Source organism: Pseudoalteromonas sp. XMcav2-N (genome assembly GCF_024124545.1).
Lineage (GTDB): Bacteria > Pseudomonadota > Gammaproteobacteria > Enterobacterales > Alteromonadaceae > Pseudoalteromonas.
The window spans coordinates 115,343-173,013 of record NZ_JAMXSF010000005.1; the positions used below are offsets into that span (position 1 = coordinate 115,343).

Consider the following 57,671-nt stretch of genomic DNA (forward strand, 5'->3'; position numbering starts at 1 on the left):
ACCTTCACAGTATCAACATGAAGCACGCATATTAGCCATTGCTTTTCTGCCCGCACTGGCGTTGCTGGTGATTCTGATGTTGGGGCAATTGGGTGTGCTTGCATTGTCTCATTACTTTTTAGTCAATCATTCCTTACTGACTGGCCATATATTGTTGTTGGCCTATTACGTTTACTGGCACGAACGGCAAAAGAAGCTGCTGTTACTTAAGTATGCAAACCATGACAAAGAAACCGGGCTGCCCAACCGTCACATGCTGCAAAAAGCGCTGGACGGGTTACAAAGTACTCATCAGCATCACACATTAGTGATGTTTCGGCCTAAAGTGTTGAGCGTAATCCGGTTAAATATGGGGTGGGATTATGCAGCGATACAGTTGAAGTCGTTGCTAAAAAAAGTCCAAATCCAACTCGACACTTATGGTCGAGTGACGGTTGCCGCAGAGCCTAACAGTCGCACAGAGATATATCGACTGGATGATACGCTGTTTGCCATTGTCTTACGTGGTAAGTTGGAGTTGAGTCAGGTTGAGCAGTATGCATGCTTGTTGGCGTCCATTTTTGAAGAAGGGGTTAGTTTTAAGGGGGAATTGTTGGTTGATCAGTTGGAAATTGGTGTTGCCAGCAACCCCGTCCATGCCCAAACTACAGAGGCTTTGATGCAACGCGCATTACAGGCGATATCGACACGCCCCCTCGGGACACAAAAGTGGCAATTATTCGATCATAACGACTCTTTGTATCTGGAGCGGCGAATCAAAGTCGCCTCTTCTTTAAAATATGCCGTAGCACAGAACCAGTTTTCTCTCTATTTTCAGCCTCAGGTTAAGCTGCAACAGGGTGAAGTGTTTGGGGCCGAAGTCTTGCTACGTTGGCATCACCCAGAGCTAGGTGTGATCCCACCAGATGAGTTTATTCCTATTGCTGAATCGTCGGGCATGATCCCCGAAATCACAGACTGGGTAGTTGAGCAGGCGTTGACTGCACAAGCAGAGCTGTGTTGTGTTTATCCGCAGCATGTCCTGTCACTGAATGTCTCCGGAAAAGACATTGGCAGAAAGGATCTTGCCGTGCAATTGATCACTTTGATCAGCCAGCTGAACCTGGCTCCCTCACAGCTGATGCTGGAAATTACAGAATCTGTCACTTTGGCAAATGAGGTTGACCTTAACGAAATCATAGATGGCTTCAAAAGGCTGGGTGTCAAAATGGCCATTGACGATTTTGGCACGGGTTATTCATCGCTGGCATACTTAAGCCAGTTGGGTGTTGACGAAATCAAAATTGACAAGAGTTTCGTCATGAACATAGCCAGCTCGGCGACCAACCAGACGATTTGTAAGGCTACCTGTGATATGGCACATAACCTGGGCTCTCAAGTTGTTGCTGAGGGTGTTGAGAGTGTGCAAAGCTATCAGATGTTGCAAGCTTTTGGCTGTGATATTGGTCAGGGGTTTTACATTTCCCGACCCCTCCCGTTTGCAGAGTACCGCAGCTGGTTGACGGAATTTATTGCATTTGACGATATAACGCAGCACCTAGCATCCGAAAGTAACTAGAGGTGGCAAGGCATGTTTCAGCCGCAATGGTTTCGCCCGGAAAGCCACCTTGACGTGCCAGTTCAGAGCCAAGCACATCGTCTACCAAAAAGGCATTTCGGATATGAGTATCAGTGGCTATGACCCATTCAAAAGCCCGAGCTGTTAACTCTTGTGGTCGTGCGTAGTATTGGGTGCCGCGTGCTTTGTCTAGTAACGCAGCATGCTTAAAGTAGTCGCTGGGCTCTAGGCCGTGGCTATCCAGCAGCAGGAGGCGAAATAGCGCATCAAGCTGCTGATTAAGCGGGTGTGACAGATTCGGCGTATGAGTAAGCCAAAGTGCCGATGCAAAGTCATGTGCGCTTACTTTGTCGAACATATGCTTAGCAATATAGTGATCAAACGCGTGCCACCATTCATGCGCCAGCGCGCCGCCACCGGCGTTTTTCGCCAGCGCCAGCGTCCGTTGACTGCTGTCATAATGCGCCTGAACGCCAGCTTGTCCACCGCTGCCAAATGCTAGATTCAATGTGCCTCGCAGACCAATTGCGACAGGGGGAATTGACAAAATCTGGGTCAGGTCGGCCAGAGCATCGTAAACTAGGTTAGCGGCAATATGTTGTTCTTGTTTGTCGACCCAGGCGCCTAGTGTTATGGTTTTAAAGCCAAAGGTTGTCCTTATTTCGTCAAAACTGGCTTGGTCGCCGAAGCGATAATCTGGTCCACGGCGGTAAAACCGGCGCTTCAAACGATTACGAGAGGTATTCATCGAGCGATTATTCGGCCGGTTATTCGTCATGCAAATACCGTTGCTTGACATGAGCTGGCATGAACCGGGTTTGTTGCTCTATCATCCCTGCCAAAGCGTGATACAAAGGTTCAGGTGAAATTGCTTCATACAAGTGCAAAAAGTGGGCTGTCGCCTCAAGTGTTGACAGGCTAAATGCCTGTTCGGCTTTGCGAATGTGATACTGATTTTTTGGCAAGTCGGCGAATGAGACATGAGGAAGGCTCATCAACCAGGGGTTGAGCATAAGCATTTTGTGGACTTTTTTCCAGGTTCCATCCAAAACCACTAAGGTTTCTATGGCTGGTAGAGTTTCTCTTTCCGCGGGCGCTGGCAGTGTTGTGGCACGTTCAGAAGGGTAGAGTAGCGCACATAGGCTTGAGCAAAGCTGCTCGCGCACTTGCGCAAAATCTGTTTCAGATTCACCAATGACAACCTCAAGGTTACTCAGCTGCAATGATAATAAGCGAACCGTATTCTTAGCTACTTTGACTTCACTGGGGTGTTGTAACACCAGTATCTTACAGTGATTTTTGAGAGGCTTGCCCAGGAACTTGCAGACGCAGGTCTGCTCAGGGAAGTGGCAGTGATTGCAAAGTGTTCGTTTCATCGCATTATTTTACTGTTTTTTATGCTGTAGATCATATCATAGTTTGCAGTTTAGGGCCCTCTTAGCTAGCATTAACCTTAAGAGAGGCTGTTGGTGGGTTTGTTAGCCAGATAGTGAAAGGACTAATATGAACGTAATAATAGATGAAGCTTGCCTGGATACGATGCAGTCCCTGTTAGGCGAGCAATTTTCAGATACCTTAGTGTTTTGCATCAGTGAATTCGAACGATTAGAGCGTGAAGTCAGAGAGTCATTACCTGTTGATCTTGAAGCTGCTACACGTAACGCACATAGCTTAAAATCCAACGCTGCGCAGTTTGGAGCAATGAGTCTGTCTGATAGTGCCCGTGAAGTAGAAATGCTGCTTTTGCAGGGGGATGTGAACTCGGCCAAAGAGGCGCTTGGCAGTTTGTCACAGCAAGTGATTGGCTCTACTACTAAGCTGCAACAGTGGTTGATGGCTAACGCATAAGCGTGGCAAGTATCTGCATCTCAAAAACTGACAGCTCAAGGGCGTAATTGAGCTGTTTTCTCTTTGTTATCTCCCCCTGAACAAGTGGCTGCGAGCACGGTTCGATCATCGTCCTATTCCCCTTTTAAAACTCTGTGCTGAATGTGCTTTTCTTCCTGTCAGCAGGGCGCTATTCTAGGAGCCTGAATGGGGAGAAACAATGATAAAAATTACTAAAAGCAGCAAACTCAATGGGGTATGCTACGACATTCGCGGGCCCGTATTGTCACAGGCAAAAAAAATGGAAGACGAGGGCACTAAAGTCCTCAAACTGAACATCGGCAATCCGGCTGCGTTTGGGTTTGATATGCCCGAAGATATGCACCGTGACATCATTCGCAATTTGTCAGATGCTCAGGGTTATTGTGATTCCAAAGGACTGTATTCCGCCCGGGTTGCAGTTTATCAGCACTACCAGCAGAAAAGCCTGCCAAACATCAGTGTCGACAACATATTCATCGGCAATGGGGTGAGTGAGCTTATCCAGATGGTAACTCAGGCACTGTTAAACGACGGCGATGAGGTACTGATACCTGCACCTGATTATCCTTTGTGGACTGCGTCTGTAAAGCTGTCGGGCGGTAAACCCGTGCACTATTTGTGTGATGAAGCCGCCGACTGGTTTCCTGATTTGGCTGATATCAGAGCCAAAATCACACCTAAAACACGCGCTCTGGTATTGATCAATCCAAACAATCCAACTGGTGCTGTCTACAGTAAAGCGCTTCTTGAGGGGCTTATTGATATTGCCAGAGAGCATAACCTGTTGCTGCTCAGCGATGAAATCTATGAAAAAATCCTCTACGACGGAGCCGTGCACTGGTCAATTGCATCTTTGTGTGATGATTTACCTGTGATCACCTTCAATGGGTTGGCGAAGACTTATCGGGCAGCCGGTTTACGGATGGGCTGGATGGTACTGAGTGGAAAAGTGTCAGTGATGAAGGACTTGATAGATGGTCTCAATATGCTGGCATCGATGCGTTTGTGTGCCAATGTGCCCGCACAATTTGCGATCCAACAGGCACTCGGAGGAGTACAGTCGATAGACGCATTGATCCAACCTGGCGGGCGTTTGTATGAGCAGCGTCAGATTGCGTGGCAAGGGTTGAATGATATTCAGGGAGTGTCCTGTGTTAAGCCTATGGGAGCACTATATGCTTTCGCTAAAATAGATACGCAACATTTTAATGTGAAGAATGATGAACGAATGATGCTGGATCTGTTGCGCGAAGAGAAAATATTGCTTGTGCATGGCAGGGCATTTAACTGGCCACAGCCGGATCATTTCCGGTTGGTATTCTTACCGCATATGGATGAGCTGGAGCCTGCCATGGCCAGGATGCAGCGATTTTTCGCACATTATCGCCAGCAATAGTGGCCCCCGACACTGAGCTATTCACAAATGTTGTCGATGTACTGGGTGTATAGCGTCGGCAACATCTCCAAAATGGTGGGTCTGGCTGCAACTTCATGACTGCGGATCACTGTTGCCAGTGTCTCCACACTTAAGGCCTCCATCATACCCGCAGCACTCAGCCTGTGACTGATATGCCACGGCTCGGCAGCAACGCCACCCTGATAACGCTGATAGGGCCGAAAGAAACCGAATTCAGCCAGGTGTTCGCTCATCCAGCCATTAAATTCAGCAAATGGTCCACCCTGTTCATACTCCCAGGGCTCCAGCTGCAACTTTTTATCTGCGGGCAGGCAATTGCTGGCGTACACATCCAGATCGGTACCGAAGTGGTGGCGGCTGGCACCGGGGAGAGCGGAGTAGAGCATAATGGCGTGTACACGGGCTTGTGGTGTCAATAAAGACAGGTCGACCGGCTCATTTTGACTGTTTAACACCGGGCGCAACCCCTGAGCCTTGTTATTCCAGATCAGGCACTGCCGATGAAAGTCGCGATGAGCCGAAGCAATAGAAAACGTAAATCCGGCTTGCTTTGCTGCTTTACTCAGTGCCAACAGATCACGTTGTATGGCACTGTGAATGAACACATTGGCATACGAGATCAGGTGGCTGGTGGACAGGCCACATGCCTGAGACGCAAGTGTGCTGAGGTGGTTCATGTGAGCAGCTTTTCCAGGATCAGCTCATAGATTTCAGCAAGCTGGTCGAGTGACTTCACACTCACACGCTCGTTAACCTGATGAATGGTTGCATTGACAGGGCCCAGTTCGATCACTTTACAGCCGGTTTGCGCAATAAATCGCCCATCGGAAGTACCACCCGTTGTTTCCGGGTTTGCATCAATGCCAGTCACCATTTTAACGGCATCCAGTGTGACATTTAACAGTGGACCCGGTTCGGTTAAAAAGGGCAGGCCATTCAGTGTCCAGTGAAGTTCATAGTCCAGATCATGCTTGTCGAGTATCTCACACACTCGGGCTTTGAGCTGCTCTGCTGTGACTTCTGTACTGAAGCGAAAATTAAACTGTACATCCAGGTTGCCGGGGATCACATTACCGGCGCCGGTGCCACCATGGATGTTTGAGATTTGGAAGCTGGTGGCCGGGAAAAACGCATTTCCTTGATCCCATTGTATGGTGCTGAGCTCAGTCAGCGCCGGTGTAGCCTGGTGGATTGGGTTTTTGGCAAGGTGAGGGTAGGCAACATGACCTTGCACGCCCTTGATGGTGAGGTGTCCGGTCAGTGAGCCTCGGCGTCCGTTTTTCACCACGTCACCCAATTGTTCTCTGGACGACGGCTCGCCAACCAGGCACATGTCTATTTTTTCATTTCTGGCTTCGAGCAAATCAACTACTTTAGTCGTGCCATTAATAAATGGACCCTCTTCATCTGAGGTGATCAGAAAACTGATCGACCCGTTATGATCAGGAAAACGCGCGACAAAACGCTCTGTGGCTACCACCATAGCCGCCAGTGAACCTTTCATATCGGCGGCGCCACGGCCATGCAACATACCGTCGTTTATCTCTCCTGAAAATGGTGGATAACGCCAGTCTCGCTCATTACCGACAGGTACAACATCGGTGTGCCCTGCAAAGCAAAAATGCGGCCCCTGTGTGCCTTTACGTGCCCAGGTATTGAGCGTATCAACAAAAAAGTGCTCTTCGACTTTAAATCCCAGTGCACTGAGACGCTCGTTGATCATGGCCTGACACCCAGCGTCCTCTGGGGTCACAGAAGGGCGCTGGATAAGGGCTTTCGCAAGCGCGACTACCTCACTTTGAGTTTCACTCATAGCGAGAAAATGTCCTGATATTGTGGTGCTTTAAAGCCAAGGTGATACTGGCCAGCGTGGAGCAGAATAGGGCGCTTGATCATCGCAGGCGCTGCCAGCATATGTTTTTGGGCACTATCTGCATCAAGGTTTTGCTTGTCCTCATCACTGAGAGCGCGATAAGTGGTGCCACGTTTATTGAGTACATTTTCCCAGCCCAGTGCGTCAACAAACTCCGCCAGCATCTGCGCGTCCAGACCGTCTTTGCGATAATCATGAAAGGTATAGCTGATGTCGTTTTGTTCAAGGAATTTTTTGGCTTTTTTAATGGTATCGCAGTTGCTGATACCGTACATAATGGTGGTCATAAATTACATGCCCTGGCTAATGTGATTAGCGGATCTTTGCCCGCAGTGACTTGATTTAAAGGATAATAACATGGTCCCAGCTTGTCTGCATTGAGCAGTATTAAAGTGCCCAGAATGTCGACGTCGCTCGGTACATCGAAATAACACAAAATATCACCCATCGTGACCCGTTTTTTGCCATAGCTGTGTTGAATAAGGTGCTCTGTTTTTCGATATTCTGTCGGCAGCAGCAGGTGCAGGAGTATCAGCAAACCAGTCTTTGTCCTGAGTATAAACTCGCAGCCCTGTTGACTGATTTTTTCAACTTTTGCCGGGCAGGGGGCTAACATCATCGCTGAGTTGAGTTTGACACATACGCCCGGGCCCAGCATACCGCTGGCAAATAAAGGCTCAGGGTGATGACTGAGTGGATGTACTTTACCGGTAAAGGGACTGGCAATGTGCATGATCGGATTGGCAATTTGCGCAATGGGCGCGTAATTAATCTGCTGTGATAAATGCATCAGACAAACAGGTATCCGTCTTTTTTGAGTGCTTTAATGGCGTCAGGAAGTTGTGCTTCTTTGACCAAAATATAATCTGTGTCATAGGTCGAAATCGAAAAAATAGAGACATTGGCGCTGGCCAAAACGCCTGAAATATTGGCCATGATACCGGTCAGAGAAAAACCCAGCGGACCAATGATTTCAAGTGCACGCCAATTTGGTTCAGTTGCAAAGCTGTCAAATTGGAGTGTGCTTGGACAAACAATGGAAAGCTCTTCGGAGGTTTTTGCTATGAAGAATATTTCCGCGGACATCACCTCTGCGGGCACAGCCTGCTCACTATCCAGACTATGGATGGTAAAATTGTGTGGCAATACCTGCAATGTTTGCTTCGACATATCCGAGTCCTGACACCTGTGACTCTTTCATAGTATAGCCAAGCATGGCCAAAAGAAACCTTTTTCCGTTGACTACACACCTTGTTAAGTTGTAATTCGGAAAGCCTGTGTGCTTCCCGAATTAGGTGACGAACCAGGTTGAGGTGTTACTGATCGTTTTGTCCCGCCTGAATAGCGGTCAGAGCAATCGTGTAAACAATATCATCAACCAGCGCGCCGCGGCTAAGGTCGTTAACGGGCTTGCGCATACCTTGCAGCATGGGCCCTATGCTGATCAGATCGGCACTTCGCTGTACGGCTTTGTAAGTGGTGTTTCCAGTATTGAGGTCCGGGAATACAAATACCGTCGCTTTACCAGCTACTTTGCTGTTTGGCGCTTTCTTACGTGCAACATTTTCCATAATGGCTGCGTCGTACTGCAGTGGCCCGTCGATATCCAAATCCGGTCGTTTTTCTTGCGCAATACGCGTAGCTTCACGCACTTTGTCAACATCGGCTCCCTGGCCAGATGTACCGGTACTATAGCTTATCATCGCCACTTTAGGCTCAATGCCAAATGCGGCAGCAGACTCAGCAGACTGGATTGCAATGTCAGCCAGTTGCTCAGCGGTGGGGTCCGGGTTAATGGCACAATCGCCATAAACAAGAACCTGATCGGGCAATAGCATAAAGAACACAGAACTGACCAGTGACGAGTCCGGGGCTGTTTTGATTAGCTGAAGTGGTGGACGAATGGTGTTCGCGGTCGTGTTGACTGCACCCGATACCAAACCGTCCACTTTGTCTTCGGCCAGCATCATGGTGCCCAGCACCACATTGTCTTGTAGTTGCTCTGCCGCCACAACTTCCGTCAGGCCCTTGTTTTTGCGCAGCTCAACCATAGGCGCTATGTACTTTTCAACCTCTTCATTGGGATCGAGAATGGTGACATTGTCATTCAGCTCGACCCCTTGCTGCGCGGCGATACGTTCGATTTCTTCTCTGTCACCCAACAGCACTGTTTTGGCAATGCCTCGCTCACCACAGATAGCTGCGGCTTTAATGGTACGAGGCTCGTTGCCCTCTGGCAGTACTATGGTCTTATTTGCTTTACGTGCTGAATCTGTCAGCAAGAAACGAAACGCCGGAGGCGATAACTTTCGGGTTCGGGCCACGCCCTGAGCCAGCGAGTCCAGCCAGTCGGCGTCAATATGATCGGCATTATGTTGCTTCACTTTGTCGATGCGCTGTTCATCATCAGCAGGGACTTCCATATTAAAGTTATGCAATAACAACGAGGTCCGCCAGGTATCTGCAGTGGTAGCCAGGATTGGCAGGCCCGTTGCCATGGCTTGTTCGCACAGCTCCATGATTTTGGCTTCTGGTTTGAATCCGCCAGTGAGCAAAATGGCACCCAGCTTTGTTCCGTTCATGGCACTCAAGCAGCCCGCAACCAGAATATCGGAGCGGTCACCTGGCGTGACCAACAGGGCGCCTGGTGTAAAGTGATTGAGGATATTTGAGACAGTTCTGGCACAAAAGGTGACTCGTCTTAAACGGCGATGCGCCATGTCACCGGCGTTGATCACCTCCGCGCCCAGATAGTTACTCAGGTCAACCACACGTGGCGCGACCAGATCAAAATCCCACGGAATAGCACCAAGCAACATAAACGGATGCTTGCGGAAGATGGGCAAAGAAGCCAGCCTGTTTAGCTCATTCTCCAATTGCTCCGGCTCATGTTGATCAACCAGATCGGCACGTGCCCGGCCATCTTCATCAAGTGGTGCGTTTACTTTGTTAAAGATACAGCCTAGTACCCGAGCGTGGTCGACGCCACCATAGTTGCCCGCGGCAATTTCCAGGCGGTCTTCGAGTTGGTTATTGCTGTCGTTGCCCGGGGTGAGTACAAACACAATATCTGCACCGAGTGTCTGGGCGATTTCCCGGTTGACACGGCCTGCGTAAGGCTGACGACGTGTTGGCACCATGCCTTCGATAATAGCCACTTCACCCGGGTTAATAGCACTTTCAAAGCGCTCGACTATTTCTTCGAGTAAATCGTCGCCTTTGCCATCGCCAATCATTTGTTCGGTATAGCTCAGCTCAAATGGTTTAGGCGGGGAAATAGAAGATCCCTGTTGTACAATCAAGGTTGATTTTTCCGGGCCTGTGTCTTCTTTCCGGGGTTGTGCTATTGGCTTAAAAAAATTAACCGCAACGGCTTTTTGTTCCAACGCGCGCACCAAACCAACCGACACGGACGTTAAGCCAACGCCGGTTGAAATAGGGATCAGCATAATACGACGGCTCATGGTTTAGTGCTCCTGTGCCAGTTGCGCGGCATCATGGGCAATGACCCATTCTTCATTCGTTGGGATCACCCATGCTTTGGTCGCAGCGCCAGCACGGGTAATTTCACCCTCTTTGCCAAAGCGGGCATCGAGGTTTGCCTGCGCATCAATCTCCATCCCTAAAAAGCCGAGTTGTTCAACCACTTTTGCGCGGATCACATCTGAGTTTTCGCCAATACCACCGGTAAATACCAGCGCATCCACGCCACCGAGGGGCACTGCAAAGCTGGCAATTTGCTTAGCCAGGCGATAACAAAACATGTCCAGCGCCAAAGTTGCCTGGGGGTGTCCATCTGCGGCGGCTTCTTCAATGGTACGGCAATCATTCGACAATTCACTGATCCCCAACAAGCCACTTTGCTTGTTCAGCAAGGTATCGACTTGCTCTACGCTATAAGCTAGCTGGTTAACCAGATAGGAAAACAGGCCCGGATCGATATCACCGCTGCGAGTACCCATGATCAGGCCCTCCAGTGGCGTCAGTCCCATGCTCGTATCGACCGATTTACCATCTTTTATTGCACAAACAGAGCAGCCGTTACCCAGGTGTGCGGTAATAATGCGAGAACTTTTTTGCTCAAGGTCTAATGCTTTGATGGCTTGAGTCGATACAAAATAGTGGCTGGTGCCATGGAAGCCATAGCGGCGGAGCCCATGGGATTTGTATAGCTCGTAGGGGAGCGCGTAGAGATACGCAGTAGGCGCCATGCTCTGGTGGAAAGCCGTGTCGAATACCGCAACCTGGGGCAAGTGACTGAATGCCTGAGTAGCAGCATCTATGCCCAGCAGGTTGGCTGGGTTGTGTAACGGAGCCAGATCGGCTGTTTTGACAATAGCCTGGCGCACAGTGTCATCTATCAGTGCGGAGTGTGTAAAGTGCTCACCGCCATGCACTACGCGGTGACCGACTGCAACCAGTTCTTTATCCAACCCAAGGGACTTGACCAGTTCAACCAGTTTGTCGATAGCAACCTGGTGGGCGTCGCCAGTATTGAGTGTGACAACGTGCTTTTGGCCTTCATGCTTATATTTTATCTGTGGGTCGCTTTCGCCGAGGCGTTCCGCGAGTCCAGAAAGGTGTTCCTGCGCGGTGTTTGGGTCTATGATTGCGAACTTGAGGCTGGAGCTGCCACAATTGAGTACCAGAACATGGGAAGATGACATAATGACTATCCGTTTTGACAATAACTGTTATTGCGTATTAAGCTAAATGAAAAGGCGCATTTAGCTACATATTAGACTAAGGTATAATTGACGAGTATGAAGTTAATTTTACCCGATTTTTTTAAGAAACGTTAGGCCATCGGTATTGGTTTATCGTGATTTGTTGCTCGTTTTGTTGGTTCGAAAGTAGGCAACGGTCGATGACAAGTAAGCTACAGGTTAATAGTGTTGCTCCGCTTCACGAAATTGACCAAATGTAAGTTGTCAGTTGCCGTGTTAAGCTGATATAACGAGTAAAAATTTGCCCTTGCACCCGGGAGTTATGATGCAGAAAAGTCTTATTTCACAAGTGCAACTTGGACGTCAGTACGCCAAAGAGTGGCCAATGCGCAAGGAATTGACGCTGTTATTTCCCGAATTCAGAGTGATTAAAGCGACTGAATTTGCCCTGCAGGTGATGCCTGTGTTGGCAGTTATTTCGGTTTTTATTCAGACTTCGTACCTGGGAATGGCGTATCTTCCTCAGGCCATCACCATTGCTCTGTTCTTTTTGTCTTTACCAGTACAGGGGTTGTTGTGGCTTGGTAAGCGGGCAGATACACGCCTGAATCCGGCGTTGAATAGTTGGTACAAAGAGCTTTATCACAAAATGGTAGCCAATGGTTATCAGGCCGACGCGTCACGGGATCCCAAATACCGTGAGTTGGCAAAACTGCTCAAAGATATGTTTGAGAAAATGGATAAAGCATTTGCAAAAGAAAACCTCTGACAGCTCAGAGGTTTTCTTTTATCTGGTATGAGTGTTGACGAAAGCCTGCTCAGGACTTTTGATAGCGGGTTACCAAGAAAGAGAAGGTGACCTGGTGGTCCGCCGCTTGTTCCAGCGTTTGATAGTGGCTCTCTTTGAACTTCCACGCGAATGGGGTCATCTTGATCAGGTGCTTAATAACCTCTGTGGCCACTTGCTGTGTTTGCTCCAGGTGAAGCTGTTCCACTTCAACAAATCCTGACGGACAATCTGGTGCGTCGTGCAGGCGAACGTCATCATAGATATGTTGTTTTAACTCATACAGGTGCTTAGGTCCCGGGCTGACAACCAATAATTGCCCTTCGGGCTTTAGCAGGCGAGCCATTTCCTCTGCAAATACTGGGGCGAACACACTACACAGCACATCGGCCTGTCCAGCTAAAAATGGCGCATCTTTAATCGAAGCGACACTGAAGCTGGCCTGAGGGTAGCGTTTTGCGGCGTATCTGATAGCCGGTTTAGAAATGTCCACACCAAACACCTGGCTGGATTCAGGTAGTGCGCTGGCAATGGCCTGCGTATAAAAGCCCTCTCCACAGCCCATGTCTATGACAGACTCGCATGGCATAGCTGAAATGGTTTGTGCAAGATGGGTCTGTAAAAACTGATAGTGCTCGGTTGCAAAAAAAGCACGCCGGGCTTGCACCATATCCAGGTTATCACCAGGCTGGCGGGAGTTTTTAAACTGGACCGGAAGCAGGTTAACATACCCTTCTTTTGCCACATCAAACTGATGATTGTGCTCACAACGAAGCGTCTTGTTTTGCTCAGCCAAAGGTGCCGAGCAAATTGGGCAGCGATAATGCAGCGTCATTTATCTAAGTAATCCCTATCATAAAAGGTTTTGACCCAGTGTGGTCGGTAGGTGATCAGTAAAGTGATGGCCATTCCGTTAAGCATGGCTTCCGGAAACCACATGATGATCGCGTAAAAAATATAGTTGTCGACCAGCACAGGCCAGTCATAAAGTCCGATACTGAGGTAATACAGTGCACTTATCGCTATCTTACTGGCTGCTACCAGACCTCCACACAAAAATGCACAGACGAAGATATAGACGAAAAAGTGGCGGCTGAGAAAATGATAACAGAGTAAAAACAGACCATAGCTCAGATAGACAGGTAGCAGGGCTGTAAACAGCCAGAATGTCCAAAAGTTATCGATGGGCATAGGGCCAAAGAAATAACTGAGCAAAGTTGCCAGCGTCGTGCACAGCAGGCCCATATGCCAGCCAAGTGTGAGTGTCGCCGCAGTGATCCCCAAAATATGGATAGACAGTTGCGGTAAAATACCAGCCTGGATCTGCCACAGCAGCGCCAGTACCAGCGCACAAGCCAGCACACCGGTTTGCCGTGCCGGCGTTTGCAGCAGCGCCTGATACTGGTGCTTATTGATACTCAGGGCAAACAAGCCCATGGCTACAAGAGCGGTAAACATATCGACTATAGATCAAACGTTGCCCATACCGGCGCATGATCAGAGGGCTTTTCGATACCACGCAGTTCATAATCAATGTCGCTTTCGACACATTTGGCCATCAAAGGGGCTGTGGCCAGAACAACGTCGATGCGCAGACCGCGATTGTCATCGAATCCTTTAGAGCGATAGTCAAACCAGGAATATTTATCACAGGCATCCGGGGTTAGTTCACGGAAGGTATCCTTGAGACCCCAGTCCAGTAAAGTCTGCAGCCATTCACGCTCTATTGGCTGGAATGAGCACTTACCGGTTTTCAGCCAGCGCTTACGGTTAGGCTCGCCAATGCCGATATCCAAATCAACAGGGGAAATATTGATATCACCCATGACTATCAGATTTTCGCCGTTGTCTGCTGTTGTGTTCAGGTGGGTCATTAAATCAGCATAGAACTGACGTTTGTACGGAAACTTGGTTTCGTGATTAATGTTGTCACCCTGGGGGAAGTAACCGTTCATCACCGTGACGTCTTCACCATTGTCACCTTCAAAGGTGCCGATGATCATCCGCTTCTGCGACTCTTCTGTATCTGTTGCAAACCCTTTTTGGATCAGCTTGGCGGGTTTTTTTGAGAGCAGTGCGACACCATAGTGTGCTTTTTGACCGTGAAAATAGACATGGTAGCCCATTGCTTCAACGTCCGCGACGGGAAAGGCTTCGTCATGTACTTTGATCTCCTGCAAGCCGATCACATCGGGTTGATGTTTGTCGATCAGGGCTTGTAGCTGGTGCAGGCGAGCGCGCAGGCCATTTATATTGAATGAGATAACTTTCATCGTTGTTGTTCTTAATTTGCATATAGTCAGTGACGCTAAGTCTATCATTTTTGTCTGCATGAATGGAGGGGGAGGTGCGAATTTAGCAGGGTATGTTCGGCCCTCTAAGTGTTCTAAAAATTGGGAATTGTGACATCTAAAATTGTTAATGAATGCGAAAATTGTAACGGCTTTAAAGCGCCTGATTAGGGAGTTGTGAATAGGCTATTAAATGATCAAGAAAGTTCATTTTTACCATTTACACACTAAAACTTGTATATATAATGCGCACCAATTCGTTTATTTGGGGTAAATTATGTTTAAGTCTCTCTCTCTTGTTACACTGATCTCGATTGCATCTTTTTCTGCTACTGCTGCACCAGTTGTGAGCGGTAACGCATCACCAGAATCTAAAGTATGCGCTATCGCGGCGGAACAAGGTCTGAGTGCTGCACGTGCATATGGAGCGAAGCACGGCGTATTCGTATCACGTTTTTCTAAGACGCTTGAGTGTAACGGTGAAGACATCCGTTCATTTGCCAAACAGGCACAGATTGAGTCTGCGAATACCGAAGCGAAAGTGAAACTTGTCGCTAAAAACAGTACGGTTGCAACTGAGCTTTGCCTAAAAGCAGCCAAAGAGGGACTTTCCAGTCTGGGCAAACTTCGCCATCAGACACGTAACCTGAAGTGCAATGATGTACCAGTTAAGCAGTTTATTAAAAACATCAATAATACCGCTATCTAAATATCCGCGATAAACGCAATAAAAAGCCCGCACAGCGGGCTTTTTTGATCTTGCTATAAATATACTTTAAGGGGAGCACAGGACGGTTCCCATGTATTCCATATGCTTAAATGTAACCTCTGCATTAATTTGTTTGTCTTTTGTATTACATAAATGTTCTTAATGTGTTTTTCGTATGTTATAAAATGTTTGGTTATTACAAATATAATTAACACTATGGAGAAGAGGAAGAATGAAAAAGGGGATTACACTTACTGCACTTGCAGTCTCAACAGTACTTTCAGGTAGTTTACAGGTCGCAATGGCGGAAGAGGGTGAAGTTGAACGCATTGAGGTGACGGGGTCGCATATTAAACGTTCAGACATGGAAGGGCCTTCACCGGTTCAAACTATTTCGGCATCTGACTTGGCAGCGACGGGATCAACTGATCTGATAGGCGCTTTACAAAAGCTACCGGTTGTTGGCACGGGTACTTTTAGTACTCAGGGCAACTCCAGTGATGACACCGCCAATGGGGGGTCTAGCGTCGCGTTACGTGGCCTTGGTGCATCATCGACTCTGGTATTGATCAATGGACGCCGGGTGGCTGTTAGCCCGTTTGCAAAAGACATTGAAACGTCCTTCGTTGACTTAAACACCATTCCTGTTTCTGCGGTTAAGCGCATTGATGTACTTAAAGATGGTGCATCGGCTACATATGGTTCGGATGCGGTGGCTGGTGTTATTAACATTATTTTACGTAACGACATCGATGGCTTTGAAGTCGCGGCTAAAGTCTCTGATACCGCCGATGGTGGCGGTGAAGAGCAAAACTTTACTTTACTGTGGGGTAACTCTACCAGCAAAGGACATCACAACTTTACGCTTGATTACTTCAAACGTGGCGACGTGTTTTACTCGGATCGTGACTATACCGCAACGGCTGATCAACGTTTTCGCGGCGGGAATAATTCGCTGAGTTCATCTGGTTTTCCAGGCAGTGTTGAAGTAGAGCGTGCGTCACTGAGTGACGAACAATGGGCTCGCTTACCTGTTGTCCGTGTAGAGGATGACGGCACCCAGGTTCGTCAAACCCTGTTCGCTGACGTATGGGGTAATGATGTCTGCCCGGCGGAGATGATAATCGGGGATGTATGTCGCTATGACTATGCGCCGCATATGAGCCTGGTGCCCTCAACCGAGCGAGTGACTTTTAACTACAATGGTGTCCAGGAGATCATGGACGGTGTTGAAGGCTTTGCAGAGTTTTCGGCGCAGCATGCCTCAACCTTCATTCAGGGTGCCGGTAGCCCGAGTTTTACTGAGCTGACAATGGCGGGTGACAACCCCAACCACCCGTTAGCTGATCAGCCTGATCACTTCCTTCATGGTGTAGACATCTCAATGCGACGCCGCACCGTAGACATTGGTAACCGTAAAAAAGACGTGGACTCAGAATACTATCGTGCCGTGATGGGGATGCGTGGTCAGTGGCAGGATTGGGAGTGGGAATTTGCATACTCGGCTATCCGCTCCAGTGCTGTTGAAAAAGGCTTTGACGGCTTCCCGAATAAACGCCTTGCTCAACAAGCCATTGATGAAGGCCGCTGGAACCCATTTGAGCCCAGCACTAATACACAGGAAGGATTAGATTTCTTTGAAACGACGACAACCCGTTATGGCTCTTCGACCATGCAATCTCTGGATGGCACCATTTCCGGTGAGCTATTTGAACTTGGTGATGGTTATGTCTCTGCGGCGTTCGGTTTTGAGCACCGCTATGAAAAAATTGAAGATAACCCGGATAGCCAGTACCTTCGGGGCGAAATCTTTGGTACCGAAGCGACACAAGCCAATGGTGATCGGGACAATACCGCGGTCTTTGCGGAATTTAGCGCGCCATTACTGGATAACCTTGAACTTCAGTTAGCACTGCGCCACGAGGATTACAGTGATTTTGGTAATACCACAGACCCTAAAATCGCTTTTCGCTGGACACCCATAGATTCTGTTGTGGTACGAGGTTCCTGGGGGACTGCATTCCGCGCGCCTTCACTCGTTCAGTTACACTTGGGGCGCACCGACGAATCGCCCAGCGTAATCGACAAAGAGCGTTGTAAGCAAACAGGCGCAGATGTGGATTGTTCGCCTACCGAATATACCGCCATCGTTGCCGGTAATAAGCAATTGCAACCGGAAGAGTCGGAGAACTTTAACCTGGGTGTGATCTGGCAGGCGACGGACACCTTTAGCATTGGGGTAGACTACTGGAATTATGATCAGGAAGACTTGATCAAGAAAATTGGTGCGCAAAAGCTGGTCGACTGTTGCGGTACCGATCCCAATCTGGTTGTGCGCGCTCCTAGCCAGGGCAGCACCTTAGGCCGTATCCTGACAATTAATGATACCTTCGTGAACATTGGTGGTCGTGAAACGGACGGTCTGGATTTAGACATCGAATACTTGCTCAACACTTCTGATATGGGTGAGTTCCGCTTTAACTACAACCTCACTTATACACTGAACTTTGAAGAGCAGTCGTTTGAAAGTGATGATGACGGAAATACCAGTACCGTAGTTGAAGACCTGAATGGTGAGTACCAGCATCCGAAATACCGCTGGACAGCCGGGGTTGACTGGTCAATGGATGATTTTGTTGCCAACCTGAGCTTTAACTATGTGGACAAGAACCTGGACCTGGCCGACAGCAACGGGGATAAATATGAAATTGATTCCTGGACGACGGTTGATACCAGCGTAAGCTATGTCGGCTACGACAAACTAACCGTGACTTTAGGTGCATCAAACCTGTTGAATGAAGAGGCGCCACTGGCTCCGTCTGAATCTATGGGTATTGATAATAAGACCCACAGCGCCTTGGGTCGCCAGATGTATCTGAAGTTTGGCTATCAGTTTTAATTAACGTTGTAAAAGTGCAAAAAGCCAGTGCTATAGAAAGACGCACTGGCTTTTTTGTGGTTGTTTATACCAATTTGCTCCGTCACATTAAACTGGTATTAAGTGAAATTGGTATCAATGCTGCACTTTAGGCGGGAAATTCGCCAGGATCTCAGCAATGGTTTTATTAACAGAGTCGGTTCGTTGCTCTGGTGTTTGCTTTACGCGTAAACGGCTTTCTTTTGCACCGCGCCAGACTAACTGATTAGAAGTACGATCAATGATGTCAACCACCAGAGTGCCGACTTTATATTCCCGAGTGGTCGTGTGGTGATCAACACCCCATCCCCAGTAGCTCCAGCGTGCACCATAACTGACTTTAAAGGTGTCTACTTCAAGCTTTTTATCCACTGCAACGTGGTAGTTGATTAGTATATCCGCAGCAGGTGCATCCACCAGCCTGAAGCCCTGTTTTGCCATTTGCTCGGTAATGGCGTTACGAATGCGTTTTTCCATCAGCCCGTTGATTTGGTAATTTTGCGGACGAGCTTTTAAGCTCGCTTCGGTTGACCAGGCATAGGTTTTATAGTTGGTAAATTCTACCGACTTGTCATAGTCCCAGTCTGGCGTGGTACCACAGGCACTGAGCATCAGTAAACTTGCCACAACGGCAAAGGTTCTGGTGCTGGCAAGGTGCTTTTTGAGTTGGTTCAGCATGGCTTACTCCTTAAAAACATAAAATCTAACGCGTACCTTAGTATACGACAGTTAAAACGCTAAGATCATCACAAAAAAAGGGCACTAAAGTGTGCCCTGATTTTATCTTAACTGTGTTCGACTTCGATCCAGTCTTTTTCGTCAACCCAGTTCTGGCTGCCCTGGTTGACGCTGCGGATTGGCACCAGGTAGTCACAACTGATCTGAGGTTTGACCGAAGCGAAAATCGGTACAAAACCGAAGCTGAGGGCGGTTTCGATGATCGCCTTCTGGTTTTGCGGGTCGATGTCGGCCGCTTCATCAATGTAAATCGGAATACGATACATCGCCTGCTCCTGATCGGAGAGCAGGTAACGGATAAATAACATACCACACAACAACTTAATGGTGATCCGTGTACCGTTCGAACCGGCAGAGTCAATCTTATCAAAGTGCTCGGTATCGCCTGCGCGGTTAACCACCTCAAAACGGATATCAAACAGGTCGGTCAGTGTCAGGCCGGCTTTATCACTGGCCAGTTTGATAATGTGATCTTTGGCCTCATTAACGGCGTTACTGTCGGCTGGCTGCTCGCTTAGTAAGTCAAAGCTCTCGCCTTGCTCGTACAAGTCGGAGGTTGCGATAATGGTATCTATGCTCTCGACCAGCATTTTTCTTGGGATCACATTGATCTTAAAGGCTTTAAGGTTCGAGATGCGGTGCTGACTAATACCCTTATTAAAGCTGTTCATTTCCCGGCGCAGGCGATCTAAGTCTTCACGCAGGCCCTTAATGGTCGCTGCAACTTCAGTCAGGGCTACGCGGGCCTGACGCTCTACCGCATCGCGCTCATTGTCTATGTTGTGATAGGCGCTGATCAGCTTGGCGTATTTTGTCGCGTCGTCCGTTTCGTTGTCGAACTTGGTAATACCGGCATTGTAAATGTGCAAATAAGTATTGCGCACATTGACATCCAGGTTACGCAGCTCCTGACAGTCTTTGTTGAACTGATGGATCACTTCCGCCAGGTTGTCAAAATCCAGATTGATCTCGACCGGGTAGGGGGTTTGTTTACCACTATACAAGTCCAGCGTGTGGTCGATGCGCTCCGTCTTCACTTGCTTAAGGCGATCCGCCTGGCGCAGGATCAAATCTTGTTTGCTTTTGATGATAGAGCGGCGATCGGAAATCGACCCGGCATTACGCTGAACATCTTGCAGGTAGTCGTCGACCTGCTCACGTTCTGCTTGCAGTTGATCCTGCAATGCCTGCTGTGCTTCTGCCGACTGCGCCATGGTCTGGAATTGCTCAAAGCGCTTCATTGCGGCTTCGGTGGCCATCAATTCATCGTACAGGGCATCACGCTCTTGCTGTTTTTCGGCAACGTTTGCAGCGACATCACGCTGTTGTTTTAGCTCTTGTAATGACTGTTGCAAAGCATCCAGCTGTGCCTGCAGCTGTGTCTTGTTTTCGCCGCTTTGCATTTGTACCGGCGCCAGCTTTTTCAGCTTGATGGTGGCACCGGGCAGTTTAAGTTCGCCGCCTTTGACCGCCGCAGACAACTGCGCGAGGAAATCACCGAAGGCATCGTCGTCACTGATCTCAACTTCGCCCTTACCTGTGGTAGCAAAAGACAAAATATCCGGGTTAAGAATACGAGAGATCTCTTCGACTTCTTTGAGTGACAGGTCTTCACGCATTCGGGTAAAGAGGTTGAACTCCAGATTTTTAAGCTGTAGCTTCAGGCTCTTGATTTGCTTTTGTGTTTCGCCAATCCGGTAATCCAGGGTATGTAGACTCTGGCCCTGAGCACTGTTAATCGAGAACGACAGTTGCTCGTACTCCTTTTTCAGCAGCGTCAGGTTGGTTTTCAGCGTGGCATGATTGGTCAGCTCAAATTCGGATTTGAGCGCGTGATAGTCGGTAAACCATTGCTCAATCTGAGTTTGTTTACGTTCAATATCGCGGGACTGCTGCACATAGAGCTGTTGCTTTTCTTCAAAGTCGCGTTTTTCCTGCTCGATGTTTTCAAGCTGATCATTAAGCTCGCCAATTTGGCTCTGCTGATACTCATCAAATTCCACAATGGCTTTGTCGAGCTTTGGCGCATAGGCGGCAAGTTTGCCCTTGAGTGTGGCTTCGCCTTCGATCATTTGTTCCAGCGCAGCTATGGGTTCCTGCATAGACTCCAGTGCGTTCAGCTCACGGCGAGCGCGATTGACTTTATCAAAAGCACGACGCCACACTTCATAGAAGTCGACTTTGGAGTTGGACATATGACGTTCAAATACCTTGAGCATAAAACGTTTTACGTCATGGGCACCCAGTTTGTGCAGGTTCAGGATGCGGCGGAAGATCTCTTTATATACTGCGGCATCCTGAACATTATTCAGCGGGATCATCTTGAGGTTAATGTCACCGTCATATGGCGTTGCGCCGCCTGTCAATAATGCATTCAGCTCCGCGGCTTTTAACTCAACAGGGTTAAAACCTTTTTCCTGCAAGTGATTGAACAGTTTAGTGTATTTTATGATGCTTTTGCCCTGGGTAAAGTCATCCAGGTTTAGCTTGCCGTTATAGCAAAAGAACTGATGCGCGTAACCGGCAATTTTACCCAAGCCCGCGACGCCAATCACTACGTCCCCATGGGGCAGGTTGGCTTCAAGCAGGATATAAGATTGGTCACTTGAAAAGTAGAATTTGCGGGTTTCTTCCAGATCGTGACCATCCCATTCGGTCAGGCGTAAATCGTTGATCAGCGGAAACTGCAAGGCATTGATAACCGAACTTTTACCTGTGTTGTTCGGGGCACAGATAGATGCACTTTTATCGAGTGGGATCACACACTTGGCATAACCGGCAGTGTTGAGCAGGGCCAGTTTACTGAGACCATACAGCTTGTTCATACTTCATCCTCAAGTGTGTCGTAATTGTCTTCGTTCACTTCCATCAGCGCATCGATATAACGATAAACTGGCGCCAGCAGCGAAAAGCCTTGCTCTACTTCGCGGGCCAGTCCCAGGCGCACCATGCGCAGGCACACGTCTTTACGTAGATCTGAGCCTGAGAAAATCTCCAGCTGATCAAACAGGTGCTTGTTAAGCTGTACCAGAGTCTGCATCAGCTCCAGGTCTAATACTTCGTCAAACAGGGCGCGCAAAGGATCTTTACCCTGGTTGGCGAAATGCTCGATCAAGATAAATACGGTCAGCGCGATGGCCCGGGAGATCTTACCCATGTTGGGGGTGCTTTCGTCGCTGGCCAGATAATAAAAGCCACGGCTATCGTGTTGCAGGTCGTGGCCAAGCGCGCTGAACAGCGCCTGGTAAGACTCAATGTGCTGGTCCAGTTCCTGCCACTGTGTGGTGTCCTGTTCGCTGATGTGGTAGCCACTGACCAATTTCTTATTGATCGCCTGTAACTGGCTAAGTTCGTCTAGATTAATCTGTGTCATGGTGATTACTAATTGTGGTTATCTGTTTGCTTGTCCGTTGCACTGAACGGATAAAGTCGAATGCGGGTGTTGGCGATTTGCATCGTTTGCTGTTGCTCATCCTGGGCGATGTCCAGTTCAGGGTCGCTGATCAGTTTTTGGTACAGGAACAGCATTTCATCGGCTTCCAGAGCCGGGTATTGTTCGTTCAGGAAGCCAAGCAGGGCGGTGCGCTTTTTGCCAGACCCTTTAAACGATTTACGCACATCCGAATAGTCGGGAATGTTAGGGCTCTGATAAGCAGGCACATCCTGCTGATCGGGTAGCTGATATTCTTCGTGTTCAAACTCGCTGAGGCTGGCCATATAAGCCACCATATGGCGCTGCTGGCCGAGGCTGAAACGCTGAATGTCTGAGACAAAATGCGGCTGTACCGGTGCGAGCATACGATCAACGCCATTTTTACGGATCAGGCCTAATACCTTGGCCGCCTGGCGAGTGATAAGCGTGTTGCGTCTGAGCTCTTCACGCAGTGGCATCAACATATCGGCACTTTTACCTAAACTTTCACGACCGATCAGATGCATATCGAGGATCCGGGTACGCAGTTGTTCAAGCATACGTTTGTCTTGTGCACCCCGGCCCAGTTGCTCAATTTGCGCAATTTGTTCACTGATCTGATGTTCTATGGTGGTAAAACAGGCCTGAAAGGGGCCATGAATATCCACCATTGCCAGCATAGGTTCGATGTATTCGTCAAATGCCTCAATTACAGCCCGGTAGCGTTTTTGCAAAGACAGGTTGCCCTGATCGGACTTTGCCTGTTCAACCAGATTCATGATGGCGCTTTCATTATGGTGATAGAGTTTGACGATTTTACGTACCCGTTCATCCATAATACGACTGAAACGGCGCAGTTCACTGTGGTCGCCCTCATCACCGGCCTGCGCTAAGCGTTCGCCCAGACGTTGCAGATCTTTGACTAATACTGTGATCTCTTCGGCAAGGCCAAGATGTTCTTCTTGTAACAAAAAGCTGGCAAAGTCGGCCACAGCACGGTTAATTTCGAGCTGTGACGATTTGGCCAGAGGAATAATAATTTCCTGATTGAGCAAGCGATTGGTTTCTTTATAGATGCGTTCACTTGACCAGTTGGGATTTTTTAGTTTGATGATGTTTTGCACATCTTTGAGGCTGAAATCGGCCATCTTAAAGCGTTTAAAAAGCAGCTCCAGGACGCCCCAGTGTTCATTCAGCGTATTTAATACTTTTTTGGCTGGGATCATAGCTTTCCAGTGTGTATCAATTTTGTGACGGTATCAGGTAAGAAAATTGTCATAATGTGTAACTACTCGTGGCACAGAATGCGGCTAAGTGATAGACTCCGCGCCGATTACGTTACCCTTCACAATTTTTACTTTTAATTACAGGTTGTTTACGCGTATGGTCACGCCCATTATCCTAACCCTGATAGCGGTCGCATTTGTGCTTATCGTTATAGAGGATATTATCCATGTAAACAAGGCCAAAACGACCCTTTTTTTTGGCACTTTATGTTGGATTATCCTATTTATCTCTCCGATCCATGGCGAAAGCTCAGAAACTATACAACATCAGCTCGATCACAACATACTTGAAATCGCTACCTTGTGGTTATTCTTGATGGCGGCGATGACTTTTGTTGCCTATCTGAACTCCAAAGGTTTTATTCAAAACATTGTCCATCGGGTGATGCCTACCCAGATCAGTGAACGCAAAATGATGTTCCTGGTGGGTGGATTTGCTTTCTTGTTTTCTTCGATTTCAGACAATATTACCGCAACGCTTATCTCGCTGGCCGTAGTGATGTCGCTGAAACTCGATCCGAAGAAACTTATCAAGTATGCCACATTGATCATCTTTAGTGTTAACTCGGGTGGTGTGTCTTTGATCACCGGTGATGTGACCACACTGATGATTTTTCTGGCTGGTAAGGTGACCATTCCGGACTTACTATTGCTGGTAGCCCCTTCCATTGTCAGCGTACTCTTGCTGGCGACGCTGTTGTCCATGGGCATGAAAGACCAGCTGGTATTTGAAAAGCAAGCGCTACGCAGGATAGAGAAAACGGACATCACGATTGCGGTGATCTTTATGACGACCGTACTCACCACGCTGTTTCTGAGCGTACAATATCAGGTTCCTCCTATGCTGACTTTCCTGTGTGGCCTGTCGGTGATGTTTTTGATGGCCCAGTTTTTGATGCGCAAGAAAGACGTTAATAAAAAGATCATCGATTATATTCGTGAAATTGAGTACGACACCTTGCTGTTTTTTGTGGGTGTACTTCTGCTGGTTGGGGCGCTAAAAGAGGTGGGTGTCCTTAATATGTTCACTCAGCTGTATGAGTTCGTTGACCCTCAGTATGCCAGCTATCTGGTGGGCCTGATGAGTGCAGCAGTGGATAACGTACCACTGACGGCCGCTTTGCTCAAAGCAGACATCGTTATGAGCCCGCAGCAATGGCTGACCTTTACCTATGCGACAGGTGTGGGCGGCTCTATGCTGATCATCGGCTCGGCGGCTGGGATCATAGCAATGAGTAAAGTAAAGGCTCTAACCTTTACGAGTTACTTAAGAATGAGCCTGTATTTGTTAATTGCCTACACGGCAGGTTATGCCGGTGCTTTCTTTATGGGGCAATTTATTTAATCTTTGATGACAGGGTCAATTTTATACTTGACACCTAGACGTCTAAAAGATACCTTTTTCAAGCCCGCTCAAAATGCGGGCTTTTATTTTGCCGGGATTCAGTTAAATTCCGGCAAAATAAACAGAAGAGGCGCGATGCTTAGGTAGCTGATGTGAGGTGACGATAACCCGTGACCATCAGTGAGGGAGGTACTCGCCGAGGAAAACCATGCTACGTCGGCATGATTTTTCGGTCCTGGAGGTTGAATCCTCGGGACTGTCACCGTTTTCAGGTGGAGAGCTTCTGGCAGAGGTCATTTCTTTATGGTTAGTCCATCCTATTGCCAAGTTCTCCTTATTGATGTTGATCGCCGCGTGTGATCCCAAGGAGATAAAATGAATTCCCAGTATGTCGTTGCTAAATTTGGCGGCACCAGTGTTGCAAACTTCGAAGCCATGCAGCGATGCGCCGCAATTATCCATGACAACCCCGATGTTCGTGTGGTCGTCGTCAGTGCCAGTGCCGGTGTGACGAATCACCTGGTGACTCTGACCCAACAAAAAGTCGATGCGGCTGAGCGCGAGGCGCTGTTTCAGTCTGTTATGGAGATCCAGCAGGACATTCTGGCATGCCTGACACTCGATACAGACCTGGAAGCGGGTTTTAATGAAACAAAAGAGGCTTTTTATACGCTGGCTCAATTACCCGCGCTGGATGCGCAACAATGTGACGAGATGCTGAGCTTTGGAGAGCGGTTTTCTTCTTATTTGTTCACTCAGGTACTCAGAAACTTAGGGGTTACCAGCAGCCGTTTTGATGTACGCCAGGTACTTAAAACCGACCGTCAGTTTGGTAAAGCCGTACCTGACATGGCAGCAACGCGCGACGCAGCCATGACCCATCTGACACCGCAACTTTCAAAACAGGTGGTGGTGACTCAGGGCTTTATTGGTAGCGATAATCAGGGTCAAACCACCACATTAGGGCGGGGTGGCTCGGATTACAGTGCGGCGCTACTTGCCGAGGCTATTGCGGCGCAAAGCGTACACATCTGGACAGATGTTGTGGGTATCTTCAGCACCGACCCGCGTCTTTGCCACAAAGCACGGCCGATTGCCCGGCTGAGTTTTGATGAGGCTGCCGAAATGGCCACCTTCGGTGCCAAAGTATTGCACCCGGCTACTATCTTGCCGGCCAGTCGCAGTGGCATTTCGGTATTTGTTGGCTCGAGCAGAGATCCCCATGCCGGTGGCACCTGGATTGAAAAGAATAACCGCTCTGAGCCGGGTATTCGCGCGGTCACACAGCGCAAGAACCAAATCTTGCTGACCCTGAAAAGCCCCGAAATGCTGTTAGCCAGTGGTTTTCTGGCACGCATCTTCACTATTTTAAGTGCACACAATATCTCGGTTGACCTGGTTACTACCTCGGAGATCAGCGTTGCCTTGACGCTCGACAATGCTCCGAACGCCACGCGCCCGGAACTGGCGCAGGCTTGTCTGGATGAGCTGGGTGAGTTTTGTCAGGTCAGTGTTGAGAACAATCTCACCCTGGTGGCCATGATTGGCTCTGAAATTCAGTTGCGCCATGGTGAAGCGAGCCTGATGCAGGTACTGGCTGATTTTAATATTCGCTTGATCTGCCACGGGGCGAGCCGCCATAACCTGTGCTTTTTAGTTGAACAAACCGAATCGGACGCCGTGGTTCAGGCTATCCATAGCCGTTTACTTGAAGCTGCATAAACCAGACGCATGCCAAGTCTGACTGGACACATTATCAGGAGCGGGTAATACTCGCTCTGAGACCAAAATTACTTACTCACAGGTGTGTCCATGGAATATCAGGAAGTTTATCAGTTCTGGTTTGTTGAATGTCAGGAGCAGGACTGGTGGCAAAAATCGACCCAGTTTGATAACAAAATTACAGCCAGATTTGCACAGTTGCACCAGCAGGCCACGGCTGGGGAGCTAGCCGAGTGGCGCAAAACTGCGGTCGGGGCGCTGTGCGAGATCATTGTACTGGATCAGTTTTCCCGCAATATGTTTCGTGATACACCCGCTGCCTTTGCCAGCGACCCTTTGGCATTGTGCCTGGCACAACATGCCATTGAAAAAGGCTTTGATCTGCAGCTGGAGAAAACCCAGCGCACTTTTATGTACTTACCTTTCATGCACAGTGAGAGCCTTAAAGTACATCAGCAGGCAGATGCCTTGTTTAAGTCTTTCCCCAATTACGAGTTTGAGCTGGCGCACAAAAAAATTATTGAACAGTTTGGCCGTTACCCCCATCGCAATGCCATTTTAGGCAGGGAGTCGAGCCCCGAAGAATTGGCTTTTTTGCAAACGCCCGGTTCGAGTTTTTAAGCCAGGTTCTGAGATGTTTATGGGTTTGCTACACCATGTCAGTAAGCACAATACCGTCCTGATTTGAGCGCGCAAATGCGCGCCATTTCTGGCTGTTCCGATTTGCTCTAACTGACACTCGCAATTTGTTTACAAGTGCGTATAATCGCCATTCTACAACAATAATTAACTTGGCATTCGATTATGGCTCAAGTGCGTGAAGGTTTTCAAAGCCGTCTGGGCTTTGTGTTAGCGGCAGCCGGTGCGGCAGTCGGACTTGGTAATATTTGGGGGTTTCCCACTCAGGCAGCGAACCACGGTGGTGGGGCGTTTCTGCTGGTCTATTTTATCGTTATTTTCTTACTGGCATTACCGGCTTTGTACACCGAGTTGTATTTGGGCCATCAGGCACAGGCCAACCCGGTTAAAGCATTGAAACAAGCCTGGCAGGAAAAGCAGCCTAAAATTGGTGCATCTGCGGGTTACATCGGCCTTGCCGGTGCCATTGTGATGCTCAGTTTCTATTCTATTGTAGCCGGCTGGATGTTGGCACATTCGCTCGAGCCGCTTGCACGTTTAGTTGGCTGGAATGAAGCCAGTGCTTTTCTGTCCGGTGATTCGACCTTACGGAATTTTATATTTACCCCACTGATGCTGCTGCTGACGGCTGGCATTATATTACAGGGGGTGAAGTCCGGAATTGAAACCTGGTCACGTCGACTTATGCCAGTGCTACTTATGCTGTTGGTGGCGCTGATTGCGTATATGGGTACGTTAGAAGGTGCTGCTGCCGGGTTTAAAGCATACCTTGTGCCTGATTTTAGCAAAATTGGCGATCCTGAATTGATCATCGCTGCCATGGGACAGGCGTTTTTCTCATTGTCTCTGGGGGTTGGCTGTATGATGATTTATGGCTCTTATCTGAGACCAAATGAGAACCTACCAAAACTGACCTTTAGCGTTGCGATGTTGGATACTGGTGTGGCGTTTCTGGCAGGACTTTTGATCATTCCGGCTTTATTTATTGCCCAGAATAATGGTGTGGAAGTTTTCCAAAATGGCAAACTGGTCGGCGAGGGCAGGCTTATCTTTGCCATTCTGCCTGAGTTGTTTGCAACCATGGGCGAGATAGGTTTGTTCGTCGGACTGACGTTCTTTGTGCTGATGTCGATAGCCTCACTGACATCCACGATTTCGTCAACCGAAATTCCGGTGTCGTTCCTGGTCGAAAATCATGGCTTTAAGCGCTCACAGGCAACATGGCTGGTGACTTTTGTACTGTTGATAAGCTCAGGCGCTATTATTCTTAATTTCGACTGGCTGTTTGGCTTGGTGATCCAGATTCTAACTCATTACCAGTTACCACTGATGGGCTTGTTCTATTTTATCACGGTAGGCTGGGTATGGCGTCGTGGTAACCAGCTGGCACTGGAATGCAGTGGCAAGATGTACTGGTTTGCCCAGTATGTACGCTTCGTCTGCCCAGTGCTGATGACAGCCGTTTTTGCTAATGTGGCTTTCTTTAAGTAACAGCAGTAGCTTGAATGCAGAAAGCCTGGCGATGCCAGGCTTTTTTGTAGGTATAATACCAATTTCACTTAATACCTGTTCTATTTGAGGGAGCAAATATGACGCTAACGGCGTTAAAAATTTCTCATTTAGAACAACTAAATAGCAAAATTTTTGCCTTGTTATCGACCCTATTTTCTCGCCTCAAAATTAAACACTTAATTAAGCAAATTGGTATAAATCAAACCTGATTTTCCAGCGCTTGTCCCGTGCGAATGGCGTTGAGGTTAGTCACTGTGGTATGGGCGATTTCGGTTAAGGCTTCTTTGGTGAAAAACCCCTGGTGTCCTGTGATAAGCACGTTCTGAAAGCTTGCCAGACGCATAAAGACATCGTCCTGAATGACCTCATTGCTGCGGTTTTTAAAAAACAATTCCGATTCCTGTTCATACACATCCAGGCCAAGGTAGCCGAGCTTTCTGGATTTCAAGGCGCGAATACAGGCCTTGCTGTCTACCAGCGCACCGCGGCTGGTGTTTATCAGCATCACGCCCTGTTTCATTTTGTCAAATGCCGCGTCGTCAATCATGTGATGCGTGGCCTCTGTCAGCGGGCAGTGCAAGGTGACAATGTCACTTTGCTCAAGCAGCATATCCAGAGAAACCTGAGTGTAAGAGCCTTCCCCGATATTCGGGTCGTACACCAGCACGTGGGCGCCGAAGCCATTGAGAATAGCAACCAGTGCCTGGCCTATTTTACCACAGCCAATGATACCGACGGTTTTGTTGTGCAGGTTAAAACCCAGTAAACCGTTGAGATCAAAATTATCTTCTCGTACCCGGTTGTAGGCTTTATGAGTTTTACGGCTCAGTGTCAGCATCAGGGCAATACAATGCTCGGCCACGGCTTCAGGGCTGTAGGCTGGCACACGTACGACTTTAATGCCCAAGGCGTGGGCCGCTTCGATATCGACATTGTTAAAGCCTGCACAACGCAGTGCGACACTCTGAACGCCCAGCTCAGCGAGTTCGGCCAGCACGTTGGCATCAACCTGATCGTTCACAAACACACAAATGGCATCAAACCCTTGCGCCAGTGCAACGGTTTTATCGTTCAGTGCTTGCTCAAAAAACTCAAACTCAATATCAGGAAACTGGGTAAGTGCATGCTCAAAAAATGGCAGCTCATACTTTTGCGAACTGAATAGGGCGACTCTCATTGGACACTTGACTCTCTATAATCGATTTTAAGGTTTCGGGTTTTGTCCTGGGTGCATAACGGGACAATAAAACGCCCTCTGAGTTTACTAAAAACTTAGTAAAATTCCATTTAATCGCGCGGTTTTGCGCTATTCCTCTGGTATTTACCTTGAGGTAATTAAAGAGAGGGTGGGCATCTGGGCCATTGACCAGTACTTTTTCTGAGATATGAAAACTGAGATTAAAATGCGACTGATAAAACTCTCTGAGCATTTCGTTTTCCAGCGGCTCATTACGGCCAAATTGATGGCAGGGAAAGGCAATGATTTCGAGTCCCATCGGGTGGTACTTTTTATAGAGCTTTTCCAGCGCACTGAGTTGAGGGGCAAAGCTACACTTGCTGGCGATATTGACAATCAATACGGGTCTGCCTTGCAAGGATCTGAGTGTCAGCGTCTCGCCATTCAGTAGTTTCACGCTGAAACGATATATGTTCTCCATCCTGTCAGGCTCCTTGATGTTTTTTCTTTTTAATCAATTGATTCATAGCTGGTATTTTTCATTTGCCATGCTTAGATGGCTCAGGTATAACAACTCCATCTTTCTAGCTTAACAGCCAAATAGGACAAATTTATGTCAGTCAAAGTCGCATTCATCGGATTGGGGGTGATGGGATACCCCATGGCCGGCCACTTACAACAAGCAGGTCACCAGGTCACTGTATACAACCGCACGACTGCTAAAGCACAGCGCTGGGCCGAGCAGTATCAGGGAACATATGCCCCGACACCTAAGGAGGCCGTAGCTGGTGCAGAATTGGTTTTCATGTGTGTAGGTAATGACGACGATCTCAGATCTGTGGTGTACGGCGAAGAGGGCGTTTTGGCCGGGATGGCTGCAAAGACGGTATTGATTGACCATACGACCACGTCTGCAAAAGTAGCGCGTGAGGTTGCCGAGCGTGCTGCTGCTCAAAACGTGGCGTTCCTGGATGCGCCTGTATCGGGTGGTCAGGCTGGCGCAGAAAATGGCGTACTGACGGTCATGGTGGGCGGTGAGGCAGAAGTCTTTGCTCGTGTCCAGCCTGTCATGGCGGCATTTAGCCGTTTTAGCCAGTTATTGGGTGAAGTGGGTTCTGGCCAGCTGTGTAAAATGGTGAATCAAATCTGTATCGCAGGCGTGGTGCAGGGGCTGGCTGAAGGGCTGCACTTTGCCAAACAGGCAGGACTGGATGGTGAAAAAGTGGTAGAGACCATTGCCAAGGGGGCCGCAGGGTCATGGCAGATGGAAAACCGCTATAAAACCATGCTTGCTGGCGAATATGATTTTGGTTTTGCCGTCGACTGGATGCGTAAGGATTTGGGTATTGCACTGGACGAAGCGCGCAGCAATGGTGCATCACTGTCACTGACAGCTATGGTTGATCAGTATTATGCGGATGTACAGGCGCTGGGGGGCGGTCGCTTCGATACTTCCAGTTTGTTGGCTCGCCTGGATGCAATTCACGACAAAAAATAGTTTATTTATTGGACATTAAAAAAGGCAGGGCGCTCAGGCGACCTGCCTTTTTTGTTTATGTGTTCAGTTAAGCTTTTTTAGACAGCTTTTCCAAATCCATGTTTTCTTCCAGATCTTTGGCGGCATCGGCGTCGTTAAACACATCAATATCCAGCTCGCCTTCTGACTTAGCGACCACACAGGTGACCATACAGTCGCCGGTCACATTCACCGCGGTACGAGTCATATCCAGCAGTCGGTCTACGCCCATAATGATGGCAATCCCTTCTACCGGCAGGCCAACCTGGTTCAGAACCATGGCTAACATAATCAGACCAACGCCTGGCACGCCTGCGGTACCAACTGAGGCAAGTGTGGCAGTCAGAATAACCATCAGATAGTCGCTCACAGTTAGATCAACAGCGAATACTTGTGCAATAAACACGGTTGCCACACCCTGCATAATGGCGGTGCCATCCATGTTGATGGTTGCGCCCAGTGGGACTGTGAAAGAGGCCACAGAGTTATGTGCACCAAGTTTTTTCGTCGCGGTTTCTAATGTTACTGGCATAGTAGCACTTGAACTTGAGGTACTGAATGCAAACATACACGCATCTTTCATCTTGGCCAGGAAAGTAAGCGGGCTCAGACCGGTCAGCACTTTGAGCAAAATACTGTAGTTAACAAAGGCGTGGATCAGCAAGGCAGCAACCACCACCAGGAAGTACTTACCAAGTTCTACAATCAGGTCCATTTCAATGGTGGTGAACAACTTGGCCATCAGACAGAATACACCGTAAGGGGCCAGGTTCATCAGCAAGGTAACCAGCTTGAGTACCACAGTATTCAAATCTTCAAACACCTTGGCACAACGTTTACCCGCATCGCCACTCAACGCCATGGCAATACCAAACAGCAGAGCAAAGACAATCACCTGGAGCATCTTACCGCTGGCCATTGCATTGATAGGGTTGGTCGGGAACATGCTAATAATGACCTGTGCCAGCGTAGGTGCTTGCTGTGCATCGAAGGTCGCCGTAGTCGGAATTGCGACGCCTCCACCCGGGCTAACCAGCAGTGCAAGAGAAATAGCCACAGTAATAGCGATGGCAGTGGTAGAGAGGTAAAGCAAAATGGACTTACCACCCAGACGACCCAGCTTCTTAGGATCGCTCAGGCTACAGGTACCGACCACCAGAGAAATAAAGACCAAAGGAACAACCAGCATTTTCAAACTGGCGATAAAAATCTGCCCACCGATGTGGAACAGTCCGTCTACGAAAAAGCCTTTGATTGGCAAATCGAACAGGCCCAGAGGAATCGCAACTTCGGGCTTATCGCCCAGAATGGTTTGTATCAACAGACCCAGAATAACACCCAAAACCATGCCCAGCATGATACGGGTAGTTAGGCTCATTTTTTTGTTTTGTGACATAGCCTTTGACATCGTCCTAACACTTACATTTTACAAAATCGCTATAGCCTAACAGGATAGTTGAATATGAACAGAAAAAATCGATGACAGCCGCTAAAAATTTGTGATTTTACATCCACAATTGGGTTAACATGGTGAAAATAACTCAAAATTATTAGATTGCTAGGGAGAATCGAAAATGTCTCTGATGCGCTGGTTTAGTATTACTTTGCTCAGTTTGCTGATGATCGCCTGTGGTGGCGGTGGTTCGATTGAAAAAGACACCTCGGGAGGTGGCGGTACAAATACAGATTATGAACTGGTACTGAGTACAAGTTCAGCAAGTGGCGGAAGCCTCAGTATCAGTAACCCCATCACAATCACAGCAAAGCTCACCAATGATGGCGCACCCGTTGCCAATAATCTGGTTAAATTTACTAATGACGAGTTTTCTGACTTCGCCTCTGTGAGTTCACAACTTACCGACAGCAATGGTGAAGCGAAAGTGACGATTATCGCCAATCGGTTAGGCGGGGCGGGTACCATTTCAGCCACTGCGGACGTGGGTGAAAATACCGTTAGTGGTTCAGTACCTTATGCCGCGGCTGGTGATGGTGGTATTCAAATCGCGATGACGATTACCGGCTCAGATGGTCAGCCGATCAATGCGACTAATCCAATTAGCGGTACAGAGATTGCGACAGTCACCGCAATCCTAACCGATAATGGCACACCTTTGAATGGACAGGTACTTGAGTTTTCTAAAGAGGCCGACAGCGAAGATCTACTTGTTACGAATGGCAACTCAAATGTACAGACTGACGCCAATGGTGCGGCACGTTTACTTGTCCAGGCAACGGACAAAGTGGGAGCGGGCTATGTTCAGGTTACCTATAACGAAGACATCAACGCCCGTATCGGATTCGAGTCAGCAGGTAACCCCTTTTACGATAAAGAGGTTTACGACCTGCGCGTGCAATTGGTTAACGCTGCTGAGCAAGCTTCCAGTGACCTGTCACTGGCTAATCCGTTGACGGCACAAATTCAGCTCACTTTGAATGAACAGCCTGTTGCAAACGCTGAAATCGCGGTTTCTGTTGAAGCCAGCGCGCGCTTTGCAAAGCCAACCGAGTCAGTCAGAACAGATGCGAATGGTCAGGCAGAAATTCAAATTTTCGCGACAGAAACAGCGACGGTTGATCAACAACTTGATGCGTTTACGGCAACTTACTCGGTATCTGGTGATGAAGCAGCCAGAACCGTTGCCAGCTACGTTGGAGCGGGAGATGGTGGTCTGCAAATGACGGTCTCCGTGGTTGACTCTGCCGGAAATGCAATCACCAAAGAAAACCCCCTACTTATGGAAAGAGAGGGGACAGTAGAAGTGAACCTCACACGAGATGGCGCGCCTGTCGCAAATGAGCTGGTTACTGTGGGTGAGTTAGTAAGATCAGTGATAGATGACGAAGCTGCACTTACTAATGACGATGGTGATGCGATCTTTAAACTCACAGTGAATAACTCCAAAGGTTGGGAGGAGTTTGATGTATCATACGCCGGGCGAGCGTTAGCAACAGGCAGATATTACTCTCAGGGCATTGTAGCGGGTGAAGGAATACAACTTTTAGTCAGCGTCGTCGACGATCAGAACAATGCCATTAACCAGGAAAACCCTCTCAAACCAGGTACGGTCACACGAGTGGTCGCAACCTTGACTAAAGACGGTGATCCAATTAAAAACGAGTTGGTGACCATTTCCGGAGGCACTAAGGCGGTTACTGCCCCTTCTGATGGTGTGACGATCACTGATGACAATGGCGAGGCCGTTGTTACACTTATTCCAAATAAAATCATCGGGTGGGATCAGGTTTCTGCCTCCTATGGCAGTGGTGGTGCCGCTGTGACAGAAGTGGCGAGATACTACTCTGATGGTGACGAGGATTTTGGCGAAAGCGGTTACAAACTGCTTATTTCAAGTTCGAATGCACAAGGCGCGTCAAATTCAGTGTCCGCTGCCTCACCCCTGACGCTGTCGGTTAACTTAACACTAGACAGTGATGCAGAAGAAAATGCGCGCATCCAGTTTACCGTTGATCAGTATGCTGATCTGGAAGACCCATTCTCAGGTGATATAGTAAAAACTTACTCGACGCTCACAGACAATACCGGTAACACGAGTATCAGACTTGTAGATAATTCTACTTCTGGCGCGGGGTCAGTAACCGTGTCATTTATTGAAAACGATGCCGTGGTTGTGTCTAGTCGCCTTAACTTTATTAGTGCTGGTGATGGTGGCATCAAGCTATCTGATATTTCTCTTGTTAATTCATCTGATCGTGATCAGGATATTGATGCAAGCACACCGCTTAACGACCAAACAACGGGTATTGCGATTGTTACACTGACTCAAAATGGTGTGCCTCTGGCTAACAAGCCAGTGTTATTCACGACGGATAGCCTGGCAACCCTGAACCCGGCCAGCGGCTTAGTTCAGACTAACGCAAGTGGTGTTGCAGAAATAACGGTATTGCCTACCGTAACATCTGGTTTGGGGCGTATAAATGTTGCCTATGAATTAAATGGGGTCACGTATACAAGCGATGAGCCTAAATACTTTAACTCTGCCGGTGCGAGTAATCAAAATGAAGGGGACTACAACATTCAAGTTAGGCTACTGACTGAGTGTAATTCAAATTGGGATGCAGACAGAGAAACGGTGAAATTGAATCCGTCTGATCCGTCAACCAACTGTAATAGCATTACCAATCTGGAGTCGACAGAGATCCCCGATATTTATGTCAGTATCACTGAACGTCAGGATACTTCGAAAAACATTGCTAATGCGATCGTAGATATCACAACCAGCGTAGGCCAGGTGTTACCTTCTTCTGGCAGGGTATTAACCGATAGCCAAGGCGTTGCGCTACTTAAGTTTCAACCGGGCAATGGTAGTGGCGCGGGCACCATTACTGCATCGTACAACGGAGAAACCGGCTCCCGTAACTTCTCTATTGGCCTGCAGAGTCTGTATTTAGACTTATCTGCGCCCCATGGTACCGACGAAGCCACGGCACTTAAATCTGGTGGCTCTATGGTCATTACCGCCAGTGTCTATTCGGATGAAGCAAAGCAAAACCCGTATACACTGCCTGTTGATGTAGAATTTAGTTCGACCTGTGCTGATGAAGGCACAGCAACAATTGATTCACAGGTGAGGTCTATCAATGGCGTTGCCAGTTCAACGTTCAGAGCAAACGGTTGTAATGGTCTTGACACTGTGGTGGCGACGATTACATCTGGTGGCGGTGTAAATCAACCTGAGTCCATTCAATTCAGAGTATTGGAGGCTGAAGCCCAGGCTATTGCTTTTGTTTCTGCATCTAACGCGTTTATCGGTTTACCTCCAGGTATTGGGGGAGTGCCAACAACTTCTGTTCTAAAATTTAAGCTGACAGATACAGATAGTTTGCCATTAAAGCAAAAGCGGATGGACTTTAAGGTCTCAGATCAATCCGGTGAAGCTTTGCTCGTAAACTATAGTAGCAGTACTGATAATGAAGGGGTTGCGCAAACCACTATCACATCGGGGATAGTGCCGGGCGCTCTGGTCGTTGAAGCCTGCTATGTCAAAGATGAGCTGTATAAAGACCTGCCGGATGGACAAAATGTAACGTGCTGGCAGTCGCAAATCGATCTCTGTGCTTCTCTCTCTGAATCTGAACTCGACGAAGGAAAGTTTGGCTGTGTCAAAGATGAAACATTGACCCTTATTCCAATCGCAGACCAAATCAATGCGGTGTCTTCTGGCGTTATCTTGTCATCGGGTGTGCCTGATCAAAACAGTTTCGACGCCGCACCGACTAAGAATAACCTTAATGCATTGAACAATATCGGTGTAACAACGGATATCCATGTGTATTTTGGCGACCAGTTCAATCAGTTGTCGGGTGATAATATCGTTGCCAATGTGCTCGCAGAAGCGGGTGTTGTTGGTGCCATTGGCGGATCAGCAAGTAGCACATATGAATGTCAGGCTGTTGACGGCTTGTGTGTTGTTCAATGGAGACGCCAGGGAGATATTCCGTTTAGTGACACAAAATGGGGGAATACCCTCGATAGGGTTTGTGATACATATTTTGGACAGACTGCACCATGTATTGGCGGGTACCCCGCGAACAACTTAGATGGCAATCCGATAGTGCAAGGGGGAAGGGTATCTATTCTCGTCACTGCCAAGGGTCAGGAGAGCTTTGTTGATAAACCCAGTTCAGATGGAATAGAAAGAAGAAATGGTCGATTCGACCAGGGGGAATTCTATACTGCATTCGATTTGCCGGAAGCCTTTATTGATAATAATGAAGACGGCAAGTTCAGAAACTGTGACGAAAATGGGGAGAACTGCCAACCGGTTAGCTGTGACTTGCCTTCTCAAGATTGTGAACCTGGTAACAGCACTGGCGGGCATTTCGAAACCTTTAGTGATATCAACAACAACGGCGTATATGATAAAGCTGATGGTATTTATAACGGCCTGTTATGCTCTGAAGAGGCGATGAATGCTGAGGGCGGTCCTTACTGTACAAGAGATTTGATTGAAGTACGAAAGACGTTCGAAATTGTCTTGTCGGGTAACATACCTTATGTCAGATTTGCGGTTCCCAAGACATATATGAATCCCGCCTACGCAACGGATCCGGTTGCTAACCCCGTCAGTTGTGATGCGTCATCTGTGGCTTTGTTTATTGGATTGGCGTCTCTCGAAGATTCGAATAGTGCTGATTACTGTGATATCGAACAAATAGACCTTACTCATGCTAACGTTGGGGCTACCACTTTTATTCCCGTACATATTTTCTATTCGGATATTAACGGCAATACGTTACCGGCTGGCACCACTATCACCATTACAACAAACAATGGTGAAGTCGGTGTGGGTAGCCTGACAGGAACTATTACTGATTCAACTGCAAGTGGTACGCTAGAGGCGGTCGTTTCAATTTCCAGAGAGGCAGCATCTAACAGCAGAACCGTCGGAAATATGACTGTCACCTTTACTATTCCATCAGCCAGTGGAGATGGAGAATCTACAGTTCATACCAGAACGTTGAGCATTATAGACGCTGGCTAACAACGTCAAAACAAGGGCCAAATTATTGGCCCTTTTTCTTTAACCCTTGAAATTCCTTTCATATCCGCTATATTCGCCCTTTCCATCAAGCAATCTATACGCCTGGGTAAATTAGCAACAACAATTGTTCATAAAATCACTGCTTGGCGAAAAGATCGAACGAAAAGCTTGTAACAATAGGTATTTGTGGATATACCTATATTTAATCGCGCCCAATGAAGGGCAACAACCAGACAGAAGTCAAATAGGCAGCTATGGGCAAATCGCTAGTAATCGTAGAGTCTCCCGCAAAGGCAAAAACTATCAATAAGTACCTGGGTAAAGACTACATTGTGAAATCCAGTGTTGGTCATATCCGTGATCTTCCTACCTCAGGCGCAGGTAAAACTAAAGGCCTGGCAACGAAATCTCCCGCTGAAGTGAGAAAGATGTCGCCAGAGGAAAAGGCTGAATATAGAAAGAAGAAAGATTACGCGAACCTGGTTGCCCGGATGGGAATAGACCCGGAAAAAGGCTGGGAACCGCACTATGAAGTGCTACCTGGCAAAGAAAAAGTCGTACAAGAACTGGCTAAGCTCGCAGAAAATGCAGACACCATCTATCTCGCAACCGATTTGGATAGAGAGGGAGAGGCAATCGCGTGGCACCTTGAAGAAGTGATCGGTGCTGATGCAAGCAAATACAAGCGTGTTGTATTTAACGAAATCACCAAAAATGCTATCACACAGGCGTTTGAGGCACCAGGGCAGTTAAACACCGACATGGTGTATGCGCAACAGGCACGACGTTTCCTCGACCGCGTTGTTGGTTTTATGGTATCTCCTTTGTTGTGGCAAAAAGTCGCGCGCGGATTATCAGCCGGTCGTGTTCAGTCTGTGGCCGTTCGCTTACTGGTAGAACGTGAACGTGAAATCAAAGCGTTTATTCCGGAAGAGTTTTGGGATATTCATGCAGACACAGCTTTAGCGGAACAAGACGTCCGCTTTGCCGTGACCAAGTATCAGGGTGAAGCTTTTAAACCACTGAACGAAACTCAAGCTAACAAAGCCGTTACAGAGCTGCAAAAAGCACAGTATCAGGTTGTTAAGGTTGAAGAGAAACCCAGTAAGAGCCGTCCCAGTGCACCTTTTATTACCTCAACCATGCAGCAGGCGGCAAGCACTCGTCTGGGCTACGGGGTGAAAAAGACCATGATGCTGGCACAACGTTTGTACGAAGCGGGTTACATTACCTATATGCGTACAGACTCAACCAACCTGTCTAATGATGCGGTTGAAATGGCCCGTGGTTATATTTTGGATAACTTTGGTGATAAGTACTTGCCGGGTGCTCCCATTAAATACAGTGCAAAAGACAATGCTCAGGAAGCGCACGAGGCAATCCGTCCTTCTGATGTTAAAATCCTTTCCGGACATGTTGAAGGCGTTGATGCTGATGCTAAGAAGCTCTATGAGCTTATCTGGCGTCAGTTTGTTGCCTGTCAGATGACACCAGCAGAATACGACCTGACTAATATCACTGTAGGTGCAGGCGATTACACGCTTAAAGCACGCGGTCGAGTGTTGCGTTTTGACGGTTGGACACGTGTGCAGCCAGCAGTACGTAAGAAAAACGAAGAGGAACAGGCACTGCCAGCCGTTGCGGTAGGTGATACCGTGCAGTTGCAGGCGCTGGATCCAAAGCAGCACTTTACTAAACCGCCGGCACGCTTTAGTGAGGCGAGCTTGGTTAAAGAGCTTGAAAAACGAGGCATTGGCCGTCCATCTACTTATGCGTCAATTATCTCGACCATTCAGGATCGTGGTTACGTGCGAGTGGAAAACCGCCGTTTCTATGCTGAAAAAATGGGGGAGATTGTTACTGACCGGTTGATAGAAAACTTCGACGAACTGATGGACTTTGATTTTACCGCCAAGATGGAAAATCGCCTGGACGAAATCGCTGAGGGTGATCGTGTCTGGACTCAGGTACTTGATAAATTCTACGCCGATTTTTCTAACCAGCTTGAACTGGCTGGTAAAGAGGAAGCCGAAGGCGGCATGCGTCAGAATGTCATGGTTGAGACCGACATCGATTGTCCAACCTGTGGTCGTAAGATGGGGATCCGCACGGCTTCTACCGGGGTATTCCTGGGTTGTACCGGCTACAACTTACCGCCAAAAGAGCGCTGTACGACGACCATGAACCTCATCCCGGGTGATGAAGCGGTTGATGCGGATGTAGAAGACGCAGAAACCGAAAGTCTGAGACAGATGAAGCGTTGTCCTAAGTGCGAAACCGCGATGGACTCTTATCTGATTGATGAAAAGCGTAAGCTACATGTCTGTGGTAATAACCCGGGTTGTAGTGGCTACGTGATTGAGGAAGGCAGCTTCAAGATTAAAGGCTATGACGGGCCGGTCATCGAGTGCGACAAGTGTGGCGCAGACATGCAGCTTAAGTCAGGCCGTTTCGGTAAGTACTTTGACTGTACCAGTGAAGACTGCAAAAACACGCGTAAGCTGCTGAAAAGCGGTGAGCCTGCGCCACCTAAAGAAGATCCGGTGCACTTACCTGAACTCCCGTGTGAGAAGTCAGAAGCTTATTTTGTGCTTCGTGACGGTGCATCTGGTATTTTCCTGGCTGCGCATACCTTCCCTAAATCCAGGGAAACACGTGCGCCTAAAGTGGCTGAGCTTAAACGCTTCAGGGATCGTATTTCGCCTAAGTTCTATTATCTGGCGGATGCGCCAGAGCAGGATAGTGATGGTAACCTGGCCGTAGTAAGGTACTCTCGTAAAACCAAATCGCAATATGTGATGACGGAAGTCGAAGGAAAAGCCACAGGCTGGAAAGCGACCTACGAAAACGGTAAGTGGGTTGAGGAAGAGAAAAAGCGTAAGAGCGCTAAGTCCTAAATAACCAGTTTGATTACCCTATGATTGAAAACAAAAAGGCCAGCAAAAACTGGCCTTTTTTGATCTTTGAGTATTAGGTGTCGACTTCTGTCACGGCCACGTAGCCGCTGGCAGATAGCTCCTCGTTAACACACTGCAAAACGTACTGACGTAGCGCATCGGTTGCAACTTCGTCATCCTGAGCCCATTCAACACACATTTGTGTCAGCTTTGCAACTAGGCTAGCTGGTGCACTTTGTAGTTGCGAGTCATCTGCAGCAACTGAGGTTGAAGTTAAAGTAGCGGCTAAAACGCAGCTCGCCAGGGCTGAAAATAGTTTCATTGATGTTTCCTTTTGTGTTTAGTGTAACGTTTCGTCACAGTGAATTTTTAAACTAAAACGCAAAAAAAGAACAACGAAATAAATCACTCTTAAAAATAAGTGAATGTGATTTGAAGAACAATCGACTGTTTTTGATTAGGGAACTGCCGACATAACAATGATATACTCGAGTACATCTGACTTATAGAAGACCCGCCCGGGCACTGAAAAGGACGGTACAATGAAAAATAATCGCGGACGATTCCGCATACTGCTCAGACACAGCCTGATTGCTGTTGGCCTGCTCAGCGGCACAGTCAGCCATGCCGACACAGTTGGCCTGACTCCTTGCTATGCCAAGGGACTTGCTGATCAGCTGCTGTGCGGCAGTGTGGAGCAGCCCTTATCGGAAAATAACAGTGAACAGATCAGCATACACTATGCAGTGATCCCAGCTATTAAACAGGTCCATCCAACAGAAGCCATTTTGGCATTCGCTGGCGGACCGGGGCAATCAGCCATTGACGTTGCGGCCGTCTTTGCACGTGTCTTGCGTTATGCCCGCGAAGAGCGGGATATCATTTTGGTTGATCAACGTGGTACCGGTAAATCCAGTTTGCTTCAGTGTGACATGGATCCTCTTGAGGCACAGTTTGCCTTTAATGACGATGCGCTGCCCATTTTTGAATACAGTCGTGAAGAAACCCAGAAGTGTAAAACCAAGCTTAATACTGATCTCAGCCATTTTACCACAGCTGCGGCAGTCAAGGATTTTGAAGCGGTACGCCTCGAGCTGGGATACAAAAAACTTCACCTCTTTGGGGCGTCTTATGGTACGCGTATCGCACAAGAGTATATGCGTCGCTACCCAGAAGCTGTGGCGAGTGCAACACTCGATGGCGTGGTACCTATGCAGCAAAGTTTGATTGCGATAGGCGAGGCCATAGACGACTCATTACAGGCGATATTCTCAGAATGTGCTGACAGCGTTGAATGTAGCCGTCAGTATCCGCAACTGGCACACCAGTACCAGACGCTGCTTGACACACTGATAGCGCAACCAGCGACGGTACAGGTACCACATCCCAGAATGCACAACCTCATTGGGCTGGTGTTGACACAAAATAAGGTACGTTCGGCCATTCGCATGGCGCTGTATAGCCATACAACACGTGCTCTGGTGCCGCTGGCCATCAGCGAGGCGGTAAAAGGCAATTATTTACCTTTGGTTGGGCTGATGGGCAGTGATTCCGCATTTGGCTCGCTGGCGATGGGCATGCACAGTGCAATCGTTTGCGGCGAAGACTGGCCAGCACTCACGGCACAAACACGGTCGCGTTTTTCCAGCAGTTACTTTGGGCGTCTGATGATGGAGTCACTCGATGCCAGTTGTCCGATATGGCAGGTCAGCGCGGTCAAAAAAGACTTTTATCAGCCGCTTAGTACGGACATTCCAACCTTATTGTTGTCTGGCGGACTCGATCCCGCAACACCTCCAAGCTGGGCAGAGCTGGCCATGGTTAATATGACAAATGCGCGTCACCTGATCGCTGATGAGGCAACGCATGGCGTGGCAGGGCAAAGTTGTGCCGATAAACTGGTTGCTGAATTCATCAGTCAGGGTGACCCCGGCAAACTGGATGACAGCTGTTTAAAAAAGGCGACCGTCAGACGCTATTTTATGAACCCCAATGGCCCCGCAGTGGCAAGCCAGGAGCCGTAACATGATCAAAGTACACAATCTTAAAAAACAAATCGCCTCAGTGGACGCGATGGATGGCCTGAGCTTTAGTGCCGAAAACGGCCATATCACCGGGTTACTGGGTCCAAACGGGGCTGGCAAAACAACCTGTCTGAGAACTGTGTTTGGTTTGCTGCAAGCTGACGACGGGTACGCTGAGATCGATGGAATAAAGGTTCACGAAGATCCGATGGCTGCAAAACAACAGCTGGGTTTGTTTCCGGACCCATGCGGCCTCTATGAACGCCTGACACCCAGAGAATATATTGAGTTTTATGCGCAGCTGAGTGGTATGACGAAAACTGCGGCAAAAGCGGCGACTCAACGCGTTATTGAACAGCTGAAAATGACCGACATTGCCGACAGGCGCTGCCAGGGATTTTCTCAGGGTCAGCGAATGAAAACAGCACTGGCTCAGGCAATCGTGCATCAGCCACGCAACATCATTCTTGATGAGCCTACTCGCGGTCTGGATGTAATGAGTACCCGCGTACTCAGGGAGCTATTGCTAATGCTTAAGGAGCAGGGCCATTGTGTGCTGTTTTCAAGCCATGTAATGCAGGAAGTAGCCGCATTGTGCGACCATGTTGTGGTGATGGCTAAAGGTAAAGTGGTTGCTCAGGGCACACCGGACCAGCTTTGTGAGCAGACAGGTAAAGCGAGCCTGGAAGAGGCGTTTATCGTACTGATAGGCAGCGATGAGGGGATTGCGGCATGATGAGACAGGTAAATATCCTCTTCAAAAAAGAGCTGCTAGATGCGTATCGTGACAAACGTTCGGTGATGGCTGGCTTGTATTATGCGTTTGGTGCACCTATCGTAATGTGCCTGCTGTTCTCAATCTTGTTGCAACAAATGGCGTCGCCTGAAGCACTAAAAATTACCATTGAAGGTGCTGATCGTGCTCCGAATCTGGTTCAGTATCTGGATAGCGCTGAAATTAGTCACAGTGACGCGGACGATGTAAAGCCCATTCGCCTGGAGATAAGTGAAGACTATCAGCAGGATATGGCCCATGGCCGTAGTGCAACCGTAGTGATTGTTGCTGATAAGTCAGACAGTAAGCTGATCAAATCCGTGCGCAGACTGGAAACCGCGTTATTGAGATATAACAGCGAAGTTGCGGGACTGCGCCTGGTCGCGCGTGGTATCGATCCTGGCCTGATGCGTGCACTGGACGTGCAGACACACGACCAGGCTACTCCGGATGCTAAAGGAGGATTGTTTCTTGGCATCGTGACCTTGTCCATCATTATTGCCGTGTTTTACTCCGCAATGAATCTAGGCATAGATACCAGCGCGGGCGAGCGGGAACGTAATTCACTGGCGCTGCTGCTGAGTCATCCGTTAAGCAGTATGCAGATTGTATTGGCTAAAGTCGCCGCGATTGCCACTTTCTCTATTCTGGGATTAGCTCTGGTACTGGTGGTGTCTAAGTTCGCTTACGCCATGGTGGCCTGGGAGCAGCTGGGTTTTAGCATTACTCTGGATATTCGTTTTATTCTGGTGAGCTTGATCATCGGAATACCAATTGCCCTCATGTCGGCCAGTATGCTGATTTTTGTGTCCTTCATGGCTAAGTCATTTAAAGAGGCACAGTCATACGTCACTATGGTTCTCATGGTGCCGGTTGGTCTGAGCATGATGACCAGTTACGATATCGCGACAGAAACTATCCAGTGGTTGCCGATTGCTGCGCAACAATACGCTATGATTGAACTTATCAAAGGTAATGCGCTGCCATATGCGCCATTGGGCGTGGCGTCGGTTTTTACACTGGCATTGTTTGCGTTGTTTACTTACCTGAGTAGCAGAATGCTGAAAAGTGAAAAAGTGGTGTTTGGTTTATAACTCGCCCGAGCTGCTTGGCAATCATATCAAGCCGGCGAACATTAACCGGCTTGATATATAAGATAAAACACTGGCAGGCAGCTCAGTAGCCCGACAAAAAATATTTTGAAAAAGCCGTCTCGATTTTCAGTCAGGTGGGCAAGGCCAATACTGTCTTGATCAGCCTGTTCGAACGGCTTGAAGTACCTGTATATCTTCATGATCAACAAACCAACAATAAACGGCACCACCACTACAGTAACCACCAACAACACTAAATACCAAGCTTCCGGTACTGTATTTCTCATGTTATGTGCACCTTTATTATAAAAAAGGTACATTAGCAAAGATACACCTCTGTCTCAATCTACTTTCAGGTAATTAGCCGTAATGGCAAAAACGACATTTTTAGACTCTACTGACCAAAGGGGGCAATCAAGCGTCCGCATGCGCAGAGCAAATCAAGTTAAGGAGCAAGCAAATGTCACACGTCACACTAAAAAGAGTCAGGGGTTTAGGGGGAGAAACACTGTCTGAATATCGTACACGCCAGATGGAGGAGCAGCGCTGGAAATTTGTCAGGCGAGGTGTATCTGACGCAGATCTGAATAATAACTTTGAGTTTCTCAATGGTGCGGTACTTAATCGTGAGGCTAAAAAGCAACTACTGCAGACGACTACCGGACTGTTTGGCCCAATTCGTACTGGTACCATTGTGCATTTAGACCCAAATGCCGATAATCTGGTGGTACCCAGTGAGCGGGCACCATTGAATCCTGACGGCGACTTGATCACCCGACTGAACCAATATCACCATGATCGTACGGGTAAACCACCTGAGGCTGAAAACGCGCTTGCTGTCAGTGGCTTTTGGACAGCTGCAACTGATGGAGCAGGTATTGCTGGACTGGATGGCGCCTCTAACGTATTCGGCAGTACGGGGCAACTTATTCTCAACCCAGCCTGCGCCGGAGAGTCGGTAGAACTCAAGTTTCCACTCTTACAGTTTGGTTCAACAGAACAGGAGCGCAACACTTATCTCGAAACGTTAGCGTATTATGGTGGAACCCTGCTTGAACCGGGTGAAATGTTTGATCTGGGTTTTACCCAGGATTTATGGGGTATTCAGTACGATCAAAAACTCCCGGAGTACGTCACGGTATATGAATTCAGCCCAATTAAAGGGGGTGGATTGTTTGTGGAACATCACCCTTTTCCACATATCTGGTTACCAGCAACAGGGATCGATCCCGCGTTCAAAGAGCCGACTGTGTCCAGAATATTACTTGGCCGCCGACTTGATAATACTCGGGAGGATGGATACTACCGTACAGTAACCACGGAGCAGTTCCATTTTACTGTATTTGAAGTACCGAATAATGGCAGTGCATTGGCAATCCGGCCTCAGTGTATTCACAACGATAGTTTTACGAAAGGCGCGCAGACAGTGTTCCTGGGGAATACCGCGGCAAATACTGTTGCGTTGCGCCAAAGTATGCCGGTAACGCAGATGGCTGTTGGTGGGACCCCGGTCGGTAAACTGTCAGATTAGGCATATTTAACTGTCTTGGGTCCTTATACTGCGGTGTTTAACAGCAGCGGCTCACATATGTGGGCCGCTTTTCACTGGTGCTTGCATTGGACTGTTGCCGAACAGACGCTGATAACAGCGCCGTGCATATTCGTCTGTCATGCCCGACAGATAGTCTGCCAGTACGCGCATTTGTGCGGTCTCGTCCTGTGCCAGTGCGTAGTAAGCCTGAGTGGTATGAGGGAGTAAGCGCAGGGGATCGCTCTGAAACGCCCCGAACAGGTCAATCAGCATATTTTGACCGCTGAATTCGATTTGCTGCATTTTCGGGTCGCGGATAAGCCTTGCAAAAACAAAGTGTTTGAGCACACCTAAAATGGCCTCAAACTCATCAGACAACTTGACGGTGTGGTGCAGTAACGGGTCGTTGAAATTGCTGTCCTGAATACTGAGTTCACAGTTGACGATAAACAGGTTCACCAGCTCGCCAATTACGTCTTTACGCAGAGACTCATCGTGAGAGAACAAGCGTTCACTGATACTGTCGAGATGATTATCCAGCCAGGGAGAGGAGATTTTTCGCAATTCGGGCAGAGCATAACGCTGCCATTCTCGTTCACTCAGGGTCTCCGTGGCTATAGCATCTTCCAGGTCGTGTACGGCATAGGCAAAGTCATCAGCATATTCCATTATGGCACTGTCGAGTGACTTGAAGCGGGTTTTCGCTTTATATTCGTTGACTGGTACATGGCTTTGCAGCAAGTTCTTGTCATCCTGACTAAATGGCGTCAGGATCCAGTCCAGGACATCTTTGTCACAGTGGTAGATCCCTTTGGCAGGCAGCCATTGCTGGGTGTAAATAAAGCGCTGATTGGGGTCGGTATGTGGAATGGCCAGCCTTAACTCATCGATAATAGCAGGGTACTTAATAAAGCCGAGCAAAGTTCGGCGAGTGAGGTTCATACCATACCCTTTGGAGTAGGGTTCCAGTTTGGTGACTATTCGTAGCGTTTGTGCATTGCCTTCAAAGCCGCCATGATCACGCAGCAAATAGTTGAGGGCGATTTCTCCGCCATGACCAAAGGGAGGGTGCCCGATATCATGTGCCAGACAAATGGTTTCCATCAGGCTTGAAGACGGAAACCAGGCAAAATCAGGATGTTGTGCTCTCAGGTGGCGCAATAAACCCGTGCCTATTTGAGATACTTCAAGAGAATGCGTTAAGCGCGTCCGGTAAAAATCGTTGACGCCTATACTCATTATCTGTGTTTTTGACTGCAGACGTCGAAAAGCCGCGGCATGAATGATCCTGGAACGGTCAATTTGCCAGGCTGAGCGATTGTCATTTGGGCGATACTTATTTTGGTCCAGCTGTCGTTGCTGCCATGGTGACTGGCTCATAGATGTCCTTCAATTGCGCTAAGCTATACTCAGTATATCTTTGCTGTGTCTGAGGATAAACGAAAAACCTAAATTAAAGCGCTGAATGAATTTGGGTTGAGGACAGTCCCATCGCCACGATGAAATGCAGAAATTCGCGTTTAGTGGTAAGTTTTGTTATCATTATCCGCTAATTTGAAAATGAAAGAGAAAAGTACAGCAGGGTCATTCTGTTAGGGATTTTCAGAAAACCTGCGTAGTTACGCCAATTTAAGGGTGTTTTCAGCACTTTGATTTGGTAGTTGGTACTAGTGTGAGGAGAATCATGCGTTTACTAGTTAAAGTTATTATTGCCGCGACTTCAATATTCGCGATCCTGTATCCATTTATCGTCAAGCCCCCAGTTTCCCCTGAACCCTCACCCGAGCCAGAAGTCGTCGTGACGGAACCTCAGGTTAAGGAAGTGGAAAAGCCTTTGCACAAGGTTAAGCTGCCGGAGTTTGGCAAAATTCGTGATATTGCCACTAAGAAAAAACGGTTTTTTGATTTTATCAAGCCCCATGTTGAGGCGGAAAACGAGCTGATCTTACAGCAACGTGCCAGTATAGAAATTGCCCTGATGATGCTGCAGTTTGAAGAGCCTCTCAGTGATATTCAACAACAAAGGATCGAGCAGGTGTTTAAGCTCTACAGGATAGAGGATGACACCATCTCCATTGAGAACCTAAAACGGGCACTGCGTCGGGTAGATATTATCCCTAAAGAGTTGGCGTTAATGCAGGCGGCCAATGAGTCGGCCTGGGGCACCTCGCGGTTTGCGCGTATTGGCCTGAACTTTTTTGGTCAGTGGTGCTATCGCAAAGGCTGTGGGATGATCCCAAAACGCCGTAACGATGAAGCCGTGCATGAAGTCGCGGCCTTCCAGTCGGTGCGGGCGTCGGTCAAATCGTATTTTAGAAACATCAATACGCACGATGCGTATAAAGAGCTGAGGGCCACGCGTGCGCAGTTGCGTGAGCAGAAAAAGCCCATTGAAGCCACGGCGTTGACCGCAGGACTCTTGTCATATTCAGAGCGGGGCGTGCATTATATTGAAGAACTTAACGATATGATCAGACACAACAAGGCTTATTTTGATGAAGAGTAGGATGTTAGCGCTTTTGCTGGGTATGGCAGGGGTTGCAACTGGCGCACAGGCTCAAGAAGAGTTTGTGGTTTCGTACGATGGCTTTTATGACCGTCTTAAGGTAGTTGAAAAGGGCGAGTTTGAATTTGCCCGGGTAAATTTCTATCTGGTAGACATTGCGTCACTGGCACCGTGTCAGCTCAAGTCAGGTAAAATTGTCACTGAAACCAGTGAGCAACCGCTCAACTTTACCCAAGAGGCCCAGCTGTTACTGCCGTTTAGTGACAAGCTCGACAAAGACAAAGCTGTGATTGTTGCAAAGCCGCTCAACGCTCAGCATGATTGTCAGATCAAATTTCAGATTGAATCTGAGTATTTTACTACTGCGCACCTGACCAGGCAGCGCTTGTATCAGCTGCATCATGAGTTTGACGGGCTGTTGTCGGATCTGTCCGGTTTCTTTGTCAGCAAGCTGATGGGCTTTTTACTGCCACAGCACAAGGGAGTAAAAGTGACGTTTTCCAGCGAGCCTAATCTGTCGGCAGCCGGGGTCAGCTGTGATAAGCAGGTATGTCACTTTGAAGTGATGGATGACTGGGAGAATGATGCCGCACGCTTTAATACGCTGAGTGAAGTCGTCTCGGTGACGCCCTGGATAGAAAAGTAATTGTTCGGTGATTGCGTAGCAATTTGACTTAATTACGCAAATTGGTATGACCCCAAAAGAGTCAAATAAAAAAGGCTTCGCATTGCGAAGCCTTTTTTCTCGTTATATTTAACGTAGCGCCTGAATACGTTGCTCCAGTGGCGGGTGAGAAGCGAACATCTCCGACAAACTCTTACCCGATGCGATACCAAAGGCCATCATAGACCCTTCGAGCTGGGACTCGTGGTTGTGACGCAAACGTTCCAAGGCTGCGCGCATTTTATGTGCGCCCACCAATTCAGCAGCCCCTTTGTCGGCAGCAAATTCACGTTGGCGGCTGAAGTAGGCAACAATCACCGAGGCCAGGATGCCAAACAGGATCTGGAAAATCATATCGAAAATGATATAAGTCCAGCTCACACCGTTGTTTTCTTCGTCACCGTTAAGAAAGCCGTCAACCAGGTTCGCCAATACTTTAGCGATAAAGATGACAAAGGTATTCACTACGCCCTGAATGAGCGTGAGCGTGACCATATCGCCGTTGGCAACGTGAGAAACCTCGTGTGCCAGCACAGCTTCAGCTTCATCCTGAGTCATATTGTGTAGTAACCCGGTACTGACCGCAACCAGGCTGTTGTTTTTGCTGGGGCCCGTTGCAAAGGCATTGATTTCAGGACTGTCGTAGATGGCAACTTCGGGCATTTGAATACCCACTTGTTTCGCCTGATTAGCAACGGTTTGTACCAGCCAGTGCTCACTTTCATTGCGGGGTTGATCAATAACATAGGCCCCGGTTGATTTTTTAGCGATCCATTTCGACATAAACAGCGAAATAAACGCACCACCAAAGCCGAACACTCCGGCAATGAGTAGCATGCCGCCATAACTGCGGTTAGACAGACCTAACACAGACATGACGAGTGACAGAACAATCCCCAGCACCAGCATGACTGCCAGGTTGGTGATCAAAAATAGCACGATTCGTTTCATTTTAACCTCAAGCTTATACTCAACTTATTGTTTGCAGCCCACAAACTGGGATCAGCTTGTACAAAGTGGGCTATGTTACTTGCATACGTTTGCCTACACGCGCCAGGTGGGATCCATTTCCTTCAGCAAGGCGTTTTACCATAGGTTTAGTTGCAGTATTTTTAGCTTCCAAAGCACGCTTTTTATATGAAGGTAAATCACCATAATTACAAGTCACAGAGTAAAAAATTAGTGTGACAAAATATGCACAAGGTACCGTGAGCGGGTGCCTCCCTTGCGTTCATCTGCGCAATTACCCACAATAGTAATTATCAGGGTCATATAACGGTCATTATGCAAATAGAACATTTTGAGATCATGCAGTTTTTGTCTGCACATCCCCCATTTAATGATTTACCCGAGCACGCGCTTAAGCAGCTTGCTTCTGAGGTTGAGGTTGGCTATTACCGTGCTCGCAGCGAAATACTGCACTACGGGGAATCAATCTCAAACTTGTATGTGGTACGGGCCGGGTCCGTGGAGGTTTACCGCAGAAATGGTGAGCTGTATAACCGAATTTCAGAAGGCGGGCTGTTTGGTCAGCGTGGTCTGTTAATGAATCGTAAGGTACGCTTTCCGGTCATGGCCCTGGAAGACACCTTAGTGTACTGCATTCCTGTGACCCTGTTTGAAGCATTTTGTGACGAGCATGAGGCATTTGCCGACTTTTTTGAGGCCGACGACAGCGGTGGACTGATCCAGGCGGTGTCAGATCAGGCAGACAACAACGACCTGACCACGGCCAAAGTCAAAACGTTGTTGCTCAGAGAGCTGGTGTCGGTTGAGCTGACCTGCACCATCCGTGATGCCGCGAGACTGATGACTGAAGAACAGGTTTCGGCCTTGTTGATTTACGATCCGAGTAAACCGGTCAATGATGATCCCGAAGATGATGACGGGCAAATTGTGGGGATCCTGAGCGATAAAGACTTGCGCATTAAAGTCGTGGCGCAAGGTTTAAACACAAATCAACCTGTCGCCAATATCATGACCCGGGAGCTCACCATAGTCGATTCTAATGCGTATGTCTTTGAGGCCATGATGATGATGCTCAGAGACAACCTGCATCATCTGCCTGTGGTTCATAAACGTCGGCCTATCGGTGTGATTGCCTTGTCGGATATTTTGCGTTATGAGTCGCAGAGCAGCTTATTGTTTGTCAAAGGGATCATGGAGCAGCAAAGTGTAGAGGACGTAGCGCACTATGCCCAGTCGTTGTCCAGTGTGTTTGTGCGTTTGGTCAATGAAGATGCTAATTCACATATGGTGGGCACGGCGATGTCTGTGATTGGCCGCACTATTAAACAGCGGTTACTGGAACTGGCCGAGGACAAATTGGGTGAGCCCCCCGTGCCTTATTGCTTTATTGCATTGGGCTCAATGGCACGGGATGAGCAGCTTATCGTGACCGATCAGGACAATGCGCTGATCCTGGATGATGCGTTTGATGCGGATACACATGACAGCTACTTTGCCGCGCTGGCCAAGTTTGTTTGTGACGCTCTGGCACAATGTGGCTACAAATTGTGTGATGGTGGCATTATGGCAACAAACCCGCAGTGGCGCTTAAGTACCAGTGACTGGCAGGCTCAGTTTGAAGACTGGATGGATAACCCCAAACCCGAAGCTCTGCTGCATAGCTCAATCTTTTTTGACCTGGACGGGGTCTTCGGTTACACCCAGCTGGCCAATCGCCTGAGTGAATTGGTGGCAAAAAAAGCAAAAAACACACCGCGCTTTTTAGCTGCGATGGCAAGTAACTCTTTACGCAGAACACCACCGCTGGGCTTTTTTAAAGATTTTGTGCTCGAGCAGGATGGAGAGCACAAACACTCGCTGAATATTAAGCGTCGTGGCACCGCACCGCTGTCCGATTTGGTGCGTGTGCATGCCCTGGCCATCGGCTCGCGTAAGCAAAATTCGTTTGAGCGGCTCGAAGACATAAAAGACGCCCAGTTGTTGCCGCCGGGAAAAGTCGAAGATCTTGAAGCTGCGCTTGAATACATCGCGATGATCCGGATCCGCCATCAGGCAAAGCAAATAGAACAAGGGAAGCAGCCGGATAATAATATTTTACCTAAGCGGTTGTCAGAGTTTGAACAACGAAACTTGAAAGAAGCATTTGCAGTACTGGACAAAGCGCAGAGCTACCTCAAGATCCGCTACCAGAATAAAGCGATGCTAAAATAATGGCAGTACAAGGTGACATTCTATCCTGGCCAAACCGTTTCGCACATTTGGCCCGCCAGAGCAATGATGAGCGTCTGAGAGCGTTTTACAACGCAGGCGTGCAGGCACCTGAAACACCGGTGTCACAAGCGCGCTTTGTGGCTCTTGATTTTGAGACCACCGGATTGGATCATGAAACGGATGATATTGTCAGTGTAGGCCTGGTGCCATTCGATGCGCGACGAATTTATTGTCGTGATGCAAAACACTGGATCATAAAACCTGCTACGCCATTGCATACCGAATCTGTAGTGGTACATCAAATCACCCACTCACAGGTCAGTGATGCCCCTGATCTTGAAGACATCCTTGAAGAGCTGCTTGCTTGCCTTGCCGGTCGAGTGATAGTGGTGCATTATCGCCATATTGAACGGTTGTTTTTTAATCAGACCTTAATGCAACGGCTGGGAGAAGGGATAGAGTTTCCATTGATTGACACTATGATGATTGAACACCAGGTTGAAACTGCCCGGCAAACGTTCTGGCAACGCTTCACGCGCCAGCCTATTTCTTCTATTCGTCTGGCTGATAGCCGAAAACGATATGGTTTGCCATATTATATTGCCCACCATGCGCTGAGTGATGCACTGGCGACTGCTGAACTATTACAGGCTCAGCTGCAACATCATTACACACAAAACACAGAAATAAAATCGCTGTGGGTATAGTTATCCTCCTAAGTTGAGTCGGTGACCACAACACAGGAAAATGGCATGTTATCAAACATGCCATTTTAGCAAGTACTCTGGTCAGCTGGTCACCCAACTGTTTATGTGCTGGCTTTTTCTGTACGCAAGCCCAGGATAAGACTCAGGCACATCAGCAGGAGTACCACGGTAAATGGCAGACCGGTTGAGATAGCACCCGCCTGCAAGGCTTGTATGGCCTCTGTACCGCCGATCCACAATAGCGCCGCAGCGATAGCGCCTTCTACCGTGGCCCAGAACACCCGCTGTGGGATAGGGGCATCAATTTTACCGCCGGCCGTAATACTGTCTATGACCAGAGAGCCTGAATCCGACGAGGTGATAAAGAACACCAGCACCAGTACGATGGCGACAAATGACAAGAAATCGCCCAGAGGCAGTTGTTCAAACATTTCAAACATGGCCAGTGGCACCTGAGTCAGACCATTCTCGCCAAGTGCGCCAATGCCAGATTTCACCTGATCAATGGCGATACCGCCGTATACCGACATCCACAAGGTAGTGACTAAAGTCGGGATTAGCAGCACAGCAATGATAAACTCACGAATGGTACGGCCTTCAGAGACGCGGGCAATGAACATGCCGACAAACGGTGACCAGGAGATCCACCAGGCCCAGTAAAACACAGTCCAGCCCTGGAACCAGGCTTCATCGTCACGACCGTGCGGGTTACTTAATGGAATGATGTTCTCCACATAGGCCATTATAGTGGTGGGAACATTGCCGAGCGCGACAGCAAATCCGGCTAGCATTACAAACAGCAGCAGGGCAAAGGCGATCAGCATATTGGTATTACTGAGCACCTTAACACCGCCCTCAATGCCCCGCACCACAGAAATGATGGCCAGCAAAGTAACACCCACTATCACCATGATCTGTAGCCCGAGACCTGCTTCTATGCCGAATACATGTTGGATCCCGGCGCTGGCTTGCTGTGCGCCAAGGCCTAGCGAAGTGGCAAGACCAAACAAGGTGGCCAGCACTGCCAGAATATCGATAACGTGTCCGGGCCAGCCCCAGGCTCTGTCACCTAATAGTGGATAGAAAATAGAACGGATAGACAGCGGTAGCCCCTTATTATAAGCAAAGAAAGCCAGAGAGAGCGCGACAACGGCGTAAATCGCCCAGGGGTGCAAGCCCCAGTGATACATAGTGGCACCCATGGCCAGCTCAGCAGCTTCAGGTGTGTTGGGGGTGACATTGAGCGGTGTTTTGAACCAGCCAGTGTAGTAGGCTACCGGTTCGGCAACGCCCCAAAACATCAGCCCGATACCCATACCTGCGGCGAACAGCATGGCCAGCCAGGAGAGGGTGGTGTACTGAGGTTTGGCCGAGTCGCCACCAAGACGGATTTTGCCATAGGGAGAGAGCACCAGCGCCAAACAAAACAACACAAAAAAATTGCCAGACCACATAAAGACGGCATCGAATGCGCCTATGATTTTCCACTTCAGGCCATCCAGTGTTGCCTTTGCTGACTCTGCATCGCTTACTAAGATTGCAATAAGAAATAATAAGATCAGGCCCGCACTCACGCCAAAAACCGGGTTATGAACATCAAACCCCCATTTTTGTACGTTGTCCTGGCCCACGGTATAGTCAGTATTATCGATACTATACTTATCGTGATTGTCTGCCATCGTTACCTCATAGTTGAGAAATGAAATGGCAAGGTCTAAATACCAATTTCACTTAATACCTGTTCAATTTGAAGGAGCAAATATGACGCAAACAGCGTTAAAAATTTCTCATTTAGAACAACTAAATAGCAAAATTTTCGCCTTGTTATCGACCCTATTTTCTCGCCTCAAAATAGAACACTTAATTAAGCAAATTGGTATAATACCCAGCTTTGATGCAAACTGCATGCGATGGGTTTATGTTAGTTACAGCGGTAATGGAGCCACTTATGCAAACCCATTACGATCGTCTTTGTGTTTAACAGACGTTTCGATGTAATTAAGATAAACCAACCAAAACGGGGCGTTTTTACCACCTTGCCGTAAAAGTTTTAGTTTATAAGTGTAAGCGCTAGAATATAAAAGTAAATGAATGGGCTATTAACTGAATAAAATCACACCATTTAAGGGTCAAACAGGCAAAAAAAATCCCTCTTGCGAGGGATTTTGGGTAACTCAGCGCCTTTGGCACTGGGAATGAGGTTGGTACATAGTTGGTATTATAGTGTCAGACCGTGCTTGTTTAGCTGGCAAACTGCATTTCAGGAATGTCGCCATTTACAATAAGCTTACCTGCAGTTTTGCTGATAATTTCGTCTACACTAACACCCGGTGCGCGCTCTAGCAAATGGAACGCGCCATCTTTTACTTCAAGCACCGCTAAATCTGTGACGATCTTTTTCACACAGTTCACGCCGGTGAGCGGCAGAGTACAAGACTCCAATAACTTTGAATCGCCGTGCTTGCTGGCATGGGTCATGGTTACCACGATATTCTGTGCGCCGGCAACCAAGTCCATTGCACCACCCATGCCTTTGATTAACTTCTTCGGGATCATCCACGAGGCAATATTGCCGTTCTGATCCACTTCAAATGCACCCAGTACCGTCAAGTCTACATGACCACCCCGGATCATGGCAAAGCTTTCGGCACTATTAAAAATAGCTGCACCTGTGGCTGCTGTCACGGTTTCTTTACCCGCATTGATCATGTCTGCGTCGACCTGGTCTTCCGTTGGGTATGGACCCATGCCCAGCAGACCGTTTTCGGACTGCAGCATTACTTCGATACCCTGAGGCACGTAGTTGGCAACCAGAGTAGGAATACCTATACCCAGGTTTACGTAATAACCGTCTTGAAGCTCTTGCGCCACGCGCATTGCAATTTGTTCACGAGTTAAAGGCATGGTGATCTCCTTACTTACGGGTTGTGACACGTTCGATGCGTTTTTCAAAGTTGCCCTGAATAACGCGATTAACATAGATCCCCGGAGTGTGGATCTCACTTGGCTCCAGTTCGCCTGGCTCTACGATTTCTTCTACCTCAGCAACGGTAATTTTACCTGCCGTTGCAGCCATTGGGTTAAAGTTCATCGCGGTGTGGCGAAATACCAGATTGCCATAGCGGTCAGCTTTCCAGGCTTTAACAATGGCGAATTCGCCGGTGATAGACTCTTCAAGAATGTAAGGGCGACCATCGAATTCTTTGACTTCTTTGCCCTCGGCAATCGGAGTGCCATAGCCAGTTGCCGTATAAAAACCCGGAATACCCGCACCGCCAGCGCGCATTTTCTCTGCCAAAGTACCCTGAGGAGTCAATTCAACGTCGATAATACCGTCTAACAACTGTTGCTCGAACAGGGCATTCTCACCCACGTAAGAGGCAATAATCTTTTTGATTTGACGATCATGGAGCAAAATACCCAGACCAAAGTCGTCGACACCACAGTTGTTTGACACGACGGTCAGCTCTTTGGTTTGTTTGCGCTTGATTTCTGCAATTAACCCTTCTGGAATACCACATAATCCAAAGCCACCTGCAATAATGGTATCGCCATCTTTCAGGCCCTCCATTGCTGCTTCATAGCTTGAAACTACTTTATCGAAACCGGCCATTAGCCCACTCCTAGTTGTTCGTTGTTTTTCAGTTGTTATGACTGACAGCTGTTTTTCAGCGCCAGAGACACCTTGCTTACTGGCGCCTTATCCAGCGCCTCACAAATCTGCCAGCCCGCTTTTGCAAGCCTTTCTAAATCAATTCCACTATCGATGCCAAGTCCTTGCAGCAAGTAAACAACATCCTCAGTGGCAACATTTCCTGACGCGCCCTTAGCATAGGGACAACCACCCAGTCCGGCAACGGCGGAATCTATGGTCGCAATGCCCAGTTCCAGTGCGGTATGTATGTTTGCCAAAGCCTGACCATAGGTATCATGAAAGTGCACGGCAAGGCGCTCGGCTGGGATATGTGACAGTAATAACGTTAGCAGCTGTCTGACCTGGTTGGCTGTGCCCACACCTATGGTATCGCCAAGACTGATCTCGTAGCAGCCCAATGCCAATAATTGTTTACACACCGCCAGAACCTGCTCTGGTTCGACCTCTCCCTGATACGGGCAGCCAACCACACAGCTTACGTAGCCCCTGACTTTGATGTTGTTTTTTTGTGCAAGCTCAACCACCGGGCGGAAGCGTTCAATACTCTCTTCAATGGAGCAGTTGATGTTCTTTTGTGTAAAGGCTTCGCTGGCAGCGGTAAAAATCGCAAACTCGTCGACCTCGTTGGCAAGCGCCAGCTCGGCACCTTTGAGGTTTGGCGTAAGAGCACTGATCTCTACACCATCACGACGCACAAAGC

The 57,671-nt window shown here is 48.3% G+C and carries 48 protein-coding genes and 1 riboswitch (2 of these 49 running past the window's edge); of the genes, 21 read left to right on the forward strand and 27 right to left on the reverse strand.

Features of this window, described 5'->3' with window-relative positions; translation table 11 throughout:
* Positions 1–1,558, forward strand: the 3' portion of a protein-coding gene (locus NH568_RS08535; RefSeq protein WP_253046256.1) for an EAL domain-containing protein. 953 nt of this gene lie to the left of the window's left edge; the window shows 1,558 of its 2,511 coding nt (coding positions 954–2,511); its start codon lies off the left edge, out of view; its stop codon occupies positions 1,556–1,558.
* Here the strand turns inward: NH568_RS08535 and NH568_RS08540 are convergent.
* Together NH568_RS08540 and NH568_RS08545 are read right to left on the reverse strand one after the other, a co-directional pair.
* Positions 1,509–2,336: a CLCA_X family protein gene (locus NH568_RS08540; protein WP_253046257.1), complete on the reverse strand. Its 828-nt coding sequence runs from the start codon at positions 2,334–2,336 to the stop codon at positions 1,509–1,511. The genes NH568_RS08535 and NH568_RS08540 overlap by 50 nt on opposite strands.
* Positions 2,326–2,934 carry a tRNA-uridine aminocarboxypropyltransferase gene (locus NH568_RS08545; protein ID WP_253046258.1) on the reverse strand — a complete coding sequence of 203 codons (609 nt, stop codon included), beginning with the start codon at positions 2,932–2,934 and terminating at the stop codon, positions 2,326–2,328. Before NH568_RS08545 ends, NH568_RS08540 begins: the two co-directional genes overlap by 11 nt.
* A 127-nt stretch (positions 2,935–3,061) precedes the next feature.
* Between NH568_RS08545 and NH568_RS08550 the strand changes: the two genes are divergently transcribed.
* Both NH568_RS08550 and NH568_RS08555 read left to right on the forward strand, forming a co-directional pair.
* A complete protein-coding gene (locus NH568_RS08550; protein WP_138551339.1) occupies positions 3,062–3,406 on the forward strand; it encodes an Hpt domain-containing protein in 345 nt (114 codons plus the stop codon).
* Positions 3,407–3,605: 199 nt separating this feature from the next.
* Positions 3,606–4,823 carry a pyridoxal phosphate-dependent aminotransferase gene (locus NH568_RS08555; protein ID WP_253046259.1) on the forward strand — a complete coding sequence of 406 codons (1,218 nt, stop codon included), beginning with the start codon at positions 3,606–3,608 and terminating at the stop codon, positions 4,821–4,823.
* Between the two features lie 17 nt (positions 4,824–4,840).
* On the opposite strand, the gene NH568_RS08560 is transcribed toward NH568_RS08555, so the two are convergent.
* The 7 genes from NH568_RS08560 to NH568_RS08590 all read right to left on the reverse strand — a co-directional run bounded on the left by NH568_RS08560 (position 4,841) and on the right by NH568_RS08590 (position 11,384).
* Positions 4,841–5,521: a M15 family metallopeptidase gene (locus tag NH568_RS08560; protein ID WP_253046260.1), complete on the reverse strand. Its 681-nt coding sequence runs from the start codon at positions 5,519–5,521 to the stop codon at positions 4,841–4,843.
* On the reverse strand, positions 5,518–6,657 hold the full coding sequence (dapE, locus tag NH568_RS08565; protein WP_253046261.1) for a succinyl-diaminopimelate desuccinylase: 1,140 nt from the start codon (positions 6,655–6,657) through the stop codon (positions 5,518–5,520). Before dapE ends, NH568_RS08560 begins: the two co-directional genes overlap by 4 nt.
* Positions 6,654–7,004, reverse strand: coding sequence for an ArsC family reductase (locus NH568_RS08570; RefSeq protein ID WP_054016830.1), 351 nt, complete (start codon positions 7,002–7,004; stop codon positions 6,654–6,656). The genes dapE and NH568_RS08570 overlap by 4 nt, the downstream gene beginning before the upstream one ends.
* The gene (locus NH568_RS08575) at positions 7,001–7,507 is read right to left on the reverse strand and encodes a PTS glucose transporter subunit IIA (protein ID WP_253046262.1); all 507 of its coding nucleotides are present in this window, start codon (positions 7,505–7,507) and stop codon (positions 7,001–7,003) included. Before NH568_RS08575 ends, NH568_RS08570 begins: the two co-directional genes overlap by 4 nt.
* Positions 7,507–7,887 (reverse strand): ACT domain-containing protein, encoded by a 381-nt coding sequence (locus NH568_RS08580; protein WP_253046263.1) that lies wholly within the window; start codon positions 7,885–7,887, stop codon positions 7,507–7,509. Before NH568_RS08580 ends, NH568_RS08575 begins: the two co-directional genes overlap by 1 nt.
* 146 nt (positions 7,888–8,033) lie before the next feature.
* On the reverse strand, positions 8,034–10,181 hold the full coding sequence (gene pta / locus NH568_RS08585; RefSeq protein ID WP_253046264.1) for a phosphate acetyltransferase: 2,148 nt from the start codon (positions 10,179–10,181) through the stop codon (positions 8,034–8,036).
* Between the two features lie 3 nt (positions 10,182–10,184).
* Positions 10,185–11,384, reverse strand: coding sequence for an acetate kinase (locus NH568_RS08590; RefSeq protein ID WP_253046265.1), 1,200 nt, complete (start codon positions 11,382–11,384; stop codon positions 10,185–10,187).
* A 325-nt stretch (positions 11,385–11,709) separates the two neighbouring features.
* On the opposite strand from NH568_RS08590, the gene yfbV reads away from it, so the two are divergent.
* A complete protein-coding gene (gene yfbV / locus NH568_RS08595; protein WP_138551364.1) occupies positions 11,710–12,153 on the forward strand; it encodes a terminus macrodomain insulation protein YfbV in 444 nt (147 codons plus the stop codon).
* Positions 12,154–12,202: 49 nt separating this feature from the next.
* On the opposite strand, the gene rlmA is transcribed toward yfbV, so the two are convergent.
* Genes rlmA through xthA form a run of 3 tightly spaced genes read right to left on the reverse strand, consistent with a single transcriptional unit; the run spans position 12,203 to position 14,444 of the window.
* A complete protein-coding gene (gene rlmA / locus NH568_RS08600) occupies positions 12,203–13,006 on the reverse strand; it encodes a 23S rRNA (guanine(745)-N(1))-methyltransferase (RefSeq protein ID WP_253046266.1) in 804 nt (267 codons plus the stop codon).
* Positions 13,003–13,629: an energy-coupling factor ABC transporter permease gene (locus NH568_RS08605; protein WP_138551330.1), complete on the reverse strand. Its 627-nt coding sequence runs from the start codon at positions 13,627–13,629 to the stop codon at positions 13,003–13,005. Before NH568_RS08605 ends, rlmA begins: the two co-directional genes overlap by 4 nt.
* 5 nt (positions 13,630–13,634) lie before the next feature.
* On the reverse strand, positions 13,635–14,444 hold the full coding sequence (gene xthA, locus NH568_RS08610) for an exodeoxyribonuclease III (RefSeq protein WP_253046267.1): 810 nt from the start codon (positions 14,442–14,444) through the stop codon (positions 13,635–13,637).
* 295 nt (positions 14,445–14,739) lie between these two features.
* Between xthA and NH568_RS08615 the strand changes: the two genes are divergently transcribed.
* Both NH568_RS08615 and NH568_RS08620 read left to right on the forward strand, forming a co-directional pair.
* The gene (locus NH568_RS08615; protein ID WP_253046268.1) at positions 14,740–15,171 is read left to right on the forward strand and encodes an exonuclease III; all 432 of its coding nucleotides are present in this window, start codon (positions 14,740–14,742) and stop codon (positions 15,169–15,171) included.
* 232 nt (positions 15,172–15,403) lie between these two features.
* A complete protein-coding gene (locus NH568_RS08620; RefSeq protein ID WP_253046269.1) occupies positions 15,404–18,070 on the forward strand; it encodes a TonB-dependent receptor in 2,667 nt (888 codons plus the stop codon).
* A gap of 114 nt (positions 18,071–18,184) precedes the next feature.
* Here the strand turns inward: NH568_RS08620 and NH568_RS08625 are convergent, their stop codons facing one another.
* The 4 genes from NH568_RS08625 to NH568_RS08640 all read right to left on the reverse strand — a co-directional run bounded on the left by NH568_RS08625 (position 18,185) and on the right by NH568_RS08640 (position 23,464).
* Positions 18,185–18,766, reverse strand: coding sequence for a DUF4136 domain-containing protein (locus NH568_RS08625; RefSeq protein ID WP_253046270.1), 582 nt, complete (start codon positions 18,764–18,766; stop codon positions 18,185–18,187).
* Between the two features lie 107 nt (positions 18,767–18,873).
* Complete coding sequence (locus NH568_RS08630) at positions 18,874–21,651, reverse strand: ATPase (RefSeq protein ID WP_253046271.1); 2,778 nt, start codon at positions 21,649–21,651, stop codon at positions 18,874–18,876.
* Positions 21,648–22,199 carry a hypothetical protein gene (locus NH568_RS08635; protein WP_054016843.1) on the reverse strand — a complete coding sequence of 184 codons (552 nt, stop codon included), beginning with the start codon at positions 22,197–22,199 and terminating at the stop codon, positions 21,648–21,650. The genes NH568_RS08630 and NH568_RS08635 overlap by 4 nt, the downstream gene beginning before the upstream one ends.
* Positions 22,200–22,207: 8 nt before the next feature.
* The gene (locus NH568_RS08640; protein ID WP_253046272.1) at positions 22,208–23,464 is read right to left on the reverse strand and encodes a hypothetical protein; all 1,257 of its coding nucleotides are present in this window, start codon (positions 23,462–23,464) and stop codon (positions 22,208–22,210) included.
* 157 nt (positions 23,465–23,621) lie between these two features.
* On the opposite strand from NH568_RS08640, the gene nhaD reads away from it, so the two are divergent.
* From nhaD to NH568_RS08660, 4 genes are all read left to right on the forward strand, one after another.
* Entirely contained in the window at positions 23,622–24,869 is a 1,248-nt protein-coding gene (gene nhaD, locus NH568_RS08645) for a sodium:proton antiporter NhaD (RefSeq protein ID WP_253046273.1), read from the forward strand.
* A gap of 117 nt (positions 24,870–24,986) precedes the next feature.
* Positions 24,987–25,160: riboswitch (Lysine riboswitch) on the forward strand.
* Between the two features lie 84 nt (positions 25,161–25,244).
* Complete coding sequence (gene lysC / locus NH568_RS08650; RefSeq protein WP_253046274.1) at positions 25,245–26,591, forward strand: lysine-sensitive aspartokinase 3; 1,347 nt, start codon at positions 25,245–25,247, stop codon at positions 26,589–26,591.
* Positions 26,592–26,681: 90 nt separating this feature from the next.
* Positions 26,682–27,212, forward strand: coding sequence for a DUF924 family protein (locus NH568_RS08655; RefSeq protein WP_253046275.1), 531 nt, complete (start codon positions 26,682–26,684; stop codon positions 27,210–27,212).
* A gap of 183 nt (positions 27,213–27,395) precedes the next feature.
* On the forward strand, positions 27,396–28,721 hold the full coding sequence (locus NH568_RS08660) for a sodium-dependent transporter (protein ID WP_253046276.1): 1,326 nt from the start codon (positions 27,396–27,398) through the stop codon (positions 28,719–28,721).
* 220 nt (positions 28,722–28,941) lie between these two features.
* Here NH568_RS08660 and NH568_RS08665 read toward each other — a convergent pair whose 3' ends face one another.
* Together NH568_RS08665 and NH568_RS08670 are read right to left on the reverse strand one after the other, a co-directional pair.
* Positions 28,942–29,919, reverse strand: coding sequence for a 2-hydroxyacid dehydrogenase (locus NH568_RS08665; RefSeq protein ID WP_253046277.1), 978 nt, complete (start codon positions 29,917–29,919; stop codon positions 28,942–28,944).
* Complete coding sequence (locus tag NH568_RS08670) at positions 29,885–30,400, reverse strand: glutathione peroxidase (RefSeq protein ID WP_138546785.1); 516 nt, start codon at positions 30,398–30,400, stop codon at positions 29,885–29,887. The genes NH568_RS08665 and NH568_RS08670 overlap by 35 nt, the downstream gene beginning before the upstream one ends.
* A 132-nt stretch (positions 30,401–30,532) precedes the next feature.
* On the opposite strand from NH568_RS08670, the gene NH568_RS08675 reads away from it, so the two are divergent.
* Positions 30,533–31,417, forward strand: coding sequence for an NAD(P)-dependent oxidoreductase (locus NH568_RS08675; RefSeq protein ID WP_253046278.1), 885 nt, complete (start codon positions 30,533–30,535; stop codon positions 31,415–31,417).
* 67 nt (positions 31,418–31,484) lie between these two features.
* Here NH568_RS08675 and NH568_RS08680 read toward each other — a convergent pair whose 3' ends face one another.
* Positions 31,485–32,831: a dicarboxylate/amino acid:cation symporter gene (locus tag NH568_RS08680; protein ID WP_253046279.1), complete on the reverse strand. Its 1,347-nt coding sequence runs from the start codon at positions 32,829–32,831 to the stop codon at positions 31,485–31,487.
* Between the two features lie 178 nt (positions 32,832–33,009).
* On the opposite strand from NH568_RS08680, the gene NH568_RS08685 reads away from it, so the two are divergent.
* On the forward strand, positions 33,010–37,938 hold the full coding sequence (locus tag NH568_RS08685; protein WP_253046280.1) for a hypothetical protein: 4,929 nt from the start codon (positions 33,010–33,012) through the stop codon (positions 37,936–37,938).
* A gap of 254 nt (positions 37,939–38,192) precedes the next feature.
* Positions 38,193–40,835: a type I DNA topoisomerase gene (gene topA, locus NH568_RS08690; RefSeq protein WP_253046281.1), complete on the forward strand. Its 2,643-nt coding sequence runs from the start codon at positions 38,193–38,195 to the stop codon at positions 40,833–40,835.
* A 73-nt stretch (positions 40,836–40,908) separates the two neighbouring features.
* On the opposite strand, the gene NH568_RS08695 is transcribed toward topA, so the two are convergent.
* A complete protein-coding gene (locus NH568_RS08695; RefSeq protein ID WP_253046282.1) occupies positions 40,909–41,157 on the reverse strand; it encodes a hypothetical protein in 249 nt (82 codons plus the stop codon).
* Positions 41,158–41,377: 220 nt separating this feature from the next.
* Here NH568_RS08695 and NH568_RS08700 point away from each other — a divergent pair, with 220 nt between their 5' ends.
* Genes NH568_RS08700 through NH568_RS08710 form a run of 3 tightly spaced genes read left to right on the forward strand, consistent with a single transcriptional unit; the run spans position 41,378 to position 44,728 of the window.
* Positions 41,378–42,859 (forward strand): alpha/beta hydrolase, encoded by a 1,482-nt coding sequence (locus tag NH568_RS08700; protein WP_253046283.1) that lies wholly within the window; start codon positions 41,378–41,380, stop codon positions 42,857–42,859.
* 1 nt (position 42,860) lies between these two features.
* A complete protein-coding gene (locus NH568_RS08705; RefSeq protein ID WP_253046284.1) occupies positions 42,861–43,595 on the forward strand; it encodes an ATP-binding cassette domain-containing protein in 735 nt (244 codons plus the stop codon).
* Positions 43,592–44,728 (forward strand): ABC transporter permease, encoded by a 1,137-nt coding sequence (locus tag NH568_RS08710; RefSeq protein ID WP_253046285.1) that lies wholly within the window; start codon positions 43,592–43,594, stop codon positions 44,726–44,728. The genes NH568_RS08705 and NH568_RS08710 overlap by 4 nt, the downstream gene beginning before the upstream one ends.
* A 41-nt stretch (positions 44,729–44,769) precedes the next feature.
* On the opposite strand, the gene NH568_RS08715 is transcribed toward NH568_RS08710, so the two are convergent.
* Positions 44,770–45,015 (reverse strand): hypothetical protein, encoded by a 246-nt coding sequence (locus tag NH568_RS08715; protein WP_253046286.1) that lies wholly within the window; start codon positions 45,013–45,015, stop codon positions 44,770–44,772.
* Positions 45,016–45,188: 173 nt separating this feature from the next.
* Here NH568_RS08715 and NH568_RS08720 point away from each other — a divergent pair, with 173 nt between their 5' ends.
* On the forward strand, positions 45,189–46,259 hold the full coding sequence (locus NH568_RS08720; protein ID WP_253046287.1) for a hypothetical protein: 1,071 nt from the start codon (positions 45,189–45,191) through the stop codon (positions 46,257–46,259).
* A gap of 51 nt (positions 46,260–46,310) precedes the next feature.
* On the opposite strand, the gene NH568_RS08725 is transcribed toward NH568_RS08720, so the two are convergent.
* The gene (locus tag NH568_RS08725; protein WP_253046288.1) at positions 46,311–47,639 is read right to left on the reverse strand and encodes an anti-phage deoxyguanosine triphosphatase; all 1,329 of its coding nucleotides are present in this window, start codon (positions 47,637–47,639) and stop codon (positions 46,311–46,313) included.
* Positions 47,640–47,940: 301 nt separating this feature from the next.
* On the opposite strand from NH568_RS08725, the gene NH568_RS08730 reads away from it, so the two are divergent.
* Positions 47,941–48,765 (forward strand): glucosaminidase domain-containing protein, encoded by an 825-nt coding sequence (locus NH568_RS08730; RefSeq protein WP_253046499.1) that lies wholly within the window; start codon positions 47,941–47,943, stop codon positions 48,763–48,765.
* Between the two features lies 1 nt (position 48,766).
* The gene (locus NH568_RS08735) at positions 48,767–49,411 is read left to right on the forward strand and encodes a DUF2987 domain-containing protein (RefSeq protein ID WP_253046289.1); all 645 of its coding nucleotides are present in this window, start codon (positions 48,767–48,769) and stop codon (positions 49,409–49,411) included.
* A 108-nt stretch (positions 49,412–49,519) separates the two neighbouring features.
* Here the strand turns inward: NH568_RS08735 and htpX are convergent, their stop codons facing one another.
* Complete coding sequence (gene htpX / locus NH568_RS08740; RefSeq protein ID WP_253046290.1) at positions 49,520–50,380, reverse strand: protease HtpX; 861 nt, start codon at positions 50,378–50,380, stop codon at positions 49,520–49,522.
* Positions 50,381–50,713: 333 nt separating this feature from the next.
* Here htpX and NH568_RS08745 point away from each other — a divergent pair, with 333 nt between their 5' ends.
* Together NH568_RS08745 and NH568_RS08750 are read left to right on the forward strand one after the other, a co-directional pair.
* A complete protein-coding gene (locus tag NH568_RS08745; protein WP_253046291.1) occupies positions 50,714–52,609 on the forward strand; it encodes a DUF294 nucleotidyltransferase-like domain-containing protein in 1,896 nt (631 codons plus the stop codon).
* On the forward strand, positions 52,609–53,316 hold the full coding sequence (locus NH568_RS08750; RefSeq protein WP_253046292.1) for a 3'-5' exonuclease: 708 nt from the start codon (positions 52,609–52,611) through the stop codon (positions 53,314–53,316). The genes NH568_RS08745 and NH568_RS08750 overlap by 1 nt, the downstream gene beginning before the upstream one ends.
* A 101-nt stretch (positions 53,317–53,417) precedes the next feature.
* Here the strand turns inward: NH568_RS08750 and NH568_RS08755 are convergent, their stop codons facing one another.
* The 4 genes from NH568_RS08755 to NH568_RS08770 all read right to left on the reverse strand — a co-directional run.
* Entirely contained in the window at positions 53,418–54,995 is a 1,578-nt protein-coding gene (locus tag NH568_RS08755; protein WP_253046293.1) for a BCCT family transporter, read from the reverse strand.
* Between the two features lie 562 nt (positions 54,996–55,557).
* Positions 55,558–56,220: a CoA transferase subunit B gene (locus tag NH568_RS08760; RefSeq protein WP_253046294.1), complete on the reverse strand. Its 663-nt coding sequence runs from the start codon at positions 56,218–56,220 to the stop codon at positions 55,558–55,560.
* Positions 56,221–56,230: 10 nt separating this feature from the next.
* Positions 56,231–56,929 (reverse strand): CoA transferase subunit A, encoded by a 699-nt coding sequence (locus NH568_RS08765; RefSeq protein WP_054016864.1) that lies wholly within the window; start codon positions 56,927–56,929, stop codon positions 56,231–56,233.
* 35 nt (positions 56,930–56,964) lie between these two features.
* A protein-coding gene (locus NH568_RS08770) for a hydroxymethylglutaryl-CoA lyase (protein WP_253046295.1) crosses the window boundary here: on the reverse strand, positions 56,965–57,671 show its 3' portion. 202 nt of this gene lie beyond the right edge of the window; 707 of the gene's 909 nt are visible here — the last part of the coding sequence; the start codon falls outside the window, past its right edge; its stop codon occupies positions 56,965–56,967.

Excerpts from the sequence above, each read along its gene's own strand:
- xthA (WP_253046267.1), bottom strand. The coding sequence starts at position 14,444 with ATGAAAGTTATCTCATTCAATATAAATGGCCTGCGCGCTCGCCTGCAC.
- NH568_RS08555 (WP_253046259.1), top strand. The coding sequence starts at position 3,606 with ATGATAAAAATTACTAAAAGCAGCAAACTCAATGGGGTATGCTACGAC.
- dapE (WP_253046261.1), bottom strand. The coding sequence starts at position 6,657 with ATGAGTGAAACTCAAAGTGAGGTAGTCGCGCTTGCGAAAGCCCTTATC.
- NH568_RS08710 (WP_253046285.1), top strand. The coding sequence starts at position 43,592 with ATGATGAGACAGGTAAATATCCTCTTCAAAAAAGAGCTGCTAGATGCG.
- NH568_RS08680 (WP_253046279.1), bottom strand. The coding sequence starts at position 32,831 with ATGTCACAAAACAAAAAAATGAGCCTAACTACCCGTATCATGCTGGGC.
- NH568_RS08620 (WP_253046269.1), top strand. The coding sequence starts at position 15,404 with ATGAAAAAGGGGATTACACTTACTGCACTTGCAGTCTCAACAGTACTT.
- NH568_RS08745 (WP_253046291.1), top strand. The coding sequence starts at position 50,714 with ATGCAAATAGAACATTTTGAGATCATGCAGTTTTTGTCTGCACATCCC.
- NH568_RS08605 (WP_138551330.1), bottom strand. The coding sequence starts at position 13,629 with ATGTTTACCGCTCTTGTAGCCATGGGCTTGTTTGCCCTGAGTATCAAT.
- NH568_RS08755 (WP_253046293.1), bottom strand. The coding sequence starts at position 54,995 with ATGGCAGACAATCACGATAAGTATAGTATCGATAATACTGACTATACC.
- NH568_RS08725 (WP_253046288.1), bottom strand. The coding sequence starts at position 47,639 with ATGAGCCAGTCACCATGGCAGCAACGACAGCTGGACCAAAATAAGTAT.
- NH568_RS08655 (WP_253046275.1), top strand. The coding sequence starts at position 26,682 with ATGGAATATCAGGAAGTTTATCAGTTCTGGTTTGTTGAATGTCAGGAG.
- NH568_RS08550 (WP_138551339.1), top strand. The coding sequence starts at position 3,062 with ATGAACGTAATAATAGATGAAGCTTGCCTGGATACGATGCAGTCCCTG.
- NH568_RS08575 (WP_253046262.1), bottom strand. The coding sequence starts at position 7,507 with ATGCATTTATCACAGCAGATTAATTACGCGCCCATTGCGCAAATTGCC.
- topA (WP_253046281.1), top strand. The coding sequence starts at position 38,193 with ATGGGCAAATCGCTAGTAATCGTAGAGTCTCCCGCAAAGGCAAAAACT.
- NH568_RS08570 (WP_054016830.1), bottom strand. The coding sequence starts at position 7,004 with ATGACCACCATTATGTACGGTATCAGCAACTGCGATACCATTAAAAAA.
- NH568_RS08630 (WP_253046271.1), bottom strand. The coding sequence starts at position 21,651 with ATGAACAAGCTGTATGGTCTCAGTAAACTGGCCCTGCTCAACACTGCC.
- yfbV (WP_138551364.1), top strand. The coding sequence starts at position 11,710 with ATGCAGAAAAGTCTTATTTCACAAGTGCAACTTGGACGTCAGTACGCC.
- NH568_RS08580 (WP_253046263.1), bottom strand. The coding sequence starts at position 7,887 with ATGTCGAAGCAAACATTGCAGGTATTGCCACACAATTTTACCATCCAT.
- rlmA (WP_253046266.1), bottom strand. The coding sequence starts at position 13,006 with ATGACGCTGCATTATCGCTGCCCAATTTGCTCGGCACCTTTGGCTGAG.
- nhaD (WP_253046273.1), top strand. The coding sequence starts at position 23,622 with ATGGTCACGCCCATTATCCTAACCCTGATAGCGGTCGCATTTGTGCTT.
- NH568_RS08720 (WP_253046287.1), top strand. The coding sequence starts at position 45,189 with ATGTCACACGTCACACTAAAAAGAGTCAGGGGTTTAGGGGGAGAAACA.
- NH568_RS08760 (WP_253046294.1), bottom strand. The coding sequence starts at position 56,220 with ATGCCTTTAACTCGTGAACAAATTGCAATGCGCGTGGCGCAAGAGCTT.
- NH568_RS08765 (WP_054016864.1), bottom strand. The coding sequence starts at position 56,929 with ATGGCCGGTTTCGATAAAGTAGTTTCAAGCTATGAAGCAGCAATGGAG.
- NH568_RS08615 (WP_253046268.1), top strand. The coding sequence starts at position 14,740 with ATGTTTAAGTCTCTCTCTCTTGTTACACTGATCTCGATTGCATCTTTT.
- NH568_RS08695 (WP_253046282.1), bottom strand. The coding sequence starts at position 41,157 with ATGAAACTATTTTCAGCCCTGGCGAGCTGCGTTTTAGCCGCTACTTTA.
- NH568_RS08640 (WP_253046272.1), bottom strand. The coding sequence starts at position 23,464 with ATGATCCCAGCCAAAAAAGTATTAAATACGCTGAATGAACACTGGGGC.
- NH568_RS08685 (WP_253046280.1), top strand. The coding sequence starts at position 33,010 with ATGTCTCTGATGCGCTGGTTTAGTATTACTTTGCTCAGTTTGCTGATG.
- pta (WP_253046264.1), bottom strand. The coding sequence starts at position 10,181 with ATGAGCCGTCGTATTATGCTGATCCCTATTTCAACCGGCGTTGGCTTA.
- NH568_RS08625 (WP_253046270.1), bottom strand. The coding sequence starts at position 18,766 with ATGCTGAACCAACTCAAAAAGCACCTTGCCAGCACCAGAACCTTTGCC.
- NH568_RS08675 (WP_253046278.1), top strand. The coding sequence starts at position 30,533 with ATGTCAGTCAAAGTCGCATTCATCGGATTGGGGGTGATGGGATACCCC.
- NH568_RS08700 (WP_253046283.1), top strand. The coding sequence starts at position 41,378 with ATGAAAAATAATCGCGGACGATTCCGCATACTGCTCAGACACAGCCTG.
- NH568_RS08545 (WP_253046258.1), bottom strand. The coding sequence starts at position 2,934 with ATGAAACGAACACTTTGCAATCACTGCCACTTCCCTGAGCAGACCTGC.
- NH568_RS08635 (WP_054016843.1), bottom strand. The coding sequence starts at position 22,199 with ATGACACAGATTAATCTAGACGAACTTAGCCAGTTACAGGCGATCAAT.
- NH568_RS08735 (WP_253046289.1), top strand. The coding sequence starts at position 48,767 with ATGTTAGCGCTTTTGCTGGGTATGGCAGGGGTTGCAACTGGCGCACAG.
- NH568_RS08705 (WP_253046284.1), top strand. The coding sequence starts at position 42,861 with ATGATCAAAGTACACAATCTTAAAAAACAAATCGCCTCAGTGGACGCG.
- lysC (WP_253046274.1), top strand. The coding sequence starts at position 25,245 with ATGAATTCCCAGTATGTCGTTGCTAAATTTGGCGGCACCAGTGTTGCA.
- NH568_RS08715 (WP_253046286.1), bottom strand. The coding sequence starts at position 45,015 with ATGAGAAATACAGTACCGGAAGCTTGGTATTTAGTGTTGTTGGTGGTT.
- NH568_RS08665 (WP_253046277.1), bottom strand. The coding sequence starts at position 29,919 with ATGAGAGTCGCCCTATTCAGTTCGCAAAAGTATGAGCTGCCATTTTTT.
- NH568_RS08670 (WP_138546785.1), bottom strand. The coding sequence starts at position 30,400 with ATGGAGAACATATATCGTTTCAGCGTGAAACTACTGAATGGCGAGACG.
- NH568_RS08750 (WP_253046292.1), top strand. The coding sequence starts at position 52,609 with ATGGCAGTACAAGGTGACATTCTATCCTGGCCAAACCGTTTCGCACAT.
- htpX (WP_253046290.1), bottom strand. The coding sequence starts at position 50,380 with ATGAAACGAATCGTGCTATTTTTGATCACCAACCTGGCAGTCATGCTG.
- NH568_RS08660 (WP_253046276.1), top strand. The coding sequence starts at position 27,396 with ATGGCTCAAGTGCGTGAAGGTTTTCAAAGCCGTCTGGGCTTTGTGTTA.
- NH568_RS08540 (WP_253046257.1), bottom strand. The coding sequence starts at position 2,336 with ATGACGAATAACCGGCCGAATAATCGCTCGATGAATACCTCTCGTAAT.
- NH568_RS08560 (WP_253046260.1), bottom strand. The coding sequence starts at position 5,521 with ATGAACCACCTCAGCACACTTGCGTCTCAGGCATGTGGCCTGTCCACC.
- NH568_RS08590 (WP_253046265.1), bottom strand. The coding sequence starts at position 11,384 with ATGTCATCTTCCCATGTTCTGGTACTCAATTGTGGCAGCTCCAGCCTC.